This window comes from Micropruina sonneratiae (genome assembly GCF_025972045.1).
Taxonomy (GTDB): domain Bacteria; phylum Actinomycetota; class Actinomycetes; order Propionibacteriales; family Propionibacteriaceae; genus Micropruina; species Micropruina sonneratiae.
Map to the genome: position 1 here is coordinate 57,059 of NZ_JAPDHX010000007.1, position 57,671 is coordinate 114,729.

48 protein-coding genes, 1 tRNA gene and 3 pseudogenes (1 of these 52 cut by a window edge) are annotated in these 57,671 nt (G+C 66.6%); 33 read left to right on the forward strand and 19 right to left on the reverse strand.

The genetic code is table 11. The annotated features are described in order from the left end of the window. Positions 1-247: 247 nt before the first annotated feature. The 7 genes from OIE40_RS15635 to trxA all read left to right on the forward strand — a co-directional run bounded on the left by OIE40_RS15635 (position 248) and on the right by trxA (position 5,705). Positions 248-988 (forward strand): DeoR/GlpR family DNA-binding transcription regulator, encoded by a 741-nt coding sequence (locus tag OIE40_RS15635; RefSeq protein WP_264703765.1) that lies wholly within the window; start codon positions 248-250, stop codon positions 986-988. Positions 989-1,203: 215 nt separating this feature from the next. Next, positions 1,204-1,695, forward strand: coding sequence for a ribose-5-phosphate isomerase (locus OIE40_RS15640; protein WP_264703767.1), 492 nt, complete (start codon positions 1,204-1,206; stop codon positions 1,693-1,695). 40 nt (positions 1,696-1,735) lie between these two features. Beyond that, positions 1,736-2,734 (forward strand): DUF7973 family transport facilitator, encoded by a 999-nt coding sequence (locus OIE40_RS15645; protein WP_264703769.1) that lies wholly within the window; start codon positions 1,736-1,738, stop codon positions 2,732-2,734. 26 nt (positions 2,735-2,760) lie between these two features. Then, positions 2,761-3,624, forward strand: a complete 864-nt coding sequence (locus OIE40_RS15650) for an HAD-IIA family hydrolase (protein ID WP_264703771.1) — start codon at positions 2,761-2,763, stop codon at positions 3,622-3,624. Positions 3,625-3,652: 28 nt separating this feature from the next. Next, positions 3,653-4,282 carry a hypothetical protein gene (locus OIE40_RS15655; protein WP_264703772.1) on the forward strand — a complete coding sequence of 210 codons (630 nt, stop codon included), beginning with the start codon at positions 3,653-3,655 and terminating at the stop codon, positions 4,280-4,282. Between the two features lie 93 nt (positions 4,283-4,375). Next, positions 4,376-5,344 (forward strand): thioredoxin-disulfide reductase, encoded by a 969-nt coding sequence (gene trxB / locus OIE40_RS15660; RefSeq protein ID WP_264703774.1) that lies wholly within the window; start codon positions 4,376-4,378, stop codon positions 5,342-5,344. Positions 5,345-5,381: 37 nt separating this feature from the next. Further along, the gene (trxA, locus tag OIE40_RS15665; RefSeq protein WP_264703776.1) at positions 5,382-5,705 is read left to right on the forward strand and encodes a thioredoxin; all 324 of its coding nucleotides are present in this window, start codon (positions 5,382-5,384) and stop codon (positions 5,703-5,705) included. Here the strand turns inward: trxA and OIE40_RS15670 are convergent. Next, the gene (locus OIE40_RS15670) at positions 5,698-6,237 is read right to left on the reverse strand and encodes a GNAT family N-acetyltransferase (protein WP_264703778.1); all 540 of its coding nucleotides are present in this window, start codon (positions 6,235-6,237) and stop codon (positions 5,698-5,700) included. The two genes, trxA and OIE40_RS15670, sit on opposite strands and share 8 nt — an antisense overlap. Positions 6,238-6,307: 70 nt before the next feature. Between OIE40_RS15670 and OIE40_RS15675 the strand changes: the two genes are divergently transcribed. Genes OIE40_RS15675 through OIE40_RS15685 form a run of 3 tightly spaced genes read left to right on the forward strand, consistent with a single transcriptional unit; the run spans position 6,308 to position 9,307 of the window. Then, positions 6,308-7,627, forward strand: a complete 1,320-nt coding sequence (locus tag OIE40_RS15675) for an aminotransferase-like domain-containing protein (protein ID WP_264703779.1) — start codon at positions 6,308-6,310, stop codon at positions 7,625-7,627. A 10-nt stretch (positions 7,628-7,637) separates the two neighbouring features. After that, positions 7,638-8,597: a D-alanine--D-alanine ligase family protein gene (locus OIE40_RS15680; RefSeq protein ID WP_264703781.1), complete on the forward strand. Its 960-nt coding sequence runs from the start codon at positions 7,638-7,640 to the stop codon at positions 8,595-8,597. Positions 8,598-8,599: 2 nt separating this feature from the next. After that, the gene (locus OIE40_RS15685; protein ID WP_264703783.1) at positions 8,600-9,307 is read left to right on the forward strand and encodes an SURF1 family protein; all 708 of its coding nucleotides are present in this window, start codon (positions 8,600-8,602) and stop codon (positions 9,305-9,307) included. 18 nt (positions 9,308-9,325) lie between these two features. Here OIE40_RS15685 and OIE40_RS15690 read toward each other — a convergent pair. From OIE40_RS15690 to rpmH, 9 genes and pseudogenes are all read right to left on the reverse strand, one after another. Continuing rightward, positions 9,326-9,703 (reverse strand): annotated as a pseudogene (locus OIE40_RS15690) (DUF3817 domain-containing protein); the annotation flags it as partial. A gap of 112 nt (positions 9,704-9,815) precedes the next feature. Next, positions 9,816-10,721, reverse strand: coding sequence for a ParB/RepB/Spo0J family partition protein (locus OIE40_RS15695; protein WP_264703786.1), 906 nt, complete (start codon positions 10,719-10,721; stop codon positions 9,816-9,818). Positions 10,722-10,723: 2 nt separating this feature from the next. Continuing rightward, positions 10,724-11,632 carry a ParA family protein gene (locus tag OIE40_RS15700; protein WP_264703788.1) on the reverse strand — a complete coding sequence of 303 codons (909 nt, stop codon included), beginning with the start codon at positions 11,630-11,632 and terminating at the stop codon, positions 10,724-10,726. 212 nt (positions 11,633-11,844) lie between these two features. Further along, positions 11,845-12,441, reverse strand: coding sequence for a 16S rRNA (guanine(527)-N(7))-methyltransferase RsmG (gene rsmG, locus OIE40_RS15705; protein ID WP_264703790.1), 597 nt, complete (start codon positions 12,439-12,441; stop codon positions 11,845-11,847). Between the two features lie 117 nt (positions 12,442-12,558). Continuing rightward, positions 12,559-13,137 (reverse strand): Jag family protein, encoded by a 579-nt coding sequence (locus OIE40_RS15710; protein ID WP_264703791.1) that lies wholly within the window; start codon positions 13,135-13,137, stop codon positions 12,559-12,561. Positions 13,138-13,155: 18 nt separating this feature from the next. Continuing rightward, a complete protein-coding gene (gene yidC, locus OIE40_RS15715; RefSeq protein WP_264703863.1) occupies positions 13,156-14,211 on the reverse strand; it encodes a membrane protein insertase YidC in 1,056 nt (351 codons plus the stop codon). A gap of 65 nt (positions 14,212-14,276) precedes the next feature. Beyond that, positions 14,277-14,555: a membrane protein insertion efficiency factor YidD gene (yidD, locus tag OIE40_RS15720; RefSeq protein WP_264703793.1), complete on the reverse strand. Its 279-nt coding sequence runs from the start codon at positions 14,553-14,555 to the stop codon at positions 14,277-14,279. Further along, positions 14,552-14,884, reverse strand: coding sequence for a ribonuclease P protein component (rnpA, locus tag OIE40_RS15725; protein ID WP_264703795.1), 333 nt, complete (start codon positions 14,882-14,884; stop codon positions 14,552-14,554). Before rnpA ends, yidD begins: the two co-directional genes overlap by 4 nt. Positions 14,885-14,906: 22 nt before the next feature. Further along, the gene (gene rpmH, locus OIE40_RS15730; protein ID WP_105186735.1) at positions 14,907-15,044 is read right to left on the reverse strand and encodes a 50S ribosomal protein L34; all 138 of its coding nucleotides are present in this window, start codon (positions 15,042-15,044) and stop codon (positions 14,907-14,909) included. Between the two features lie 342 nt (positions 15,045-15,386). Here rpmH and dnaA point away from each other — a divergent pair, with 342 nt between their 5' ends. From dnaA to OIE40_RS15770, 8 genes are all read left to right on the forward strand, one after another. Beyond that, entirely contained in the window at positions 15,387-16,772 is a 1,386-nt protein-coding gene (gene dnaA / locus OIE40_RS15735) for a chromosomal replication initiator protein DnaA (protein WP_413774507.1), read from the forward strand. Between the two features lie 388 nt (positions 16,773-17,160). Beyond that, a complete protein-coding gene (dnaN, locus tag OIE40_RS15740; RefSeq protein WP_264703799.1) occupies positions 17,161-18,321 on the forward strand; it encodes a DNA polymerase III subunit beta in 1,161 nt (386 codons plus the stop codon). A gap of 21 nt (positions 18,322-18,342) precedes the next feature. Further along, a complete protein-coding gene (gnd, locus tag OIE40_RS15745) occupies positions 18,343-19,221 on the forward strand; it encodes a phosphogluconate dehydrogenase (NAD(+)-dependent, decarboxylating) (RefSeq protein WP_264703802.1) in 879 nt (292 codons plus the stop codon). A 21-nt stretch (positions 19,222-19,242) separates the two neighbouring features. Further along, positions 19,243-20,388 carry a DNA replication/repair protein RecF gene (recF, locus tag OIE40_RS15750; RefSeq protein ID WP_264703804.1) on the forward strand — a complete coding sequence of 382 codons (1,146 nt, stop codon included), beginning with the start codon at positions 19,243-19,245 and terminating at the stop codon, positions 20,386-20,388. Next, entirely contained in the window at positions 20,375-20,881 is a 507-nt protein-coding gene (locus OIE40_RS15755) for a DciA family protein (protein ID WP_264703805.1), read from the forward strand. The genes recF and OIE40_RS15755 overlap by 14 nt, the downstream gene beginning before the upstream one ends. A 39-nt stretch (positions 20,882-20,920) precedes the next feature. Further along, complete coding sequence (locus OIE40_RS15760; RefSeq protein ID WP_264703808.1) at positions 20,921-22,267, forward strand: hypothetical protein; 1,347 nt, start codon at positions 20,921-20,923, stop codon at positions 22,265-22,267. Continuing rightward, entirely contained in the window at positions 22,264-22,821 is a 558-nt protein-coding gene (locus OIE40_RS15765) for a hypothetical protein (protein WP_264703810.1), read from the forward strand. The genes OIE40_RS15760 and OIE40_RS15765 overlap by 4 nt, the downstream gene beginning before the upstream one ends. Beyond that, entirely contained in the window at positions 22,818-23,348 is a 531-nt protein-coding gene (locus OIE40_RS15770; RefSeq protein ID WP_264703811.1) for a hypothetical protein, read from the forward strand. The genes OIE40_RS15765 and OIE40_RS15770 overlap by 4 nt, the downstream gene beginning before the upstream one ends. Before the next feature lie 34 nt (positions 23,349-23,382). On the opposite strand, the gene OIE40_RS15775 is transcribed toward OIE40_RS15770, so the two are convergent. Then, positions 23,383-23,997: a hypothetical protein gene (locus OIE40_RS15775; RefSeq protein ID WP_264703813.1), complete on the reverse strand. Its 615-nt coding sequence runs from the start codon at positions 23,995-23,997 to the stop codon at positions 23,383-23,385. A gap of 333 nt (positions 23,998-24,330) precedes the next feature. Between OIE40_RS15775 and gyrB the strand changes: the two are divergent. The 6 genes and pseudogenes from gyrB to OIE40_RS15805 all read left to right on the forward strand — a co-directional run. Continuing rightward, positions 24,331-26,280 (forward strand): annotated as a pseudogene (gene gyrB, locus OIE40_RS15780) (DNA topoisomerase (ATP-hydrolyzing) subunit B); the annotation flags it as partial. Between the two features lie 71 nt (positions 26,281-26,351). Continuing rightward, positions 26,352-28,988 (forward strand): DNA gyrase subunit A, encoded by a 2,637-nt coding sequence (gene gyrA / locus OIE40_RS15785; protein ID WP_413774505.1) that lies wholly within the window; start codon positions 26,352-26,354, stop codon positions 28,986-28,988. 21 nt (positions 28,989-29,009) lie between these two features. Next, the gene (locus tag OIE40_RS15790) at positions 29,010-29,618 is read left to right on the forward strand and encodes a DUF3566 domain-containing protein (RefSeq protein WP_264703815.1); all 609 of its coding nucleotides are present in this window, start codon (positions 29,010-29,012) and stop codon (positions 29,616-29,618) included. 111 nt (positions 29,619-29,729) lie between these two features. Further along, on the forward strand, positions 29,730-31,130 hold the full coding sequence (locus OIE40_RS15795) for a hypothetical protein (RefSeq protein WP_264703817.1): 1,401 nt from the start codon (positions 29,730-29,732) through the stop codon (positions 31,128-31,130). A 123-nt stretch (positions 31,131-31,253) separates the two neighbouring features. Further along, positions 31,254-31,330: transfer RNA gene (locus tag OIE40_RS15800), tRNA-Ile, on the forward strand. A 222-nt stretch (positions 31,331-31,552) separates the two neighbouring features. Further along, complete coding sequence (locus tag OIE40_RS15805; protein ID WP_264703819.1) at positions 31,553-32,380, forward strand: hypothetical protein; 828 nt, start codon at positions 31,553-31,555, stop codon at positions 32,378-32,380. A 219-nt stretch (positions 32,381-32,599) separates the two neighbouring features. Here OIE40_RS15805 and OIE40_RS15810 read toward each other — a convergent pair whose 3' ends face one another. From OIE40_RS15810 to mobF, 6 genes are all read right to left on the reverse strand, one after another. After that, positions 32,600-32,797 (reverse strand): excisionase family DNA-binding protein, encoded by a 198-nt coding sequence (locus OIE40_RS15810; protein WP_264703820.1) that lies wholly within the window; start codon positions 32,795-32,797, stop codon positions 32,600-32,602. Positions 32,798-33,337: 540 nt separating this feature from the next. Beyond that, complete coding sequence (locus OIE40_RS15815; RefSeq protein WP_264703821.1) at positions 33,338-34,678, reverse strand: ISL3 family transposase; 1,341 nt, start codon at positions 34,676-34,678, stop codon at positions 33,338-33,340. Positions 34,679-34,861: 183 nt separating this feature from the next. Then, positions 34,862-35,602 carry a methyltransferase gene (locus OIE40_RS15820; RefSeq protein ID WP_264703822.1) on the reverse strand — a complete coding sequence of 247 codons (741 nt, stop codon included), beginning with the start codon at positions 35,600-35,602 and terminating at the stop codon, positions 34,862-34,864. Beyond that, positions 35,599-36,198, reverse strand: coding sequence for a class I SAM-dependent methyltransferase (locus tag OIE40_RS15825; RefSeq protein WP_264703867.1), 600 nt, complete (start codon positions 36,196-36,198; stop codon positions 35,599-35,601). The genes OIE40_RS15820 and OIE40_RS15825 overlap by 4 nt, the downstream gene beginning before the upstream one ends. 38 nt (positions 36,199-36,236) lie before the next feature. Next, positions 36,237-37,184 carry a hypothetical protein gene (locus OIE40_RS15830; protein WP_264703824.1) on the reverse strand — a complete coding sequence of 316 codons (948 nt, stop codon included), beginning with the start codon at positions 37,182-37,184 and terminating at the stop codon, positions 36,237-36,239. A 1,222-nt stretch (positions 37,185-38,406) separates the two neighbouring features. Further along, the gene (mobF, locus tag OIE40_RS15835; RefSeq protein ID WP_264703826.1) at positions 38,407-43,845 is read right to left on the reverse strand and encodes a MobF family relaxase; all 5,439 of its coding nucleotides are present in this window, start codon (positions 43,843-43,845) and stop codon (positions 38,407-38,409) included. A 356-nt stretch (positions 43,846-44,201) separates the two neighbouring features. Between mobF and OIE40_RS15840 the strand changes: the two genes are divergently transcribed. The 9 genes and pseudogenes from OIE40_RS15840 to OIE40_RS15875 all read left to right on the forward strand — a co-directional run bounded on the left by OIE40_RS15840 (position 44,202) and on the right by OIE40_RS15875 (position 52,077). Then, positions 44,202-44,438 (forward strand): hypothetical protein, encoded by a 237-nt coding sequence (locus tag OIE40_RS15840; protein WP_264703827.1) that lies wholly within the window; start codon positions 44,202-44,204, stop codon positions 44,436-44,438. Between the two features lie 52 nt (positions 44,439-44,490). Next, positions 44,491-45,297, forward strand: a complete 807-nt coding sequence (locus tag OIE40_RS15845; protein ID WP_264703829.1) for a hypothetical protein — start codon at positions 44,491-44,493, stop codon at positions 45,295-45,297. Between the two features lie 438 nt (positions 45,298-45,735). After that, on the forward strand, positions 45,736-45,915 hold the full coding sequence (locus tag OIE40_RS15850; RefSeq protein WP_264703831.1) for a hypothetical protein: 180 nt from the start codon (positions 45,736-45,738) through the stop codon (positions 45,913-45,915). Then, complete coding sequence (locus OIE40_RS15855) at positions 45,902-46,975, forward strand: ArdC family protein (protein WP_264703833.1); 1,074 nt, start codon at positions 45,902-45,904, stop codon at positions 46,973-46,975. Before OIE40_RS15850 ends, OIE40_RS15855 begins: the two co-directional genes overlap by 14 nt. Beyond that, on the forward strand, positions 46,972-47,256 hold the full coding sequence (locus OIE40_RS15860; protein WP_264703835.1) for a hypothetical protein: 285 nt from the start codon (positions 46,972-46,974) through the stop codon (positions 47,254-47,256). Before OIE40_RS15855 ends, OIE40_RS15860 begins: the two co-directional genes overlap by 4 nt. Further along, on the forward strand, positions 47,253-48,518 hold the full coding sequence (locus OIE40_RS15865; RefSeq protein WP_264703837.1) for a hypothetical protein: 1,266 nt from the start codon (positions 47,253-47,255) through the stop codon (positions 48,516-48,518). The genes OIE40_RS15860 and OIE40_RS15865 overlap by 4 nt, the downstream gene beginning before the upstream one ends. Positions 48,519-48,745: 227 nt before the next feature. Further along, positions 48,746-49,051 (forward strand): annotated as a pseudogene (locus OIE40_RS17090) (ATP-binding protein); the annotation flags it as partial. Between the two features lie 237 nt (positions 49,052-49,288). Further along, entirely contained in the window at positions 49,289-50,107 is an 819-nt protein-coding gene (locus OIE40_RS15870) for a hypothetical protein (RefSeq protein WP_264703839.1), read from the forward strand. Between the two features lie 134 nt (positions 50,108-50,241). Next, positions 50,242-52,077 (forward strand): DUF4338 domain-containing protein, encoded by a 1,836-nt coding sequence (locus OIE40_RS15875; RefSeq protein ID WP_264703841.1) that lies wholly within the window; start codon positions 50,242-50,244, stop codon positions 52,075-52,077. On the opposite strand, the gene OIE40_RS15880 is transcribed toward OIE40_RS15875, so the two are convergent. Both OIE40_RS15880 and OIE40_RS15885 read right to left on the reverse strand, forming a co-directional pair. Further along, positions 52,074-53,258 carry a RecB family exonuclease gene (locus OIE40_RS15880; protein WP_264703843.1) on the reverse strand — a complete coding sequence of 395 codons (1,185 nt, stop codon included), beginning with the start codon at positions 53,256-53,258 and terminating at the stop codon, positions 52,074-52,076. The genes OIE40_RS15875 and OIE40_RS15880 overlap by 4 nt on opposite strands. A 47-nt stretch (positions 53,259-53,305) precedes the next feature. Beyond that, positions 53,306-57,671: the 3' portion of a DEAD/DEAH box helicase gene (locus OIE40_RS15885; protein WP_264703845.1), read on the reverse strand. The gene runs 1,217 nt beyond the window's last position; the window shows 4,366 of its 5,583 coding nt (coding positions 1,218-5,583); the start codon falls outside the window, past its right edge; it ends in the stop codon at positions 53,306-53,308.

The window sequence follows — 57,671 nt, forward strand, 5'->3', positions numbered from 1 at the left end:
CTAGCCTGAACACCCGCCCCTGTCCCGGTTTGTGTGAGCACGACAGGGCCTTGCCGCCGGGTGACGACCAATCGCGCCAAGTCACCGCATTCGGCAATCGGGGTGTGACAGAATCGGCAATTGAGCAAACAATCGAAACGCGGTGAATGTGAACCGGGAAAACAAAGCCCTTCCCCCGGAGCCGACGACGGCACCGGCGCCCAAGGTCCGCGGCCGCGGATCGGCGGGTGCGTTGCGTGAGCGCCGGATGACGATCGCCGAGCGCGTGGTGAAGAACGGTTCGGCCTCGGTCGACGAGCTGGTCGAGCTGACCGGCGTCTCGGCGATGACCGTCTACCGCGACATCGAAGCACTCGAGGAGGCCGGGGTGCTGCTGCGCCACCGCGGCCAGGTCACGGCCGTCGCCACCGGGTTGAACGAGATCGCCGCCAGCATCCGGGTCAACCAGAACGCCGAGTCCAAGCAGCAGGTCGCCCGCGTGGTGGCCGACTGGATCCGTCCGGGCAGTTCGATCCTGGTGGACGACTCCACCACAGCATTGTGGGTGCTGCGGCTGCTCGAGGTGCTGCCGATCACCGTGGTCACCAACTCGATGCTGGTGGCCCGCGAACTCGAGCGCCGCTCCGGCGTGCGGTTGTTCGTGACCGGCGGCGAGTACCAGGCCTGGGCCGAGTCGATGCTCGGGCAGACGACCACCGACGTGATCGCAGGCATCAGGGCCGACTACTGCCTGATGTCGGCGTCCGGGATCAGCGACCTGCAGTGCTTCCACCCCTACGAGGACTGCGTCCAGGTCAAGCGGGCGATGATGCGCTCCGCCGCACAGTCCATCCTGCTGCTCGACCACACCAAGCTCGACCGGCGCGCGCTGCACACCTTCGCGTCCCTCACCGACTTCAGCCGGGTGGTGGTGGACGCCGCCACCCCCGACACGGCGGTGGCGGACTATCGCGAGCGGGGCGTGCAGATCGTCAAGGCGTCCGGCTGACGGCACCCGCCCCCTGCGCCCCTGAGGCGCCGGCTCCCCGCGACCCCTGAGGGCGCTCCGGTGCGCTGCCACAAGCCATCGGACGCCCCGGGACAACCGTCGGACAGTGCCCGGCTTCCCTCACAAATGCTGTTACAAACCCCTTGCCCACTGGTAGGTTCGGCTCTAAGCGGGTCCAGTCGGCGGACCCGCCAACCTCGTGCAAAGGAGTACGGATGGGTCTGCGCATCGTGGTCGCGGCTGACATCGCCGGATACGACTACAAGGAGCAACTGAAGAAGGATCTCGAGGCCGACGACCGTGTCGATGAAGTCATCGACGTTGGCGTCGGGTCCGGTGAGGACGTCGACTACCCCCATGTGGCCGTGGAGGGTGCTCGACTGATCAAGGACGGCAAGGCCGACCGTGGCCTTTTCGTCTGCGGAACCGGAATGGGAGTGGCTATCGCTGCCAACAAGGTTCCGGGCATCCGGGCAAGCACGGCGCACGACAGCTTCTCGGTCGAGCGCCTGATCCTGTCCAACAACGCCCAGGTCCTCACCTTCGGGCAGCGGGTGATCGGGCTCGAGTTGGCCCGCAAGCTCGCGAAGGAGTGGCTCGGCTACACCTTCGACCCGTCCTCATCCTCTGCACCCAAGGTGGCCGCCATCGAGTCGTACGAGACCGGCGACAACAGCGCGGAAGCCGTGCAAACCAGCTGCGACTGAGCAGCCGGAAAACCTTCACACAACCTGACAAGGACGGCAAATGTTCACCAGTGACATTGCAATTTTCTTGCTCGGTCTGATCGCGGCGTTGTTCGGTGGGTACTTCGGTGCCGCCATCGGCGGTAACTTCGCGTTCGCCTTGACCGGCTTCATGATCCTGGTCTCGTGGGGCATCTTCGTGGGCTCCGGGAGCGACATCGGCTTCAACTACCTGGCCTTCGGCCCGGTGATGGGCCCGCACATCACGTTCGCGGCCGGCTGTGCCGGCGCCGCCTACGCGATGAAGAAGGGGTTGATCGAATCAGGACGCGACGCCACGTCGCCGCTCGCCCGCCTCGGACGCGTGGACGTGCTTCTCGTCGGTGCCGCCTTCGGTGCCTTCGGTTACCTGTTCAACATCGGCCTGAGCTTCGTGCCGTGGCTCGGCGGACACATCGACAGTGTCGCGCTGACCGTGTTCACCAGCAACGTGCTGGCCCGGGTGATCTGGGGCAACAGCGTGATGGGGTCGGAGAAGTACAACCAGGGAGCGACCTCCTTCCTCAAGAAGATCGCCCCCAACGACACCGACTTCTGGCTGCGCTACCAGGAGAAGCCGAGCCAGTACATTCCGCTCGGCATCTTCGCCGGTGGCCTGGCCGCCGGTGCCGGCATCATGCTGGCGCACTTCGTTCCCGGCGGTTCGGCGTGGGCCCACACCCTGCCGTTCGCCATCTCGGCCATCATCATCCTGTTCCTGATCCTCGGCGCCGAGATGCCGGTGCAGCACCACATCACGATCATCGGCGCGCTGGCCGCGGTGAAGTTCATGCCGGTGCTGGCCGGTGCCGGCTTCGACTGGAACGCCGACTGGGCCTCCGGCACCTGGATGATCGCCATCGGCGCCATCCTGATCGGGTGTGTGTTCGGTGCCATCTCCGCCTTCCTCGCCGAGTTCCAGTCGCAGTTGTTCCATCAGCGCGGCAACACCCACATCGACCCGCCGGCCGCCGCCATCTGGCTGTCGACGCTGTTGGTGCTGACCCTGTCCGGTAACTGACGACAACCCCGAAAGGACGGTGCCCCATGACCGCCGACGTGCTGCGTGGACCCAACGAGTTCTACGACGCCTACGTCTTCGACATGGACGGCACCATCTACCTGGGCGACCACCTCCTGCCCGGCGCAGCTCGGATGATCAACGAGCTGCGCCGGCGGGAGCTGCCCATCCGCTACCTCTCCAACAACCCCACCAAGGACCCGGAGATGTACGCCCGGAAGCTGGCCAAACTGGGCCTGCCCACCCCGGTCGAGGACATCTCCAACACCATCGTCACCACCACCAAGTGGCTGAAGACGCACCATCCCGACGCCGTGTTGTTCCCGATCAGCGAGGAACCGCTGAAGCGGGCGCTGACCAAGGCCGGCTTCACCCTCAGCGACGATCCCGAAGAGATCGACATCGTGATCGCCAGCTACGACCGCACCTTCGAGTACCGCAAGCTGCAGATCGCCTTCGACGCCATCTGGTTCTACAAGCGCGCCTTCCTGATCGAGACCAACCCCGACCGGTTCTGCCCCTTCCCGGGCGGGCGCGGCGAGCCCGACTGCGCCTCGATCACCGCGGCGATCGAGGCCTGCACCCGCACCAAGTGCGTGCAGTCGCTGGGCAAGCCCGACCCGATCATGCTGCAGGTCACGATGGAGGGCCTGGACGCGCGCGTCGAGCACTCCGTGATGGTCGGCGACCGGCTGCAGACCGACATCCAGATGGCGCTCGACACCGGCATGGTGTCGGGCCTGGTGCTGACCGGAGAGGCGACGGCCGACGACGTCCGTGCGCTGACCCCGGAGCACCGGCCCAGCTACGTGATGGACCGCGTCGACCGGCTGATCCCGCCGGCCGTCTGGGACGAACTGGGCTGGACCGAGGACAACTGGGTCGGCTGACCCGCCCGGTCCCCACTACCGTGGACGGGTGAGTTCCGCCCTACGCACGCTCAGCGTCCCCCTCGCCGACGCGATCCTCACCGGGACTGCCCGGTCGTCGCTGCGTGAGCAGCTGCAGTCGCTGCTGGACGAGATCGCCCGCCTGGCGGTCGAGCCCCGCGACGGTTTCGTCGTCCAGTTCGGCTGGTCGCCGGTGATCCTGCGCGCCCGGCCGGACGGCTATGCGCTGGTGGCCCGCGACTACGCCGCCGACCCCAACACCGACACCGACGACCTGTCGCTGGTGCTGTGGCTGGCCCAGGCCCTGATCGCCGTGCCCGAACGCGCCGGCCTGCAACCGCAGCAGGTGCGCGACAGCGACGCCGTCATCGCCGTGCCGGGGGTACTGCAGGCGGGCCGGGTCACGATGACCCGCGGCACGGCCGGCGACGAGGGCGACTCGGGCTGGCTGCTCGAGGCCGACCCGCTGCCGGCCGATCGGGGATACCTGCCGACGCAACTCGTCCGGTTGCAGACCTGGCAGCTGCTGCGCGGCCACGTGCACGCCGCTCGCGCGCTGGCCCTGCCCGAGGGTTCCCGCGCCGTCATCGGCCCGGACGGCATCCGCGAGGTGCAGCGGCTCGCAGACGAGACGGTGCTCACCACCGGACCCTTCTGAGCAGCCGGGAATAGTCACCGCGGCCTGCTGGTTCTGACCGACACAGGAGCCGACCGGTAGGCTGTCGGCGTCCGTTCTCACACGAGGTAGTGCATGTCCGAAGTTCGCGAAGTCATCATCATCGGGTCGGGTCCCTCCGGCTACACCGCTGCCATCTACGCCGCGCGGGCCGATCTCAAGCCGCTCGTGTTCGAAGGTGCCCTGGAGGCCGGCGGGGCGCTGATGAACACCACCGAGGTGGAGAACTTCCCCGGTTTCCCCGAGGGCATCATGGGGCCGGACCTGATGCAGAACCTGCGGACGCAGGCCGAACGCTTCGGCGCCGAGATCATCACCGACGACATCGTCGAGGCGGACCTGACCGGGGTGGTGAAGTCCGTCACCGACTCCGAGGGCACGGTGCACCGGGCGAAGTCGGTCATCCTGGCGATGGGGTCGGGCTACCGCCGGCTCGGGCTGGCCGGTGAGGACGTCTTCTCCGGACGCGGGGTGAGCTGGTGCGCCACCTGCGACGGCTTCTTCTTCCGCGACAAGGACATCGCCGTGATCGGCGGCGGCGACTCCGCGCTCGAGGAGGCTACCTTCCTGTCCCGGTTCGCTTCGTCGGTGACCGTGGTGCACCGCCGCGAAGAGTTGCGGGCGTCCAAGATCATGATCGCCCGGGCCGAGGCCGACCCGAAGATCTCCTTCGCCTGGAACTCGACCGTTGTGTCGATGAACGGCGACCAGTCGCTGTCGTCGCTGACCCTGGCCGACACCGTTACCGGCGAACAGCGCGAGCTGGCGGTTCAGGGCTGCTTCATCGCGATCGGGCATGACCCGCGCTCGCAACTGGTGGCCGGACAGGTGGAGCTGGACGCCGCGGGCTACGTGCTCGTACAGCCGGGGTCGACCGCGACCAACCTGACCGGCGTCTTCGCCGCCGGCGACCTCGTCGACCACACCTACCGGCAGGCGATCACCGCCGCCGGAACCGGCTGCTCGGCGGCTCTGGACGCCGAACGCTACCTCGCCGACATCTCCGACCTGACCGAGCTGTCGGAGCTCGAAGCCATCGTCTGAGCCGAACATCCCCCGACACCTCAAGGAGGCAGCCCCCGTGGCCGAAGTCACCGCCGTCACCGACGACACCTTCAACTCGCTGGTCCTCAGGGCCGACAAGCCGGTCCTGGTCGACTACTGGGCCGACTGGTGCGCACCGTGCCGCCAGATCTCGCCCATCATCGACGAGTTGGCCGGCGAGTTCGGCGACAAGCTCGACTTCTACAAGCTCGACACCAACACCAACCCTCGGGTGCCGACCGAGCAGGGTGTGCTGGGGTTGCCGACCATTCAGATCTTCAGCGCCGGTCAGGTGGTCAAGTCGTTCACCGGCGGCAAGACCAAGGCGGCGCTGATCAGGGCGATCGAAGAGTTCATCTGATCGACTGACGCCGGGCCGGCTCGGGTGGTCCGACCGGCCTGATCGTCTGCACCAACGCGCCCAGCCGGTCCAGCACCGACGGTTTGGGCACCTTCACGGTGGTCACCAGGTCGAGTCGCCACAGCCCCGGCGCGCGCATCGGGGTGAACCCGGTGGCGTCGAGAAAGCCGGGCGGCAGTGACGCGCAGCCACCTCCGGCGTCCGAACCCGCCAGCACCGCGGCCACCCTGGGTCGCAGCAGTGCCGCGGCGACGGCCCGCACCAGTTCACGGCCCACTCCCCTGCCGGTCCGGTCGGGTCTCACCCAGCCGGCCCCGACCAGCGCCACCGTGCCCTGCGGATCCCCCGACGCCGCGGCCGACAGCAGCAGCAGCCCGGATACCCCCGCGGCGTCACGAGCCGCCGCGCCGCACAGCCCCCAGGCCGCCTGCGCGGCCACCATGCCCGCCTCGTCGATCGGCATCGCCCGCCCGCACCACGGACAGGCCAGGTCACGGACCATGCCAGGCGAGACCAGTTCGACGCCGTCCACCGTTCCTCCTGCCCTGCGGCCCGCCGTGCCGCGGGCAGTTTCATCTTAGGCACCTGGCTAAGCTGGACCGGTGAGCCTGCCGGAACCCGTTCAACGTCGTGACACGGTGCTCGATCCGTGGATCGACACCTACGCCGAACGCACCCACGGGCTCACCGTGTCCGCCGTCCGGGCCCTGTTCTCGGTGGCCAACCGCCCCGAAGTCGTGTCGCTGGCGGGCGGCATGCCGAACATCGCCGACCTTCCCCGCGAGGCGATCGGCGAAGCCATGGCGAGCCTCATTCGCGAGCGTGGCACCCAGGCCATGCAGTACGGCTCGGGTCAGGGCGAGCCGTTCATGCGCGAGCGGATCACCGAGGTGATGGCCGAAGAGGCGATCAGCGCCCACCCCGACGACATCGTGGTGAGTTGCGGCTCGCAGCAGGCGCTCGACCTGGTCACCCGGGTGTTCTGCGACCCCGGTGACGTGATCCTGGCCGAGGCGCCGTCCTACGTGGGCGCGATCGGCACCTTCCGCGCCTACCAGGTCCAGATCGTGCACGTCGCGATGGACGAGTTCGGCATCATCCCCGAAGCGCTGCGCGAGGCGATGGCGGCGTGCAAGGCGGCCGGCCGCCGGGTGAAGTTCCTCTACACCATTCCCAACTTCCAGAACCCGACCGGGGTGACCCAGACCCTGCAGCGGCGCCGCGAACTCATCGAGATCGCCCACGAGACGGATCTGCTGATCGTCGAGGACAACCCCTACGGGCTGCTCACCATCGAGGGCGAGCCGACGCCGGCGCTGCGCTCCATGGAGGACGAACGGGTGATCTACCTGGGCTCGTTCTCGAAGACGTTCGCACCCGGGTTCCGGGTCGGCTGGGCGCTGGCGCCGCACGGCGTCCGGGAGAAGCTGACGCTGGCCCAGGAGTCGGCGACGCTTGCCCCTCCGGTGTTCAGCCAGTTCGCCATCTCGACCTATCTCGACACGTTCGACTGGCGCGGCCAGATCCAGGTCTACCGCGACATGTACCGGGACCGACGGGACGCGATGTTGCGCGGGCTGACCGAGAACATGCCCCAGGGCAGCACCTGGACACACCCCACCGGCGGGTTCTTCGTCTGGTTGACGCTGCCCGAGGGCCTGGATTCGCAGTCGATGCTGCCGCGGGCGGTGTCGGCGCGCGTCGCCTACGTGCCCGGCACGGCTTTCTACGCCGACGGCATGGGCAGCCGCAACATGCGCCTGTCGTTCTGCTTCCCGACGCCCGAGCGGATCATCGAGGGCACCCGGCGGCTGGGCGAGGTGCTGCGCGACGAGTTGGACACCCTGCACACCTTCGGCATCGGCACCGGCGAGCACCTGTACCGCGACATCACCTCCGGCCCCGCACCCGACATCACCTAGGAAGAGACCCATGAGCAGCGATCTCGGCACCATCGTCGTCCTGGCCGGCGGACTTTCGCACGAACGGGACGTGTCGCTGCGCTCCGGACGCCGGGTGGCCCAGGCCCTTCGGGACCGGGGCCACCACGTCGTGGAATCCGACGTGAACGCGAGCCTGGCCGATCTGCTGACCAGCACCGACGACCCGGTGGTCTTCCCGGTGCTGCACGGTGGGGACGGCGAGGACGGCTCGCTGCGGCAGGTGCTCGACCTGTTCGGCGTCCCCTACGTGGGGTCGACCGGGCCGGCCTCGCGGCGAGCCTTCGACAAGTCGATCGCCACCGCGCTGCTCGACGTGCCCACCCCGGAGCAGGTGGCATTGCCCAACTCGGTGTTCCGCGAGCTCGGCGCGAAAGCCCTTGTGGAGGCCGTGACCGAGCGGCTGGGACTGCCGTTGATGGTGAAGCCGAGCCGCAGCGGGTCCGCGCTGGGCTGCACCAAGGTCACCTCGACCGCGGGGCTGCCGGGGGCCATGGTGGCCGCCTACGCCTACGGCGAGATGGCCGTGTTGGAAAGATTCATCGAGGGCACCGAGGTCGCCGTGTCGGTGGTCGACGTCGGCGACGGTCCGCGGGCCCTGCCCGCCGTCGAGATCCGGCCCCGTTCCGGCGTGTACGACTACACGGCCCGGTACACCGCCGGCGAGACCCGCTTCATCTGCCCGGCCGAGCTCAGCGACGAGGTCGCGGCCGGCTGCGCCGAGATCGCGCTGCGCGTACACGAGCAGCTCGGCCTGCGGGATCTCTCCCGGACCGACATCGTCGTCGGCGCCGACGGGCCGGTGTTCATCGAGACCAACGTCTCCCCCGGCATGACCGAGACGTCCCTGCTGCCCTTGGGCGCCGAGGCCGAGGGCGAGGACTTCGGTGAGCTGTGCGTGGCGCTGGTCCGGCAGGCCTACCGGCGGGGACCGTCCGACCTGAAGGAATGACGATGCCGTTGCGCGTCCGGCAGGCCCTGGTGGTGACGATCGGGGTTGTGCTGGCTGCGGTCATGGTGGGCCTCGGCTTGTGGCAGTTGCAGGTGTTCACCGATCAGGGCAACGCCTCGGCGCAGGCGCGCGCCCAGCAGGCGGCGGTGCCGCTGCTCGACCACGTCTCCGCCGACGGCACGGTCGGCGACATCTACGGCAAGCCCGTCACCGTGACCGGCCACTACCTGCCCGGGCAGCAGGAGCGGGTCCTGGGTTCGGACGGCGTCGTGCGCCTGCTGTCGGCCCTCGAGCTCGCCGACGGCCGCGTCCTGCCGGTGGTCCGCGGCACCCTCGAGGCCGGCGCCGAGGCACCGCAGGCGCCGACCGGCGATCTGCAACAGGTGGGCATCTTCCTGCCCTCTGAGCCGGCTGCCGATCACCCTCTGACTACGGGTTACACCCTGGGGTCGGTACGCCTGGCGCAGCTCGCCCAGCTGTGGCCCCAGCCACTAATGCCCGGCTTCGTCACCCTGGACGCCGCCGAGGCCAGCGCTCAGGGGCTGCCTGCGGCCACCGTCACGCTGCCCGAGCAGGAGGGTTCGTGGCGCAACAGCGGCTACGCGCTGCAGTGGTGGGTCTTCGCCCTGTTCGGGTTGGGCATGACGCTGAAGATCGCGCAGAACATGAGTCGGCGCGACCCCACGCTGTCCTCTCCAGAGCTTCGCTGAGCGACCGTGCGCGGGCTGTCAGCCGCCGGTCGTGGCGCTCGAATCGGCGTCGGTGATCGGGTCGCCCGCCGCCTCAACGGCGTCCAGCCGCGCGTGCACGTCACGGGTCGCGTAGCGTTCGGCCACGAAGGACAGAAACGGCACGGTTCCGGCCAGGGCGATCAGGATCAGCCGTAGCCAGGGCCAGTTCACCCGGCGTCCGAGGTCGTAGGCGGTGATCAGCAGGATCATGTACAGCCAGCCGTGCGGCACGCCCGTCCAGGTCACCACGGTGTCGTTGTCGGCGAAGTACTTCAGCGGGACGCCGACGCACACCAGCACGACCAGCAACACGCCGACCACCCAGGCCATGACCTGGTAGCGCAGCAGTGCGGAGCGGACGGCGGGAACGTCTTCGGCGGTCATCACGCAACGAGCCTAGTTGGTCGGGCCACGACCTACGGTCGGACACCGATCCTCGAAATGTCGATAAATGCATATGTCTCCGACTCGACTCAGAGACAAAGCGTCAACTCAATAGATCGACCAATCGGCCCAGGTCGTCCTCGTTGGCGAAGTCGATGACGATGCGTCCCTTGCCCCGGGCCCCCACCTGCACGTTGACCCGGGTGTCGAGCCGCTCGACCAGCCGTTCGGCCAGTGCGGACGCCCGCGCGCTGGGTTCGCGCACCACGCGCTGCCTGGGCACGCGGGGTTCCCCGCCCTGGCCCAGCGCGACGATCTCCTCCACAGCGCGAACCGACAGGTTCTCGGCGACCACCCGCTGGGCCAGCCGCTCCATGGCCAACGGATCACCCAGACCGAGGATGGCCCGGGCATGGCCGGCGCTCAGCACACCGGCGGCCACCCGCCGTTGCACCGGGCCCGGAAGCTGCAGCAGCCGGATCGTGTTGCTGATGTGCGGCCTGCTGCGCTTGATCCGGCTGGAGAGCTCCTCCTGGGTGCAGTCGAAATCGGTGAGCAGCTGCTGGTACGCGGCCGCCTCCTCCAGAGGGTTCAACTGGGCGCGATGCAGGTTCTCGAGCAGGGCGTCCCGCAGCAGGTCGTGTTCGGCCGTGGGGCGGACGATGGCCGGGATGGTGGCCAAGCCCGCCTCCTGGCTGGCACGCAGGCGCCGCTCCCCCATCACCAGTTCGTAGCGACCCTCCGCCAGGGGACGCGCGACGATGGGCTGCAACAGACCGACCTCGCGGATGGATCCGACGAGCTCGGCCAGCGCGTCCTCGTCGAACACCTGGCGCGGCTGCTTCGGGTTCGGTGTGATGGCGTCCACCGGTAGTTCCGCGTAGTACGACCCCTGTGGCGGTTCCACCGCCAACGGTTCTGCCCGGACCGGCTCCAGGTCCGGGTCGGTGCGGTGGATCAGGTCCCCGAGGCCGCGGCCGAGGCCGGAGCGTGGTTTCGTGACGGTCATCGTCATCCTTTCGTGGCGGTGCCGCGCCGAGCGATCTCCGCGGCGGCGGCAAGGTAGGCCTGTGATCCGGCCGACGCGCGGTGATAGCCGATCACAGTCTGGCCGTAGCTGGGCGCCTCGGAGACTCGCACCGAGCGCGGGATGGCGGTGCGCAGCGTCTCGGTGGGGAAGTGGGTGCGCACCTCGCCGGCCACCTGGGCCGACAACCGCGTGCGCGCGTCGTACATGGTGAGCAGGATTGTGCTCAGCCGCAGCCGGTCGTTCATCGACCCCGTGACCAGGTCGATCGTGCGCAGCAGTTGCGACACGCCCTCCAACGCGTAGTACTCACACTGGATGGGCACCAGCAGTTCCTCGGCCGCGACAAGGGCGTTCAGGGTCAGCAGGCCGAGTGACGGGGGACAGTCGATGAACACGTAGTCGACGCTGTGCCGTTCCTTGAGCCTGGTTAGCGCCCGCTTCAACCGGCTCTCACGGCCGGCGACATCCACCAGCCCGATCTCGGCACCCGCCAGGTCGATGGTCGCCGGCAGCACCCACAGCCCGTCCGCCTCGGGCGAGGCCTGGACGTGCTGCTCGATGGTGTCACCGTCGAGCAGCACCTCGTAGGTGCCCGGGACGCCGCTCTCGTGATCGACGCCCAGCGCGGTGGACGCGTTTCCCTGGGGGTCGAGGTCGATGACCAGCACGCTGAGCCCGCCCGACGCCAACCCCGCGGCGAGGTTGACCGCCGTGGTCGTCTTGCCGACGCCGCCCTTCTGGTTGGCGATCACGAACGTGCGGGGCTGATCCGGTGCTGGTAGCGGGCCGCCGGTTTCACGTGGAACACCGGCCTCCGGCAACTCGACCGGCGGGGGAGTGAACTCGTTGTCGTCGTAGAGGACGCGTCGCGGAGCGACTGACTGCGTCATGCCCGCACCTCACTCCCACCAGCGGCGAAGGGTCCCCGAGTGCTCTCGGCGCGATGCGTTTCACGTGAAACAGCGGCGGTCACTGCTAGCCTTCCGACGTTCTGGATGCAGCTTCTGAGCCTAGCGGCGGGAGCTCGCGTGGCTCGGTTCATCGTCGGGCGCGCCCCGGAGGGGAGTCCGCAGTTGGGGGCAGTGGCCGGTTCCGGCCGCAATCAGCGAATGCGGACGACCCAGGTCGGCGCCACCTCGGGGTCGACGGACGCCGTGACCACCTCGCCCACCAAGCCACGGGAGCGCAGCAGTCCCTGGCCCTCCACGAGCTCCTGCTCGGCCGATTCACCCTTGAGGGCCAACAGTTCTCCGCCGGTCGCCACGAGCGGCAGGCACCAGCCGAGCAGCTTGGGCAGCGCCGCGACGGCTCGAGCGGTGACCACCTGCCATTGATCGTGCTGATCCTCGGCCCGTCCGCGAAGCACCGTGACGGCGTCCGTGAGACCCAGCTCGGCGACCACCTCGGCGAGGAAGTTGTAGCGCCGCAGCAGTGGCTCCAGCAACGTGATCCGGAGGTCCGGGCGGAGGATGGCCAGCGGAATTCCGGGCAGGCCCGCCCCCGATCCGACGTCGAGCACCGACGAGCCGTCGTCGACCAGTCCGGCCAGCGCGACGGAGTTCAGCACATGGCGGGTCCAGAGCCGGTCGACCTCGCGGGGACCGATCAGACCCCAGTCGACTCCTCTACTTGCCAATATATCGACATATTGACTGGCGAGTTCATACCGGTCACCGAACACTGTGCGTGCGACGTCCACGGTCCCTGTCTACTGCACGGCCACGCCGCGGCCAACTCCACCGGCGGCGGGGAGTGGGCTGCAAATAGCCGGACGCCGGGCGCGCTCGAGGCGCCCGGCGTCCGGAACGACGTTGCCTCAGGCCTTGGGCAGCACCACGACGCGGCGGCGGGGCTCTTCGCCCTCGGACTCGCTGACCAGGCCGGCATCGGCGACCACGTCGTGCACGATCTTGCGCTCGAACGGGTTCATCGGCGCCAGCCGGACGGGCTCACCGGTGTCGACCACCTCGGCGATCGCGTCCTTGGCGAGCACCTCGAGCTCCTTGCGCCGCTTGTCCCGGTGCCCGGCGACGTCGAGCATCAGGCGCGAGCGATGCCCGGTCTCGGTCATCACGGCCAGCCGGGTAAGCTCCTGCAGCGCCTCCAGCACCTCGCCGTTGCGGCCCACGAGCACGTCGGCGTCGGTGACGATCGACACGTGCGCACGACCGCCCTCGTTGAAGGTGTCGATGTCGCCGTCCAGGTCGGCGATGTCAAGCAGTTCCTCCAGGTAGTCGGCCGCGATCTCACCCTCGTTCACCAGCGCCTGTTCGCGCTTGGAACGGCCCGTCTCACCCTGGCCGTGCTCGGTCTCGGCGTCGTCGTCGGCCACCGCGTCGGGGTCGGTCATCTCCGGCTCGGTCACGGTCACGGTCTCGATCTCCACGTCACTCATCAGTCACTCCTGTCCGGCTCAGGCCTGGCCGGGATTGGTCTTGGGCTTGGGTTGCCCCTGCTTGCGGGCGGCGCGGCTCGCACGCGACGGCTGCTGCCGGCGCACCTGTTGGCGCTGCACCTGTGATTGGGCGGACGCCGGCTCGTCGGTCTCCTTCGCCACCGCGGTACCGGTGCGGCTCTGCCGGGCCACCTTGGTGGTGTCGGTCGTCGTCGTGCTCGCCGGGGCCGTCTTGCGCCCCTTGCCGGAACGCTTCCGGGCGATCTCGTCGGGATCCTTGCCCTTGGCGCGCATCCGCTCCTCCCAGTCGATGTAGGCGGGAGTGTTCGGGGCCGGGTTGTTGTGGATCAGGATGTACTGCTGCGCCATCGTCCAGGTGTTCGACACCAGCCAGTACAGCAGCACGCCGACGGGAATGTTCACGCCCATGAACAGGTACATGAACGGGAAGACGTAGAGCATGATCTTCTGCTGCTGGGCGAACTGCCCGGTCAGCGCTTCCGGCGGCATGTTCTTGCGCATCAGCTGCAGCTGGGTGATGAACAACACCACGGTCATCCCGATGACCAGCACCGCGCACAGCCACTGGGTGGGGCCGAACCCGTTGGTCAGCGGCCAGAACACCCCGGAGAGCTTCGCGCCGAAGATGGTGGCGTTCCGCAGCAGTTCGGACTGTTCGACGCTGAACACGCCGATCGCGTGACCCTGGGAGGCCTGCCACAGCACCTGGTACAGGGAGATGAAGATCGGCATCTGCAGCAGCAGCGGCAGACAGGACGCCATGGGGTTGACGCCCTCTTCCTTGTACAGCTTCATCGTCTCCTGGCCGAGACGCTCGCGGTCGTGACCCCACTTCTCCTGCAACGCCTTCTGCTGCGGGCCGAGCATCTGCATGTTGCGCGACGAGCGGATCTGCCGCACGAACAGGGGGATCAGCAGGGTCCTGATCACCACGGTCAGCGAGATGATCGCCAGTGCCCAGGCCCAACCGCTGTCTTCGCCGAGGAAGGACGCGTACAGCGAGTGGAAGCTGGACATGATCCACGACACCGCCAGGTACAGCGGCTGCATCATCGTGTTGAGGCCGCCGAGGATGTCACCCCACAGGTCCAGCGGGACGATCTGCGGAATCGGTGGGATCACGATGCTCCTCGTGGTTGCGGATGTGTGTGTTGCTGTTCGGCCGCCCAGGCCCGCGCGGCGTCTGTGCCGGGAACGGGGTCGTAGCCGCCGAGCGACCAGGGGTGGCAACGGCCCAGCCTGCGCGCCGCGAGCCCGGTGCCGCGCCAGGCGCCGTGCACCGTGACCGCTTCGAGCGCGTACGCCGAACAGGAGGGATAGAACTTGCACACCTGCCCGTACAGCGGACTTATCAGGAAGCGGTACGCCCTCAACAGCGCGATCAGCACGACCCTCATCGGCTTGCCAGCCGTTCGGTGGCGCTGGTCCAGGCGGAGTCGAGATCGCCGGCCACCGGCCCGTGGTGGGGCAGGGCACGCACCACGACGTCCACGGTGAACGGCGTGCCGGCCAGCCGGCCGGCCACCAGGTGACGCAGCTGCCGCTTCACCCGGTTGCGGGTGACGGCGTTGCCGACCGCCTTCGAGACGACGAAGCCCGCCCGCGACGGCGGAGTATCGGTGCGCAGCATGTGCAGCACCAGCGAGGGGCGTCCACAACGGATGCCCCGGCGCGTGGTGGCACGGAACTCCTCGGCGGTCCGTAGCCGTGCCGACTTGGCCAGCACCTGACGGCTCGACGGGGCTTGATCAGCCGGCGAGACGGGCGCGGCCGCGGCTACGGCGGGCCGAGATGATGGCGCGGCCGGCGCGGGTGCGCATCCGCAGGCGGAAGCCATGGGTACGGCTGCGGCGCCGGTTGCTCGGCTGGAAGGTGCGCTTGCTCACGGTAGTGCTCCCCGTTTCAATGTCTTGCTCGAACCGATGCGCCCACTCCGGGCGCACGCGAAGAGTCGCTGGCGGCGACCTGCCAAGGTTACGCGGGGGTGGCAAGCGGGGGCAAACCGGGGCCGTCGGACGCCGTCGAGGCGACACGCCGAGGGGACGGGAAAATCCTGAAAACGGGTTTGCAGATGGCCCCGGGGAGGGCTAGCGTTTCGGTCCGTTGGCCCTTCGCTCGTCGTTCCTCCGGACCGTCCGCTTGTTCACACCCTGTGGAAAACTCGTGTGGACGGCGAGATCGACCCCAGCCGCACGACAGTGGAGGAAGCGCCCGTGCCGGATCACCAGATGACCACCAGCGGGGACGCGCCCGACCTGGAGGACGCCTGGCGGTTCGTGCGGTCCGCTGCCGACACTCCCTCCCGAGCCTGGTTGGGCAGCACGCGTGCGGCGACCATGCACGACAGCACTTTCATCGTCAGCGTGCCCAACGACTTCACCCGCAGCCGGGTCGAGACCAGGCTGCGCACGTGGGTCGAGGCGCAGCTGAGCACCTATTTCGGTCGCCCGATCGGCATCGCGACCGTCATCCTGCCCGGTACCGAGGCGGCAGCCGACGACGAGCCCCTGCTCGACGACAGCCCGCTGCCCTCCAGCGCCGTGCAGGTGCAGGAACCGGCGCAGGACGATCGGCTCACCGGCCGGCTCAATCCGAAGTACACCTTCGAATCGTTCGTCATCGGCAGCTCGAACCGGTTCGCCCACGCCGCGGCCGTCGCGGTGGCCGAGGCTCCCGGCAAGGCGTACAACCCGCTGATGATCTACGGCGAGTCCGGGCTCGGCAAGACGCACCTGCTGCACGCGCTCGGCCACTACGTCCGCAGTTACCACACCAACCGGCGGGTCAAGTACGTCTCGACCGAAGAGCTCACCAACGACTTCATCAACGCGATCACCGACAACCGGACGGCCGACTTCCGGCGCACCTATCGCGACGTGGACGTGCTGCTGATCGACGACATCCAGTTCCTGGAGTCGAAGATCCAGACGCAGGAGGAGTTCTTCCACACGTTCAACACGCTGCACACCGCGCAGAAGCAGATCGTGATCACCTCCGACCGGCCGCCCAAGTCGCTGGAGGCGCTGGAGCCACGGCTGCGCAGCCGTTTCGAGTGGGGACTGATGACCGACATCCAGCCGCCCGACCTGGAGACGCGGATCGCCATCCTGCGCAAGAAGGCGGCCGCCGAGCGGCTCACCGCGGGCCCCGACGTGCTGGAGTTCATCGCCAGCAAGATCCCCACCAACATCCGCGAACTCGAGGGCGCGCTGATCCGGGTGACCGCCTTCGCGAGCCTCAACCGGCAGGAGGTCGACCTGCCGCTTGCCGAGGTCGTGTTGCGCGACCTCATTCCGCACAGCGACGACATTCCGATCACCGCGGCCCTCATCCAGGCCGAGACCGCCGCCTACTTCTCGATCACCACCGACGACCTGTGCGGCACCAGCCGCGTCCAGAGCGTGGTGATCGCCCGGCAGATCGCGATGTACCTGTGTCGCGAGCTCACCGACCTGTCGCTGCCCAAGCTGGGCCAGTCGTTCGGCGGCCGCGACCACACCACCGTGATGCACGCGGACAAGAAGATCCGCGGCCTGCTCGGTGAGGACCGGAAGATCTTCAATCAGGTCGCCGAGCTCACCAACCGGATCAAGCAGCGCGCCGCGCGGCGTTGAGCCCGGCTCCGCGCCGACTCCGCACCGGTCACGGTGCGTCCTGCTTCCTTCCCGCGGCCTCGCGGTGCTCACAACTTTCCTGTCGTTCGTCGTGGAAAACCGCTGTGGGTACGGCCCACGACCTGTGGACAACGACGGACGCCGCGCCGTCGTCCGCATCTTCCACCCGTGTGATTTCGACTTCTCCACAACCGTACGACCAGCCGCATCTGCGGTCCGACAACGGGTTTTGGTGGTTTTCCACAGTATCCCCAGCAGTGATGACTACGAGGAAACGAATTACGCAAAGAGTCACTAAAAGCAGCGCGCTCCCCATGGTGTGGACGGGGCTCGGTGCCCAGTCGCTGCGGATATGATCGTCGTCCGGAGTACGAGCAAGGGAGCCTGAGTGAAAATCCGTCTCGATCGTGATGTTCTCGCCGAAGCGGTCGCGTGGACGGCCCGTAGCCTCCCGACCAGGCCCAGCGTTCCGATCCTCGCCGGCCTGCTGGTCAAGGCGGCCGACGGCCAGGTCGTGATGTCGAGCTTCGACTACGAGACGTCGGCCCAGATCAGCGTGAAGGCCGAGGTGACCGACGACGGCGTCGCCCTCGTGTCGGGACGCCTGCTGGCCGACATCGCGCGTTCCCTGCCGGGCAAGCCGGTCGACATCACCGCCGACAGCAGCCGGATGGAACTGGTCTGCGGCAGCGCCCGGTTCACCCTGCAGACCCTGCCGGTGGACGACTACCCGGCCCTGCCGACGATGCCCGAGGCGACCGGCACCGTGGCCAGCGAGGACTTCTCCCGTGCCGTCGCGCAGGTCGTGGTGGCCGCCGGCCGCGACGAGCTGCTGCCGGTGTTCACCGGCGTCCGGATGGAGATCGAGGGCGACACCCTGTCGCTGCTGGCCACCGACCGGTACCGGATGGCGCTCAAGGAGCTGCCCTGGAGCCCCAGCAGCGGGCGCACCGACGGTGCGGCGCTGGTGCCGGCCCGGGTGCTGGGCGAGACGGCCAAGTCGATGACATCGGGCGAGGTGGTGACGCTGAGCCTGGCCGGCAGCAGTTCCGGCGACGGGCTGATCGGCTTCGAGGGCGACGGGCCGGCCGGCGTCCGTGAGATCACCACCCGGCTGCTCGACGGCGAGTTCCCCAAGGTGCGCCACCTGATGAGCGTGCAGGCCGCGGTCACGGTGCGGGCCAACACCGCCGAGGTGATCTCCGCGGTGAAGCGGGTCGGGCTGGTGGCCGAGCGCAACACGTCACTGCGGATGCTGATCGGTGACCAGGCGATCACCCTCGAGGCCGCCACCGGCGACCAGGCACAGGCCGTCGAGGCCCTCGAGGCGGTGGTCACCGACGAGACCGGCGGCGGCCTGGTGATGACGGCCGCCGGCTTCAACCCGCACTACCTGTCGGACGCCCTCGCCGCGCTCGACGCCCCCTACGTCCACTTCGCGTTCACCGCCCCGGGCAAGCCCTGCCTGATCACGGCGCTGACCGAACTCGACGGCGACCCGCAGACCGACTACCGCCACGTGATCATGCTGATGCGGCTGCCGGCCTGACCACGCACGGAAGGATCCCCCATGGAACTCGGACTCGTCGGCCTGGGCCGGATGGGCGGCAACATGCGCGAACGCCTGCGTCGCGCCGGCCACACCGTCGTCGGTTACGACCACAACCCCGACGTCACCGATGCTTCGTCCCTGGCCGACATGGTCGGCCGGCTCAGTGGGCCGCGGGTGGTCTGGGTCATGCTGCCGATCCAGTTCGTCGACGACACCGTTACCGAGCTGGCCGGACTGCTCAGCCCGGGTGACCTGGTCATCGACGGCGGGAACACCCAGTGGGTCGAAGACCACAAGCACGAGGCGCAGCTCGCCGACAAGGGAATTCACTTCGTCGACTGCGGCGTGTCGGGCGGCGTGTGGGGGTTGGAGAACGGCTACGCGCTGATGGCGGGTGGCGATGCCGCCGACGTCGCACTCGCCCAGCCGATCTTCGACGCGCTCAAGCCCGAGGGCGAGTTCGGTTTCGTGCACGCCGGCGACGTCGGCGCCGGGCACTTCGCCAAGATGGTGCACAACGGCATCGAGTACGGGCTCATGCAGGCCTACGCCGAGGGCTGGGAGTTGCTCGAGAAGGCCGGCGAGGTGAGCAACGTCCCGCAGATCTTCAACTCGTGGCGTGAGGGCACCGTCATCCGCTCGTGGCTGCTCGACCTGCTGGTCCGGGCGCTCGACGACGATGAGCACCTGGACCGGATCGAGGGCTATGCGGCCGATTCCGGTGAGGGTCGCTGGACGGTGAACGCGGCGGTCGACCTGGGCGTCCCGGTGCCCACCATGGCTGCTGCGCTGTTCGCTCGCTTCACCTCCCAGCAGGAGGATTCGCCGTCGATGAAGATGGTCGCCGCGATGCGCAACCAGTTCGGCGGCCATCCGGTCAGGACCGAGGGCCAGTAGCTGCTGCCGTAAGGTGACGGCGTGTTCGTCACCCACCTCTCGCTCGCGGATTTCCGCTCCTACCCGGGCGTCGAGCTGGCTCTCGACCCGGGAGTGACGACGTTCACCGGCGCCAACGGCCAGGGCAAGACGAACCTGGTCGAGGCGGTCGACTACCTGGCCACGCTGGGCTCGCACCGGGTGGCCGGCGAGGTGCCGCTGGTGCGGCACGGTGCCGAGCGCGCGATCGTCCGGGCGCGGGTGCAGGCGGGCCTGGGCGACTCCCGCCAGTTGCTGCTCGAGGTGGAGCTGATCCCCGGCCGGCAGAACCGGGCGAGTTTGAACCGGGCACCGCTGCGGCGGCCGCGAGAGCTGCTGGGGGCGCTGCGCACGGTGGTGTTCTCGCCCGAGGACCTGAGCCTGGTCAAGGGCGACCCCAGTGAGCGTCGGCGCTTCATCGACGAGCTGATCACCACCCGGTGGCCGCGGCTGGCCGGCGTCCGGGCCGACTACGACCGGGTGCTGAAGCAGCGCGCGACGTTGCTGAAGTCGCTGTCGGGCCGGGGCCGGTCGATCGGCGACGGTGCGGCTGCGACGTTGGAGGTGTGGGACGAGTCGCTGGCCGGCTTCGGCGCCGAGCTGGTGCACGCCCGGGTCAGGACCTTGACCGACCTCGCCCCGCACGTGGCCGGCGCCTACGCCGCGATCGCGCCTACCAACAACGACGCAAAGGTGGGCTACCGCAGCCCGATCGCCCCCGAGCCGGCCACCACGGTCGACGAGCTGCAGGCACGGCTGGTGCTGGCGATGGGCGAACGCCGGGCCGAGGAGATCGCCCGGGGGTTGTGCCTGGTCGGCCCGCACCGCGACGACCTCACCCTCGAGCTGGGCGAGCTGCCCGCCAAGGGCTACGCCTCGCACGGCGAATCGTGGTCGTTGGCCCTGTCGCTGAAGCTGGCCTCGTTCGACCTGCTGCGGGCCGACGGTGTGCAACCGGTGCTGATCCTGGACGACGTCTTCGCCGAGCTCGACCAGATGCGGCGGCAGCGGCTGGCGGGCATGATTGCCGAAGCCGAACAGGTGCTGATCACCGCCGCGGTGCCGGCCGACGTTCCCGCCGAGCTGGGCGGCCGCCGGTTCCGGGTCGGTGGCGGTGAGGTGAGCGAGGTGGAGCATGCCGGAACCTGACGCCGGCGAGCACGATCCGACCGGACTCGAGCTGGCCCGGTTGATCGCGCGCAACGCCCAGGGTCTGCCGGCGACCCAGCCGGCGCCGAAGCAGCGCCGCGAGCCACGGCGTCCGGCCAAGCAGCAGCGGTCGGGGTCGGATCCGCAACCGCTGGGCGAGGCGATCGACGAGCTGATCACCAGCCGCGGCTGGGACACCGAGGTGAGCCTGCACCATCTGCTCGGACGCTGGGCAGACCTGGTCGGCCCGGTGAACGCCGAGCATTCCCGGCCGGAGGGGTTCGAGAACGCCGTGCTGCAGGTGCGCACCGACTCGACCGCCTGGGCGACCAACCTGCGCATGCTGGCGCCGGCCATCGTCGCGCGGCTCAACGACCAGCTCGGCGACGGCACGGTCACCCGGATCAACGTCAAGGGCCCGGACGCCCCGAGCTGGAAGCACGGGCTGCGCAGCGTCCGCGACGGCCGTGGCCCGCGGGACACCTACGGCTGAGCCGGTGCGGACTGCCGTCGGTTTAGGATCACGATCACCATGCCAGCCCTTCGCACCCTGTCAGGTTCGCTGAACCAACTGGCCACCACGACGGTCGGCGTCTGGTGGCGCTGCCTGCCCCGGCTGCTGGCCATCGCGGTGCTGGGCTGGGCCGGCTACCGCGTCTTCACCTACCTGGCGGCGATGGCCGTCGACGTCAGTGCCTGGCTCTCGCTGTTCGTGCTGGCCCTGGGTTTCGTGGTCAACCTGTCCGCGATCATCATCGGCCTGCGGACCGCCGGCGAGGAGTTGCAGATCCGGCAGACCGTGCCGCTGGCCGAGGACGACCCGCGGGACAACTCGATCTCGCACCTGTTGTCGATCACCCTGTTGCCGTTCCTGGGCATCTACGCGGTGTTCGACGTGGTCACCGACGCGGCCAACCAGATCCAGGTCAACTACTGGGTGCTGAACGGTCTCACCTTCGAACGGCAGGTGCTCAGCCAGCTCAACCCGCAGGCCGAGGGCAACAGCCTGTGGGCGATCGTCGGGCTGATCATCGGCCTGTACGTCGCCCGCCGGCTCATCGAACTGTGGTTCGAACGCACCGGCCTGCGACCGCTCGGCCTGCTGTCGGCGCTGGTCGAGGGCTGTTTCATGCTGATCGTGGTGATGAGCGGCCGACAGCTCGTGGTCAGCATCGGCAAGTGGGTCGACGATCGCGCCTTCCGGGTGTGGCTCGACTATCCCGGCTGGGGGTTGCAGCACGTGTTCGGCCTGATCGGCGTCGACGTCGGTGCCTGGCTCGACCAGGTCGGGGCGCTGTGGTGGGACAGCGTCTGGCCCGGTATCAGTGCGATGGTGGTGGAGCCGATGCTGTGGCTGGCGCTGGCGGCGCTGGTGTTCGGCAACCGGGTGATCTCGGCCGCGGACCTGTGGCGGCAGGGCAGGCCCGTCACCCTCAAGTCCCGCCGGGCCGAGGTGAACGTCGGCGAGCGCCAGCGCCGGTTGGCGCTGGAGGTGCAGGAGGCGTTCTTCGGCGACCTGAACGACAAGTACCTGCCGACGTGGCAGTCGTTGCGCCTGGTGCTGGGCGTGGGGGCGTCCTTCTTCGCCGCCTTCGTCATCTGTTACGGCGTGCTGGTGACCGGTGAGGACTGGCTGACCCGGGGGATGTACTGGGTGCTCGGTGGTCATCCGGCGGCGTTCTGGTCGATGGCCGGACCGTTCATCGACCTGATCTCCACGGCCGTCGGGGAACCCCTGCGCTGGGCGTTGCTGGCGACGGCCTTCCACACCTGCCTGGCCCTGTTCGCCTCCCGCGGCGGGCAGCCGGTCCCCGACGAACCGGACGCCGTGGCCGCGGCGGCCGGGGCGGCGCCGGCGTCCGAGGTGACGGAGCGATGACGGCGCGACTGCGGCGGTGGCTGGTGGCGATCGTCGCCTGCGCGGCGATGGTCGGCCTGCACGCCTACTCGGGGGAGTTCCCCAACGAGCACGTCAGCAGGGCCTCGGTGGGTACGCCGGCGGCGTTGTACGACGCAACGGTCACGGTCAACTCGTACGCGATCGGGCAGGTGCTGTACAACGACACCTTGTTCCAGGGCCGCTCAGGGGTGATCTACCTGGCGGTCAACATCACCATCGCCAATCCGCGTGGGGAACGCAGCGTGAACTGGCAGGTCGGGGGCGAGGCCAACGGCCGCACATTCGCTGCCAACGACCTGCTCGACATGCCCCAGCCCGGCTTCCGGATCACCCAGGATGTGGTGTTCGAGCTCGACCCCGCCGACCTGGCCGGCTTCACCGTCAGCTTCCTGCACCGGGCCACCATCTACGCCTATGACCCCAAGATCGTCGTCGACCTGGGCATCACGGCCGAACGGGCCGACGAGCTGCTCGCCGCCGACCGGTACGCCACCGTCACCACCGTCAAGGCCACGCCCGAGGTGATCCGATGAGTGCCCGCGGCCGGCAGTGGCTGGGCACGGCCGCCATCGTGGCGATGGTGCTGGCCCTGACCACCGCGTGGGCGGGCTGGCTGAACGCCCGGTCGAGCCCGCACTACCAGCAGGCCGGCCCGGGAGCGTTCGCCGATCCGGTGCCCGAGGGCAGCATGCCGATCCGGCTGGCGTCGTTGACCGCCACCCCGGTGCTGCTCACCGACCGGGACCAGGTGCCGTCCGCGGCCGGCACGGTGTGGGTGGTTGCCCTGCTGGAGTACCAGCCGCCCCCCGACGGCAGCTTCTGCATGGTCGACCTCGTTGCGGTCGACGGACGCCGCTGGTCGACGGTCAGCGTGCTGGAGTACACCGGCGAGCGTGGGCACGAGGCGGACTGCCTGGCCAAGCCGGGCGAGCGGGAACCGGTGGCCGAACTGCTGTACCAGGTGCCCGAGGACGTCGTGGACGAACTGGCCGGGCTGGCCAGCAGTTCGACCGGGTACCGCGGCCTGAACCCCTACTGGGTCCTCACGCCACCGGGCTGATGCTTCCCGGCGCCGGCGTGACGGCGACCCTGACTCAGGGTTCGGTCTCGGGTTCGGTCACCACCGGCACTTCGAAGCGGTAGGCGATCCGGGCCGCCGACCACACCATGTCGCCCTCGCCGGTGGGGCTGCGGTCGATCCATTCGAGCTCGGAGATGCCCACCGTCACCAAGTCGGTGTCGGGGAAGGTGTCGTAGTCGAAGACCAGCTGGCACGGCACCGGCGGGGTGCCCGGATTCAGCGAGTTCGAGCCGCCCAGGGTCTCACCGGGGCCGAAGAACAGCGAGGCGTCGCCGACGACCTCACGGCTGGTCGGGTGCTGCATCGAGAAGCCGTTGCTGACCAGCCGGTCCGCCGACGACACCAGGGGTTCGTCGGTGTTGTTGCGGCACATGCCGAACACGTACACGTTCCACTCGCCGTAGCCTTCGCGGGCCAGCGCCCGCTGCACCGAGATGGACAGCGGGCCCATGTCGACCTCGGTGCCCACCGGCAGCCGGAACAACCGGTCGGTGGCCCGGTTGAAGCCGCCGGCCAACCAGACTCCCGCGGTCAGGGCGAGCACGCAGGCCAGCACGATCAGCAAAGCCGGAACCGACCGCCCGGGCCGCCCGCCGTCCCCGGGTTCGTCCCCATCGTTCGCCGCCACGGCCAGCAGTCTAGGCCGGTCGGGTCCGTCACGACTGTGAAGGCGGTGCAGCCTGGACGAGTATGGGACCACGTCCACGGGGGGAGATCGGCTCAGATGGCCGTTTCTGGCCCTCCTGGCCAGAAAGGCGTCCGAAATGGGGGCTGCGGATTGGGGTCCTGGGCATGCAGCCGGTAGACTTGGGAAGGTTCCGAACCCGCCCGCTTCCTCGCGTCCGACGACCGGACGTCCGGGCGGGTTCGCGTGAGTGCAAACCCGAGAAGAGGGATCCGAGTGAGCGAAGCGACGACCGGTGTGCCCGTGGCCGGCCGACAGACCTCCGCGGTCGCGGCCGGCAACTACGACGCCAGCGCGATCACCGTGCTGGAGGGGCTCGAGGCCGTCCGCAAGCGGCCAGGCATGTACATCGGCTCGACCGGCGAGCGCGGCCTGCACCACCTGGTCTACGAGGTGGTGGACAACTCCGTCGACGAGGCGCTGGCCGGCTACTGCGACCTGATCATCGTCCGGCTGCTCGACGAGGGCGGCGTCCAGGTGATCGACAACGGCCGCGGCATCCCGGTGGCCGAGCACCCCAAGGAGAAGATCCCGGCGGTCACCGTGGCGCTGACCGTGCTGCATGCCGGCGGCAAGTTCGGCGACGGCGGCTACAAGGTGTCCGGCGGCCTGCACGGCGTCGGCGTCTCGGTGGTGAACGCGCTGTCCAGCCATCTGACCGTCGACGTCAGGCGCGACGAGTACCACTGGCAGCAGTCGTTCTCGCTCGGCGACCCCGACGGCCCGCTGCAGCGGCTCGAGCCGACCGACGAGACCGGGACGACCGTCACCTTCTACGCCAGCCCGGACATCTTCGAGACGACCACCTACAGCTACGAGACCCTGGCGACCCGGTTCCGCGAGATGGCGTTCCTGAACAAGGGGCTGACCATCCAGCTGATCGATGAGCGTTCAGACCGGCGCGCCGACGAGGACGAGGAGCCGCACAGCGACACCTTCGTGTTCCACGACGGCCTGATCGACTTCGTGAAGTTCCTCACCGGCACCAAGGAGACCATCCACCCCTCGGTGATCGCGATCGATGCGGCCAGTGATGAGCAGCGGCTCAGCCTCGAGGTGGCGATGCAGTGGAACGCGTCGTTCAACGAGAGCGTGCACACCTTCGCCAACACCATCAACACCCACGAGGGCGGTACGCACGAAGAGGGCTTCCGCGCCGCGCTGACCAACACGGTCAACAAGTGGGGCGAGCAGTGGGGGCTGATCAAGAAGCGCGACGACCGGGTCTCCGGCGACGACATCCGCGAGGGGCTGACGGCGATCATCAGCGTGAAGCTGGCCGAGCCGCAGTTCGAGGGCCAGACCAAGACCAAACTGGGCAACACCGAGGCCCGCTCGTTCGTCCAGCGGGTGGTCAACGACCTGCTCGGCGACTGGTTCGAGAAGAACCCCGCCGAGGGCCGCGACATCGTCCGCAAGGCGCAGGCCGCGGCGTCCGCCCGGCTGGCGGCACGCAAGGCGCGCGACATCGCCCGTAGTCGTAAGGGTCTGCTGAAGACCGGTCAGTACGGCAAGCTGTCCGACTGCCAGTCGACCGAACCGGCCGAGTGCGAGGTGTTCATCGTCGAGGGCGACTCCGCCGGCGGTTCGGCCAAGGGTGGCCGCGACCCGCGCATTCAGGCGATCCTACCGATCCGCGGCAAGATCCTGAACGTCGAGAAGGCACGGCTCGACAAGATCCTGCAGAACAAAGAGGTCGAGGCGATCTTCAACGTGCTCGGCACCGGCGTCCAGGACGACTTCGACGTCAACAAGCTGCGGTACCACAAGATCGTGCTGATGGCGGACGCCGACGTCGACGGGGCGCACATCCGCACCCTGCTGCTGACCCTGCTGTTCCGATTCATGAAGCCGCTGATCGACCACGGCCACGTGTACCTGGCGCAGCCGCCGCTCTACCGGCTGCGCTGGACCAACGCCCCGCACGAGCTCGCCTATTCGGACGCCGAGCGCGACGCCCTGCGCGACGCCGGGTTCGAGGCCGGGAAGAAGCTGCCGGCGCCGAACAACAACCCGATCCAGCGCTACAAGGGCCTGGGCGAGATGAACGCCGACGACCTGTGGGACACCACCATGGACCCGGACAAGCGGTCGCTGCTGCAGGTCACCCTCGAGGACGCCGCCGCCGCCGACAACATGTTCTCGATCCTGATGGGTGAGGAGGTGGAGCCCCGGCGGCACTTCATCCAGCGCAACGCCAAGGACGTCCGCTTCCTCGACATCTGATGCGTCCCTCGTCATCCCGGCGAACGCCGGGGACCCCGTACCCCGTCCATCCAATGATTGGAGACTGACCGATGACTGACGGTCCGATCGACGGCGACCCCACCGACGTGCCCGGCGCGGGAGAGGTTCCCGACGCGTCCACCCCGGGCGACGACACCTCACCGGAGCCGACCACGGCCCGCACCGACGAGATCGACCTGAACGTCGAGATCCAGCGCTCCTATCTCGACTACGCGATGAGCGTGATCGTGGGCCGGGCGCTGCCCGACGTCCGCGACGGGCTCAAGCCGGTGCACCGCCGGGTGATCTACGCCATGTACGACGGCGGATACCGGCCCGACCGCGGCTGGAACAAGTGCTCGCGTGTCGTCGGCGAGGTGATGGGCCTGTACCACCCGCACGGCGACTCGGCGATCTACGACACCCTGGTGCGGCTGGCGCAGCCGTGGGTGATGCGCGGCCCGCTGGTGGCCGGCCAGGGCAACTTCGGCTCGCCCGGCAACGACCCGGCCGCCGCCATGCGGTACACCGAGTGCCGGATGGCGCCGCTGGCGATGGAGATGGTCCGCGACATCAACGAGGACACCGTCGACTTCAAGCCGAACTACGACAACCGCGACAGCGAGCCCGTGGTGCTGCCGGCTCGGTTCCCGAACCTGCTGGTGAACGGGTCCACCGGCATCGCGGTGGGCATGGCCACCAACATCCCGACCCACAACCTGCGCGAGGTGGCCGAGGCCGTCCAGTGGTCGCTGGATCATCCCGACGCCACCAAGGAGGAGCTGCTCGAGGCCGCCATCGAGCGGATCAAGGGCCCCGACTTCCCGCTCGGCGCGCTGATCGTCGGCCGCAAGGGCATCGAGGACGCCTACCGCACCGGCCGTGGCTCGGTGATCATGCGGGCGGTCATCGACATCGAGGAGGACAAGGCGGGACGCACCCTGCTGGTGGTCACCGAACTGCCCTACATGTGCAACCCGGACAACCTGGCCACCAAGATCGCCGAGTTGGTCAACGCCGGGCGGCTGTCCGGCATCGCCGACATCCGCGACGACTCCTCGGCACGCACCGGGCAGCGACTGGTCATCGTGCTCAAGCGCGACGCGCAGCCACGGGTGGTGATGAACAACCTGTACAAGCACACCCAGCTTCAGGACACCTTCGGTTGCAACATGCTGGCGCTGGTCGACGACGTGCCGCGCACGCTGCGGCTGGACCAGTTCATCTCCCACTGGATCAAGCACCAGTTGAGCGTGATCCGCCGCCGGACCGCCTTCAGGTTGGCCGAGGCCGAGAAGATGGCGCACATCTACCGCGGTCTGGTGAAGGCGCTGGACGCCCTCGACGAGGTGATCGCGCTGATCCGGGCGTCCAGTGACGCCGAGGTGGCGCGGACGGGGCTGATGGGGCTGCTGGAGATCGACGAGCAGCAGGCCAACGCCATCCTGGAGATGCAGCTGCGCCGGCTGGCGGCGCTCGAGCGGCAGAAGATCATCGACCGGCTGCTCGAGCTCGAGCGCACCATCGCCGACCTGCAGGACATCCTGGACAAGCCGGAGCGGCAGCGCCGGATCATCGGCGAGGAGCTGGGCGAGATCGTCGAGAAGTTCGGCACCGACCGGCGCACCCGAATCATCTCCGCCGACGGCGACCTGTCCGACGAGGACCTGATCCCCGACCACGACGTGGTCGTCACGATCACCCACGGCGGCTACGCCAAGCGCACCCGCACCGACTCCTACCGCGCCCAGAAGCGCGGCGGGAAGGGGGTTCGCGGAGCGAGCCTGCGCGCAGACGACGAGGTCGAGCACCTGTTCGCCACCACCAACCACCACTGGATCCTGTTCTTCACCAACCTTGGCCGGGTGTACCGGGCGAAGGTGTGGCAGCTGCCCGAGGGTGGCCGCGACGCCCGCGGCGGGCACGTCGCCGGGCTGTTGTCGTTCCTGCCGGACGAGCACATCGCCCAGGTGCTGACTCTGCGCACCTACGCCGACGCGCCGTACCTGCTGCTGGCCACCAAGCGCGGGCTGGTGAAGAAGACATCGCTGACCGCCTACGACTCGCCGCGCCAGGCCGGCGTCCTGGCGATCAGCTTCCGCGACCCCGACGACGAGCTGATCGGCGCCGAGCTGTGCTCGTGGGTGGACGACGTGCTGCTGATCTCCCGCAAGGGCCAGGCCATCCGGTTCGCCGCGGACGACGAGCAACTGCGTCCGATGGGTCGGGTCACCTCGGGGGTGAGCGGGATGAAGTTCCGCGGTGAGGATTCGCTGCTCAGCCTGTCCATCATCGACGCCGACATGCCCGAGGACGACCGGTTCGTGTTCACCGTCACCGACGGGGGCTTCGCCAAGCGCACAGCCGTGTCGGAGTACCGGCAGCAGGGCCGCGGCGGCCTCGGCATCAAGGCGATGAAGCTCAACGAGGACCGCGGTTCGCTGGTCGGTGGCCTTGTCGTGCAGGAGAACGACGAGATCATGGCGATCAAGACCTCCGGTCAGATCATCAGGTCGTCGGTGAGCGAGGTGCCGACCAAGGGACGCGACACGATGGGGGTCAAGTTCGTGTCGGTGAACGGTGATGACTCCGTGTCGGTCATCGCTCTCTACCCGGAAACCGTCGAGGATGGGGAAGAATCGACCCAGGTGCAAACCTCGGATAGCGTTGCCCCGAACGAGGCCGATCCCGCAGCACCCGCTGACTGACGAGGGCGGTCGAGGAGGACTATGAGCGACCAACAGGGCAAAGCCCGGACGTCGGTGGCCGGGAATGCGTGGAGCACCGGCTCCACCGGCGACGGCGAGCCCGAGCTCTACCGGTCGGATTCCGGCGCCGCACGGCTGCCCGACCCGCCCGAGGCGGAGAGCACCCGGGTGCAGCCCGCGGCGTCCGAGGCCCCGGCCAAGCCGGCCCAACCGGCCCGCCCGGCCGTGGTCAGCGCCGGTCCGCGCTCCGTCTCCCGGCGCACCCGCAAGGCCCGGCTGCGGCTGTCGCGCATCGACCCGTGGTCGGTGATGAAGACGTCGTTCCTGTTCTCCATCGCGTTCGGGATCATGTTCTGGTTCGCCACCTACGTGGTGTGGTCGGTGATCGGGGCGTCCGGCCTGTTCGACGCGGTCAACAGCATCCTGCAGAGCCTGCTCTCCAACCCCAACGACCAGACGCAGATCCGGATCGAGGACTTCGTCAACACGAACAAGGTGCTGGGGGTCGCGGCGCTGATCGCCGTCATCAACGTGGTGCTGCTCACCGCGATCGGCACGCTGACGGCCTTCCTGTACAACCTGTCGGCCAACATTCTGGGCGGCCTGGAACTGACGCTGGCCGAGGACTGAGCGCACCGCTCGCCGCCCATCCGGGTGGGGAGGACTACCCGTTGGGTCGGTGGGTGACCTGCGCGCCCATAGAATGTCCGAAGCCCTGAACCCGTGAACAAAGGCTTTGGCATGACCGACCAGAACCGCCCGCAGGATCCGAACCAGCCGAACAATCCGCAGGTGCCCTCGGCGGGCAGCCCCTACGGCCCGCCCCCCGGCGGCTACAACGCTCCGGGCCAGCCCGGCTTCGGCCAGCAGCCGCAGGGCGGCTACGGCTCGGGTCAGGACGGCTTCGGCCAGCAACCGGCGGGTGGCTACGGTGCCGCCGCCGGTCAGGGTGGCTATCCCCAGCAGGGCGCACCGGGCGGCTACGGAGCTGCCGGCGATCAGGGCGGCTTCCCCGCCGCCGGTGCGGGTGCGACGACGTCCGCCCAGTTCGGAGGCGGCCAGCCGGGCCAGCCCGGCGGTCCCGGAGCCTGGACGCCGGCCCCGCCGCCCGGCGGTGGACAACAGAAATCCGGCAACAAGATGCCGCTGATCATCGGTGGTGCGGTGGTGGTCATCGTCGCCCTGATCTTCGGCCTCATGCAGCTCGGCCGGGGCGGAACGCCGTCGACGGGTGGGAGTCCGACTGATCCGTCGGCGACGGCGTCCCAGGGCACCGGCACCGGTGCTGCTTCGGCGACCGAGACGGTGCAGAAGTACTTCGACGGCCTAGCCGCCGCCGACCCCGACGCGATCTTCAACCTGGTCCGGGGTGACCTGCCCGACCGCACCTTCCTGACCAAGGAGGTGATGACCGCGGCGACCCAGGCGAACCCGATCAGCAACCTGCAGCTGACCGAGAGCGAGTCGAGCCAGTACAGCGCCCAGGTGCAGGCCACGTACACGATCAACGACCGCAGCCAGACCGAGAAGTTCTACGTCTCGAACCGGGACGGTGCCTGGTACCTGTCCACGATCACCGGGCGGTTGTACGTGAAGGGCCTGGCACCGGCCGACACGGGCCTGAAGGTGAACGGGATCGAGGTGGGCGACGTGGACTCGATCGACGTGTTCCCTGGCGGGTACACCCTCAGCACCGACAGCAGCACGTTCTCGTACAGCGAGGACACCATCGTGGTCGAGGGCCTCACCTCGTCGACCGACGTCTACCACATCAAGGTCGAGCTGTCGGACGCCGCACTGAAGGACTTCAAGGCGGCGACCACCAAGCTGGTCAGCTCGTGCAAGAAGCCCGGGGCCCTGAAGAACGCCGACTGCGGGGTCAACTTCCGTCAGCCGTCCGGTCAGACCATCGTGCCGAGCTCGATCGCCTGCAAGCCGTCCGGGACCAACTCCATCGACCGGATGAAGCCGACGCTCAGCACCGACGACATGTCCGTGCGCGGGTCGCTCAGCGTCAGCCTGACGTGCACCATGAAGTCCAAGAAGGGCAACAGCTACCGCGGTTACACCGGGATCTACGCCGTCTACGCCACGGTTCCCGAGGACGGCAGCAGCTGGAAGGTGAGCGCCGAACGTCCCTGAGCGGACGATGATCGACGTGACCCGGGCCGCCTGCCTCCAGGCGGCCCGGGACATGTTCGGGGACGATTTGAGCGGGCGCGGTGAGAGTCGGTAAGGTTAGCTCTCGGTGTTCCCGCCACACGCGGGCCTATAGCTCAGACGGTTAGAGCGCCGCCCTGATAAGGCGGAGGTCACTGGTTCAAGTCCAGTTAGGCCCACCACGCGAAATCTGATCTGACTAGGCCTTATACGAGAAGATCGGCGTGCGTCCTCGGATCTGCGACCTTATCGCGACCTTAAGCGCGTGGCACGGGGGATTGGCCGAACCCCTCGGCCTTCGTGACGAGCCCTCAAGTGTGTACTGCCGGAACCGGGAGCGCGTCCGGCCCTCGCCAAGGTCCTGGTAAGGCGGGCCATGCTTTGGCGCAGGCTACTCTCTGCGCATGAAACTAGTGCCGATATTCGGCCCGAACGATGACCCCGCAGACCTGCAGACGCAGTGGATTGCCTATGCCCGTTCATACTGGTACGACCAGGTCGCCGGACCAGCATTGGTCACGGGAACTGCGGGTGGGCTCGTTGTTCCTGACTTCGGGCGCGATTTCGCCCGTGTACTTCCCTTTCCATCTGCAACACCTTTCCGTCCGCCCCGCCCGTGGGAGGCGGGGTTGAAGCCACCCCCCTTAACGACGGAGACCGTCGCGGTGACTCGTCCTGCCCGCGGCAGCTTGATTACACCGGCTGCTGAAGCCGCCTTGCCGTGGCTCAAGCCGGTTCCGCCCGGCAGGGCACCCCTATTCGACCTGAAGCCGCCCCCGTCAGTCGTTCAAATAGATCCGTGGCAGCCTCCGGCTCAGTCACCGATTGGTGCGGCTCTCTCGGACTACGAACGCCATCAGACTGACGCGGCGATCGCGACGCTGACCGCGGCCTTCGCGGTTCAGCCCTTGCAGCGTACGCTCCCGATGAGGGCAACCCGGGTTGTCGGCGCCCTCAGACGGGGCGCGAAGATTGTCTGGGAGAACAAGAAGGCGATCCTCAAGAGGATCGACGACAAGGTGCTTGGGCCCGTGGGCGTCGTTGGCAGCGTTTGGGACCTGTATCAGTTCATCAAGTGGGTGAACTCTAAAGGCGTGTTCGACGACGTGCAGGGCATCCCGAAAGCCGTGTACCAACCCACCAACAACAGCATCGAGTTCACGATGGCCGACGGCACTGTGATTGTCGAACCGGCCTGGCAGCTCCCCGAATACGTGAAGTACCGGTACTGACAAGACTTTGCCCGACTGCTGGAGTTCGGCTGATGGGAGGCGCGACTTCTCATCGCTAGAGCGCGAGACGAGTTCCCGGACCAAGCCCGCGGGGACCGAGACGGCAACCGGATGAAATTACCGGGTGTGCGGGGACAGAAGTTGGCTTTGATGCGCGAGCACAGCCTCGCCTACGAAGTCGAAGACGGGGAGCGCTTAACGACCGGTGACCGCACGCGCCTACGGGGACACACGGCGTCCACGCACGGATGAACGGATGGGGTGGAACATCTGTTCCAATGCGTCCTCAGAGATACGGATAATGCGGCCGGACCGCACGGCCTTCAGTTGCCCGTTGGCGATACGACGTCGGATGGTGTCGTCGCTGACGCCGATGCGACGAGCGGCTTCCGCGATGCTCAGCCTGGCTGGAGACATGCTTCAGCCCTCACTCGGGTGGATAGCGATGAATCTCCATTTGCTCTGAGTGCTCATCGCGTCTCCTTCGTCGGCGGTCACATTCGAGGGGGCTGATGCTCTCCCTAGGCCCACGTCGAACGTGATCGGGACAGAGACTGTCCCCGAGGCAACACTCATGGGCGTGTGGCTGGAAGTTGTCCACAAGGGGTCTAGCCAGTCGCGCGGGGTCGACTTACCCTGTGAACTCGATGTGTCGAAATATTGTCGACGGTCGCGTGTCCCGATCGTTGATTTCTTGGGCCTAGGGAGGGAGAAGGAAGGGAGCTGAAGCTATGGCGCCAACCCCAGCGCTCATCGCTGCTTGCATCACCTGCCTGCTGTTTGCTGGCTGCACGTCGTCCACTGCCAGCACGCCAGCTACGTCCCCCTCTCCCACCTCGCCGGCCACTACCATTGCGTCCCCTTCGCCCTCGATCTCCGTTACGTCGAGCTTGAGTTCGGACCAGGCGGCAGCCGTCGCCGCGGTTGATAAGTATCGTGCGGCAATCAACCGGCTCTTCACACTTGGGGTGGGGGCTGGTCGAGTCCGCCGGCGACCAGGAGCATGCGTAGCCGGTAGTTCTCCCTGTTTCTGAAGCCGCGGGCGATCCGGCGGTGCAACTCGATCAAGCCATTCACCGCTTCGGTGCCGCCGTTGTTGGCGCCGCCGGTGCGGAAGTAGCCCAGGAACGCGTCGGCCCATTGCTTCAGGGTGCGGCCGAGCCGGGCGATCTCGGGGATCGGGCAACTGGGGAAGCTGGCGAGGATCTTCTCGGCCAGCGCCCGGCCGGTGGCCGGGTCGGCGGCGTGATACACGTCTCGGACGCGTTGGGCGCACTGCCAGGCGACATGGACCTCTTCGTGGCGTTGGTCGGCGGCGATGGCTTCGGCGAGGCGGTGTTGTTGGCGCAGGGTCAGGTTCTCGGAACCGGAGCGCAGGATGGTCCGGATCTTGTACAGCGGATCATCCTTCATGCCGCGGTGGCCGAGGGTGTCTTGCTGGACACGGCGACGGACCTCGTCCACGGCCTGGGTGGCGAGCTTCACGACATGGAACGCGTCGAGCACGGCGGTCGCGTCGGCGAGCTGGTCGTCGATCGCGTTCTTGTAGCCACGGAACGGATCGAGGGTGGCGACCTGGACGTGGGACCGGAACGTGTTGCCGCGGGCCTTCAGCCAGTCCTTGTACACCGTGCCGGATCGGTCCGGGACCAGATCGAGCAGCCGGGCCCGGGTGCGTCCGTCCTTGTCACGCGTCAGGTCGACCATGCCGGTCAGCTCTTTCGGGCCACGCTTGACCGGGCTGACGTGGTGCCAGATGTGCTCGTCGACCCCGAGGGTGGTGACGCCGGCGAACCGGGACTCATCCTTCGCCGCGGCGGCCAGGATCGGCCGGATCGAGGACCACACCGTCTTCCACGCCGTGCCGAGCTGACGGGCCACCCCGGACACCGAGCCGTGCTCGCGACGGATCTGATGCACCGCCCACCGACAGGCCCGTGTGGTGAGCATGGCCCGCGGCTTGGCGACCTGCTCGTCCTGCTCGGTGAACACCCCGACCGGACACGACGGCTCCGGACATTCCCAGGTCCGTTTCCGCCACCGCAGCTCGACCGGCCGGCCGAACGACGGAGCATCCACCAGCCGCACCGTGCGCCGGCCATGACTCGAGGCGACGACCCCGCAGGCCGGGCAGCCCATCACCGCCAGGGCCGACTCGACCGTAACCCTCAGCCCGCCACCGCCGTCCCGCTCGACCCCGATCACGTGCAGCCCGTCGAGCCCGACCAGCAGGTCACAGCGCTCGCAGTAGCAGTCGTCATAGCGGCAGCGCACGGCGCAGCCCGTAGGCTCAGACACAGGTCGAGGTCCTTGGTCAAAGAGTGTGGTAACTCCTGATCCTGAGGGCCTCGACCCCCTACCTCACCGACCGCACCCCCACCGGCGTGTCCCGCTCACCCCCACCGCAGATCCGAAGAGCCTCATGAGTTGGACAACCGATCGCCCAGATCCCTCGCTAACCTTCACCGTCAACTGGATGAGCTAGTTGCGCTTCTCCTCGCCGGACGCGAAACTCGATTGAGTGACCGGGCCATCACTTAGTGCAACACAAGCGAAGAACCCAGAAGCCACGTGTATGACTTCCGGGTCGGTCCAACCAGCCTCGCGAATAGCCGTAAGGTAGCCGTCGAGCACCCATGGATGTTGGACGCCAACCAAACTGTCTGTCTTGGCCTGGATCGCGGAAGGAGAGATGCCCGCCGCTTGCTTGAACTTACTGTGGTCGCGAGCAATCACTGATCTGACTGGATCGGCGCTATATTGCAGCTTGTCGGCGAAGAAGAGCATCGCGGGACCATCGGCTCCGCGGCGAAGAGATGCAAGGAGACCAGATCGTCGCTCCGCAGGCACGAATGAAAGTGTAAATGTCAAGATCGCGACATTGAAGGGATCGGGTCGATGGTTGAGGATATTCCGGACCTCGAAGCGAGATGTAGCTAGACCGTATTCGCCCTCGCTTGCCCTCCTGATCATGTCCGGTGACGAGTCAATGCCAACAATGGAGTCACCAGAAATGAGTTGCCCGGCAAGAGCTTTGAGTGCCTCACCGGTGCCCGTCCCGACATCCAGCAGACAAATCGGACCCGAGCGCCAAGTCCGTACGACCTCACGGAGCAGACGGTAGATTTCATCGTAACCGGGTATCGACTGCCTAACGTGTTGAGCGAAATGATGAGCTACCTCGGCATTAAATGACCATGGGATGGGTATTTCAAAACTCACGGAGAAGATTGCGCCTTCCGTGCTTTGATCTGAACGCCAGCAACGTCTCGTCCGTGATGCATAGTTAGAAACCGACGGATATCTGACGCTAACACTTCGAAACCACTGACGACAAGCTGGCGCTCCACTTCCTCTACCTGCCAGTGGCGAACTGTCAGCCCGCTGCGCGTGCGCACAACATGTGGGCTGGAGGGATCGACCAGGCCGTAGCGTTCCTGGAAGTCGGTATCAGAGTTGACGGTGAAGAAGTTCAACCAAAATGGCGCGTTGGGTTCAAGAACCCTGGCAACTTCAGTGACTGCAGATGACAGTTCGCTCAGCCTCGTGAGCGAGTCAATCGAGCCAAGTGCCAGTACGCCGCCAAACACCTCATCGGCAAAGGGAAGTGCTGTGGCACTGGCATTGACGAGCGAACCCGCATGGACGCCCCGACATCGCTCGAGTTGGGTCATAGAGAGATCCAGGCCCACTGCCCGCATGCCGCGCGAAACAAGTTGGTCAAGGATCCTGCCATATCCACAGCCCAAGTCAAGCACTAATCGAGTGGTGCATGCAGTCGCGAAAGCGCGGACATCAAATGGCGTAGTCGACACCATTTCGGCAAGCCGATCGTATTCGCTAGCCAAAACTCCGCCTAACTTCCCATTGAAAGCGCGACACGGTTGCGTATGGACCACATCTCGGGGGATGCGGCGAATGTCAGAAGTTGCGGAATCGTGGTACGAAACACCTTGGTTTGAATTCCCGATGTCTTCGCCTCGCTATAGAGCTGGCCTATCGATATGGCGCGCTGCGTGGCAGTAGCTGGGCACGGGTCCCATCGAAGGCGAATGGCTGTCGGGACTGCGCACCCTGTGGCGACAGTGGCAAGATACGCATCGACGAGGACGCCGCGGGCGTCGTTAGGTCCGATCTCCACCCCCAAGCCCTTCAGGACATCCATGCTTGTTTCAAAGACGAAGGCATCTGACTGCAGAGATGAAAATGCGGCCTCCAGTATTTGGGGATGCGAAAGTCCACGGATCCGTGAGACTTGACCCATCAAATCAGCCCACTTGTATATGGTCTGGCTGCCGCTAAAGAACTTCTTCCTACTTGAGGACAATGACGATATTTCGGCAATGACGCTCTCATTGAAGTAGTCGGAGAAGGAGTCGATGGACCTTAGGGAACTTGTGTTGCCTTGCCGCTTCTCGAAGTACTCCCGCCATGTGGGCTCCCTCCTAAGAATAAGAAAGTTGGCGTTTTCATCAGGGCTATCTACTCGGAGGAAGGGTGTCATGACTTCACGAGTAAGCCGTGACTGGATCAAGGATGAGGGACTAAGAATGATTTGCGCTTGCGGTGCCTTGAAACAGACCAGAAGTCGGACGGCTTCATCTAATGCTTTGGCGTAAGACGTCGCGGCGCGGGGCTCGCTCGCGAGATACAAGGCCTGTATGTCTGAATCGCCGTAGGTCAGGTAAATCGGACTGCTGATACCGTCAAGAGCGACAACAATTTTGTCCCCAATGATTTGCTCAATGAACGAGCGTTCAATATTGTTCGCCCGAACCGCTTGTCGTTCAGTTCTTTTGGTCATGCTTGTCGTTCGCCACTTGCCTCATGTCCGAATTGCTCACATCCTTTGCCCGGATAGACTGATTTGAGGCCTTTGAAGAGTCGCCCTTGACCGAACTGGACATCTGTACTACCAAGACAAGCGTCACGAGGGAGATAAACAGGGAAGCTACTGTGGCGATGTTTGCGATTGTGCCTAGCATGATTGCGATCCCTTCAATCTTTCATAGGACTGGCTACGTGACCGTACTCGATGTCTTGCTGGTAGACCTTGCCGATCTCATCCACTTGGCAGAGACGTGTAGAGCTTATCTGCACCGCCTGCTTCGGGGTTCCGGTTTCCGGTTCTAGCGGCGGTGTGCGTACGGTTGCGGGCCGGCGACAGGCGCCGGAGTTGCCGCCGTTCTCGATGAGGTCGACCGACGCCGTCTGGACACCAAGCGCGCACTGCAACTTGGGCGGATCGACATGGGCCGCGCGGGTGCAGCCATTTCAGTGGTCGGCGCCTGAGGCCAGGAGTCGCAGAAGACGACAGCGAGGAGCACTCAAGCATTGAAACCGTCGTGTCCCGACAACGCCGGATCCGGCGCCGTCCTCGTCGTCACCCACGGCCCGGACCCGCACGATTGGACCCGCGAACGCACGTGGAGCGCTTCGTTCGCGCACCGGCGGCTGACCCACCCCGTGGACAGACGAGGTTGTCCCACCCACCAGGAGTCCACCGATCAACGGCCCCTGGCAATGTTACGAGAAGTTCCTCATGTCAGTCGTCCACAACCACCTGCCTAAGCGCTCGGTGTGCGCTTCGTGTCAGCCAATGTGATTCAGGTACCAATCGCGACTTTTTCGCCGTACTGGTGCCCGAGCCGTTCGCGCGAAACAAGGACCAGTGGCACGCGGACCTCAGGGCAGGGGTTGGCCAGCATCGGATGGTCAGATGCCTCCTGCCCTGCGGCTGCTCACGCGATGGGCCACGGCGGCTGTTCTGGTCGGCACCTTGCCCGCGGCCCCTCGTCCAAGCGCGCAACCCGCCCGTTGCCCTCACAAATGCCAGCTTCCTTTCGGCCCATGGTCGCAGCCCGGATCCCCCGTGCAGGGCCTGGGTGTGGCACTCGCCTGCGCCACCCGCAAACCCAACGAGGACTGATCTCACACGATGGCGTCAACCGGTTCAGCGCGAGTCACCCACGCCCGACCCGCTCGGTCATGCCGTCGAGGGTGGGTCATTGTCCGGGTGGGTTTCGTCAGAATGTTTGAGAGGGTGCGCGCCGAGTCACTTCGGTTGACGTTCTGTGCAGGTTCCGGGCCTCCCCGCGTGACATTGGTTCCCGAGAGTGTTCTGGGACTCGAGTGGTGGCTGAGGAGCCGCGGGCGGCACGGAGAGGGTCTTGGTTCCAGGTTCGAACGAGCGGTGCGAGAGTGGTTCTTACGAGCGCTTCGGGGATGGAACCGGTCTCGGCAACCTGCTGGATGCCTTCGTGCCATAGTGCGGGCGGCGCTGATGCCAGGATTCGGATGGCGTTGAGCAGTTGGTCTGGGGCGTCCTCGAGGTAGTTGACAAGCAGCTCGCGGGCGAGTGGAGTCGCTTGGTCGATCAAACTTCTCAGTGTTTCGGCCTGATCTCTGGCTAGGAGGGCTGCGGGGTCGGTCGATTCGGGAAGGTCAACGATCCGTGGCTGTCCGGCTCCCGCAGCGAGCATCCAGTAGTCGCGGATCGCTGCCGCCTTGCCAGCGGTGTCGCTGTCGGTGGCAAGGATGGGGGCCGGGCTCATCGCCAGCAGTTGGGTTGCCTGGGCCTCGGTGAGGCTGGTGCCCAGCGCCGCTGCTCCCACGTACTTCCTATCCGTGGCGAGGGTGACGGCGATGGCGTCCAGCGGGCCCTCGACCAGTACAGGGATCGCATCCCGGTGAGCCATCGGGATGTACAGCTGGTCTCCTTTGTGGAAGAGGACGGTGTCGGCAGTGTTGAGGTACTTCGGCCCGTGGCGGTCGTCGTCGTGGGTGGGGTTGCGGCGGGCGACGAAGCCGAGAATGTGACCGTCGTGGTTGATAGGGAAGACGAGTCGGTCGCGGAACCGGTCGATGAGCCGTCCGGTGGATGCGGTGCTGGCGACGCCGGCGGCGAGCATCTCTTCGTCGGTGACGCCGAGGCGGCGTAGGTGTTCGACGAGTCGAGTCCAGGCGTCGGAGGCGTAGCCGGGCCTGACGTCGGGGTCGCCGGTGAGGTCGTGGCGGAGCCGTCCGTTCAGGTAGGGCTGCGCCCAGCTGTCTGGGAATCGTGTCTCGTAGAACTGGGTGGTGAGTTCGTTGATGTGGGCGAGCCGTTCGAAGGTGTGCGGGCATTCGTGCCAGGCGTTGGCGCAGTCCTGCTGCCGGCCAATCTCGGCGTCGGACGGTCCGGGCGGGCGCATGCTGGTCCGAACCATGGCTTCGATGGTGAGGATGCGTTCCGCTTCTGCATCGGGATCCTCGTCCTCCGAGTCATCGATGACCTGATCGGTTGGGGCCGAGTCGTCGGTTCCGGGATGGTCCTGGACCATGTCGACGGGCTGGTCGGGTGGTGTCCAGCCGTCGTTCAGATCGTCGGGGGGTGTGTATTCGTCCGGCTCTGGGTTGTCGTCTGGGATGGGTTGGGTGGCCAGGGAGAGTCGCCACACCCAGGCTTGGCAGTCGTCGGTGGTTTTGTTCCCTGCGCCGCGTGCGTGGTTGATGAGGGCGTCGAGGGTCCAGCCGCGCTGGAGGGCGTGTTCGATGGTGGTGACCAGCGCCGGCCACCAGTTGCTGTGTTGGAGCGAGTCTGCTTGGGCCTGGCCGACCGCCTCTCGGAACCGGGGTAGCCATTGGGCGGCCATATGTTGGTCGCTGTCGAGGTATTGGGTGACCGCCGGTGTGAGGTGGGCGCTGATTCGCCACCACAGAGCCGCCGCGGCGTGCTCATCCGGCAGGGGTCCTTCGCCGATGGCGTGGCGGAGCAGGTGCGCGGCGTCGAGGCCGGCGCTGGAGACGTGAGCGATCCGGTTGGCGAGGGTGGCCAGGTAGGGGTCGTGGACGAGGCTGGGGTCGAGTTGCTGGAGCAGCTGGCCCCATTCGTCGAGCGCAGGACTTCGCAGACTCGTCAGGCGTCCGTCGAGTTGGTGTTGCCAGCGCCGCGCACTGGCTGATGTGGAGGGTTCGCCGGTGGGTCGATGGTCGGTGTCGGGTACTTGGTTCGCGGCCCGCCACACCTCGACATCGGCGGCCAAGTGGGTAGACGGCTGCAGGCCGTCCCGGATCCATGCCGGCCGGCTCTGCTTCTGCTCTGCCAGCTCGCGGACGCGGCCAGCGAGATCAGTCACGAGGGTGGCTCGGGCGGCCAGGTATCGGCCCCAGGTGGGGCTGCGGGTGAGGCTGGCGGGGATGGGTCGCAGCCAGGGCAGTGGTCCTCTGCGTCCGGGTCGGCTGTCGTCGTCGAGACGGTAGGCGAGGATGGCGGCCGGGTCGCGTCCGGCGACGACAGGTTCACTGGCGGCGCGGGTGAGGGCATCGATGGGGTCGCGGTTGTCGGCGTTGATGGTGAGTAGTTGGGCGAACAGGGCGGGCCAGGCGTCGGCTTTGCTGATGCCTGGCAGCAGGTGTTCGGCGGCGACTTCGATGGTGTGCCGGTCGGCGGCGCTGGTGTTATGGTCGGCGGCGAAGGCGATCGCGTCGCGGTAGCGGCCGGTTGCGTCGCCGAGTTGCACCCGTGGGTCGGCTGCTTGTCGCAGCGTCGTGGTGGCTGACAGCGGTGATTCGTCGCGGACCAGGATGCGTTCGAGTTGATCGACCGCAGTGGCCGGATGGATGACTTCGGGGCGGATCAGGCTGTGCGGATCGCCGTCGCCGACGACGTTGAGGTAGCAGGTGTTGGTGTGTCGTCCGCGGGTGAGCATCGTGTAGGCCTGCTGCCGGTTTTCGTCGCCGGTCAGCATGCCGTGGCAGGTGTCGGCGGTGACGCCCTGGGCCGAGTGGGTGGTGGTGGCATAGCCGAGTTCGACCCACTCGGTGACGTAGCCGATGGGCAGGCTGATGTGCCGTCCGGTCTGGGTGTGGCAGACCCGGATGGCGTTCCTTGTGATGGTTTGGATGGTCCAGCGGTCGCCGTTCTTGACCCAGTCGGTGGCGTTGAGTCGCAGGCTGCGGTCGTTGCGGCGGGTGATGATCACGTCACCGATGCTGGCCAAGTTCCCGTCGGCAAGTTCGACCTCGACATCGGGCGCATCCTCGGCGAGGCGGTGGCTGCGGGCGCGCTCGTTGAGTTGTGCGACGAGTTCGCGGGTGGGGGCGAGCATCACACTGTCGCGGCCGGCTTCACGATCGTTGGCCCAGTTGTCGAACAGTTGGTCGAGCATGCTGTTGACGCTGCCGATGTGGATGCGGTCGCGGTCGAGGTAGAAGCCGAGCGCCTCTGGTTCGCCCTCCCGCAGCGCGAGGGAGGCTGAGCCTTCGGAGGGGTCGCTAAACCGGACCAGTTCGCTGAGTTGCAGGGCGCCGTGACTGGCTTGGATGTCACGTAACACGCCGCCGGCTCCGATGGCGGCGAGTTGCTGGTCGTCGCCGATCAGCCGGACGCTACCGCCGGCTTCGATGACATGGGTGACGACGGCGTCAAAGCTGAGCGTGTCGGCCATGCCGGCCTCGTCGATGATCACCAGGGTGTCCGGTCCGATGCTGCGCATCCAGTCGGGTGCGCCACCGTTGCTGAGGTGCCAGGCGAGTTTGGCGATCGTGTCGGCGTGCGCGTCGATCTGCTTCCCGAGACCGGCGGCGGCGACTGCAGAGGTGGCGAGGCCGATCACGTCGCCACCACTGTCGGTCCAGGCCCTGGCGAGGGCTTGCATGGCGGTGGTCTTACCTGATCCGGCTGGGGCGATCGCCAACTGAAGCCGGCTACCGGAGGTTGCCATGGCCCGCACCAACGCGGCCTGGCCGGCGTTCAACTCGACCCCGGTGGCGGCGGTGTCCAACAGCGCGAGGTCGACGACGGCGTCGGTCACGGTGCGTCCATCGGTGTGACCGGCGTGGGTGACCAGGCGCTGCTCGGCGTGCAGGATGCGCGTCGAGGTGTAGAGCCGGTTGCCGGCGATCGTGTAGACGCTGGCTCCGTCGGCACGACGCAGCGGTTCCGGTTCGGTGACCGTCTCGGTGTCAGGAGTGAGCGGAATCGAGTAGTGGCCCAGGACGTGGCCGGTGAGCCAGTCGACCACCACATCGGTGCTGTCGGCGGGCACGTTCTGGCCGCGGGTGTAGCGCAACGCTTCGGCTCGGACGTGCCAGATCTGCCACGCCGAGCGGTCCTGCTCGACCCGGGCGAGGATCCGTTGCGCCGCGTTCTCCCACCATTGCCGGTCGACGACTGGGCGATCGATCGCTGCCGGGTGGAGTGCGATGTGCGACATCGACTGCACGGCCTGGGGTGAGCCGAGAACCACCTCGGCTTGATCTCGCCAGGTGGCACGTTGCTCGTCGAGAGTGCGCGGTTCGTGTTTGGCTTCGCGGGTCTCCAACGTGGCCTGCTGTGCGAGCGCAATCGCTTCCACCGGGGTGGGTGGGCGCCCGTGACGGGCTTGGAACTGAGCCGAGAGTTCACCCTGGCGGGTCACGATCCTTTGCCGTCTGGCCGACCAGCGCTTCACCAGCGCTGGATCCATGCCGACGATCTCCCGCACCGGACGTTTGCGCAGGTCATCGGAGTGCCGAGCCTCAAACCTGACCCCAAGGGAGGCCGTCAGGTGGGCTTCGAGTCGGGTGTTGTACGTCTCGGAGGCCGCGGTGATCGCCTTGTGCAAAACCCGGCTGTCGATCGAAAGCCACTTGCCGTCGAGAGCCTGGACCTTGTTCGCCACCGCGACATGGGTATGCAGGTCCGGGTCCCCGGCGCGACTGTCACGATGGGTGAAAGCCGCGCCGATCAGGCCCCGGACATCGACCTGGCGGACCCCGTTGGCGCCGGTACGGGTAAACAGTGCGTGAGCCTCTATGAACCGCAGCGCGTCCGCGACGGCCGCCTGGTGGGCGCGTTCGATCGCTGCGGCGACCGGCTTGTCGGCCAACGCCCACAGGGCCGACACCGACTTCACCGGTGAGAAGGTGAGGTCGAAGCCGGCCACGGCGGTGGTCTGCTGGCGGGACAACCGAGCGAGGTGACCGGCCAACTCGCGCTGGTTGAGCGGTGCCCGGCCGAAGTCACGCCGGAACCACTCCGCCGCAACTTCACTCCGGACCCGAGCGCGCTCCTCGATGGCGGCCGATGCCTTGCGCGGACGTCCCGCAGACACGTTGTCTGCCTCCAGGCGCCGGGCAACCTCCACCCGGAACGGGCTGATGTCGTGCGCGTACACCTTGAACGGCTGCCCGAGCCGGATAGCGTCCAGCACGTCCTGTTCGGTCGCGTTCGGATCGGCTGCCAATTCCGTTGCTCGTTGGGCCGCGAGCGGGTGACGGCCGGAGCCGAACAAGGCCAGCATCTGTTCGGCGGTCACCAGATCGCCCGGATCCAGCCCTTCGACGCCGGCCAGCCCCGAACCGACCCAACGGCCCGGCACCTCCCCCTTCTCGCCGTAATACGAGGCGAGACCGGTGTGGCCACGCTCGGTGGAGTCCATGGCTGCGACCTGCCTGGTCAGGTAGTCATAACCCGACCCGGCAGTGATCCGGTGCAGCGACATCGTCACACCTCCCTAGGCCCGAACGGACGCCGATCGGGACGGGGTCAGGCGCGGGAACGCCTCGGTGGGAAGCGCAATGCCGAGGGTGTATGCGTCTTGGTGAAGGTCCTGGATCGCTGATCGCGCCTGATGGAGGGAGGTCGTGCTCAGTGGCGGGTAGGGAGTCCGAGGACACGTCGGGGTAGTGGGTGGCTGTCTTCGGTCGGTCTGATGGGGTGTGGGTTGGGTGCGGGAACTGCGGCGACGTTCTCCGCGGGTGTCCCGATCGCCGGGCTTCTGGGCCTAGGGAAGTGAAAGTCCCAAGATCCGGAGGTGGTGTGGTGTCCCAGACGTTGCGGCAGCAGGCGCGTCGGCAGGTGAACGAGGCGACCGCGACCCGCAAGCGCGTCTGGGCCGAGCGTGAAGCACGGCTTGTGGATGCCGCGGTCGAGATTGTGGCCGCGATCGTCGCCAGGGACCGCGCCGAGCTGGCCGCAGCCCAGGCGATCCTCGCGATGGCCGACGAGCGAGTCAGCCTGACCGAGATCGGCGAGCGGTGCGCACTGCCCTTGAAGGAAGTCGTCCGGCTCAAGAAGCTCAGGGCGCGACCGTGAGCAGTGACGCCCAGTCGTTCACGAGTGAGCACTGTGAGCAGGGGAGTCGGGCATGAACTGGCGGTGGACGTGGCTCCGAGCCCAGCTGACGGCGATCGTCGCATCAGCATTGGTGTGGCTGGTGGCCCTTGTGCTGTCGCCGGCGTTGGTCGGTGTTGTGGTCGTCGTCAGTGTGGTCTTGGTGGCCGGTTGGCGCTCGCGCCTTGGGCTGCGGGTGCGGTTGGGTGCCCGGCAGGCCAGGTCGGACGCGGCCGAACTGGTGTGGCGGGCGCTCATCCCGGTCGAGTGGCTGCGTGGACGAAATCAGCCGCTTCTGTTCACCAGCACTCGCTTGGCCCAGGACGTGGTTGCTGGCGGCCCCCGCGAACTCGTGGTTCACGAGCGGCTGGCGCGTCGGGTCAGCGAGGGACAACTCGATGATGCGGACCTGTGCCGGCTCGTGGTGCGCGCCATGGCCCTGACTGAGGTGAACCGTTCGAGGCTGGCGGCGTCGGTGAACCTCTTCTGCCTTCCGTGGTCGCTGATGGCGATCGCAGCCCGGACCGTATGCCGTCCGGTCCGCTCGATACGACTGGCCGGCTTCGCCTGGCGGGTGCGGTGGCTCTTCGTCGCACTCGCGGTCGTCGATCTGTACCAACGTGGGCACTGGCCAGGCCTAGTGATGCTGATCCTCGTCGCCACAGCCACAATCACCACTCCCCGCTGGAACCTGGCCTGGAGTCGGCGCCAGGAAGCGATGAGCGAGGCTGCCGAGCAGCGCCTCGCCAGGCGCATGGACTCGGCGGGGTCTGCAGGTTGCCTACCGCGGGCCGGTGGTCGACCGGCTCGGCCGGTCGCTGGTTCGGGGGGTGCGCAGTGACTGTCACGCATGCGGGTGTTCGTGTCTGGGCTAAGGGCCTCTACCCGTTGGAGGCCGCTGTGGAGCTGCTGGTCCGCACCGCCGATGGGCGCTTCGCGAACCCGGGCTATCCATGGATCCAGCCATGCGACCGTCCCGGTTGGTGGTGGCTCGACCATGAGGCGATCAACGACGACACCATCTGCGTACTGTCCGGCGGTGAGCAACGCATCCTGCGCATCGTCGCGTCGCTGGCCGGCGGGCGTCCGGTCAACCTGTACGCCGACCTGCCCGGCCTCGACCGGAACCTGATGAGCCTCGTACTGGCCGCCATGGCGCACGCCAACGGCAGCCACGATCGCCCTGACATCCGCATCGACCACGACCGAGGCGTCGCCGTACACCGAGGACGACTCGCCCCGCCGTATCCCTGGCCCGCTGACCAACAAGGAGACTCCGATGAGCCACGACCAGCAACCCGAACCCACTCAGGGCCGGCTATCCGACCTGCCTCTGATCCGCGAGGAACTGCTCACCGAGATCGAACAACGGCACCGCGACGTGGTCCCTGCATTTGAACTGGCCGACATGCGCTGGCACTACCAGCAGGTCATTCGGCACGACGATGCCCGCACGTAGCTACACCGCCGAGCAGCGGGAGGCAGCCGACCAGGCGCGACGCGAACAAGTCGAACAACTCCACGAACTCCTCGCCGAGCAGGTTGGCTCGCTCGACAACCGGGTTGAGTGGGAGGCGTTCTTGCCCTTCGCTCGCGGTTTCACGGACTACTCGTTCCTCAATCGGCTCGCCATCATGGCGCAACGACCGGACGCGACCGCGGTCGCCGGCTACCGAGCCTGGCAAGCGAAGGGCTACCAGGTCCGCAAGGGCGAAACTGCCATCCGCGTCCTGGGACCCGTCATGTGCCGAGCCCAACTGCTGGACCACTCAGGCAATCCGGTGCTCGACGCCGATGGACGGCCACGGGAGACCCGGAAGATCATCGGCGTCAAACCCGTCCCGGTGTTCGACATCAGCCAAACCGACGGCCCACCCGCTCCCCGAGTGCCGACACCGGTGCTGCTGACCGGCCAGGCACCACCCGGTCTGTGGGACTCGCTGGCAGAGGTCGTGGCCCGGCAGGGCTTCATGCTCGAACGCGGGGACTGCGGTGCGGCCAACGGATTCACCAGCTTCGCCGAACGGACCGTCCGCGTTCGCGACGACGTCGACGAGGCGATGGCCGTCCGGGTACTTGCTCACGAGCTCGGGCATGTCTTGCTGGCCGACCCAACCACGGTGGAAGGCATCGTGGACTGCCGCGGAGTCCGCGAGGTCGAGGCCGAGTCTGTCTCGTTCATGGTCGTCGGCGCCCACGGCTTGGACGCCTCCCAGTACAGCTTCCGATATGTCACCGGCTGGGCACACCAAAGCGAAGGGAACCTCACACCCGAGCAGGTCGTCCGAGCCACCGGACAACGAGTCATCGAAACCGTCGACAAGATCCTCGCCCACACCCAACCCAAGCCCTCACCGGCCGAAGACGCGCTTGACGCCTACGAGCACGAAATCAACCGGACCCTCGACGCTCCACGATGGACACCGACAACGTCGGCCTATCCCTCCGGCGTCCAGCACGAACGCGCAGCACAAACCTGGGGGAGCGACCGCAGCCGGCAGACGGTGATTCAGAGATGACTTCTTCTGACGCGCTGTCCCTGGCCATCGGACACGTCCGCAACGCCACCTGGCAACTGCTCAATGGCCAGAGCAGAGACCTGCTCCTCGGCCTGGACTGCCTGGACATCGAGAGTCTGCTCAACCCCGACGACCTCGACCCGGCCGTCGCACCGCTCGAACCTGACGCGGCACGGTCCCTGGCGGCCGCCCGAGCACTGCTTGACCAGATCCCTGACCAGGTGGTGCCGGCCGCCTGGGCGGCACTGCTCGCTCTCACGGTCCAGATCGGTCCGCGATGACCGCCACCATCGCGGACCTGATCCGCCTCTTCGACCGACAGGTCCACGACCTCGGCACCCCGAGCGAGCGCGACACTGCCAACGCCCACGTCGCCGGATGGATGAAGCTCGCCGCAGCCACCCGGCGTACGATGAGCCTGCTGCCTCTGGGTGGACGCTCCGCCCAGGTGATGGCCGGGTTGCGGACAGTTCTGGACCCACTCGTCCACGGTCCCCGTGACCCGCTGGTCAACCCGATACCGGCACCCAGCCTGGTCCGCACGTCGCGAACGATAGGGGCGATCGCGGACGTACTCGCCGAACACCTCCAAGGTGGTGGCCGGCGCGAACAGATTGGAACCGAAGCGATCAAACTCGAAGCCAGCGTCTTGTCGGATGTCCACGTGATCGCGCGCTGGTCGCGCGCGGTCACTGCGTCGCAACGGTTCCCAGGCACGACAGGCCAATTCCCAGCGCAACTTGATGACCTGATCGTTGTCACCGAGCCCTTCGCACTGGTCCCGCGCGAGCGGCGCGCCAGCGTGCTGGAAGGCCTTCGGCTCCCAAACGCGACAGCGCCGGGGCTCGAAGGCGCAGTCACACCGTGGGCCGCCGAGGCAACCCTGATCCTGCAGGAGCGCTACCGCGTCAGCGGCTGGGCCATGCAAGCCATCGCCGGCAACCTCGCGCTCCTCAGCCACACCGCCGGACAGAGTGTGAACCGCGCCGTAGTTGAAGGCGAAATCACAACCTCGCAAGCGGGGGATTTGGCCGGTTGGTTCGCCGAAGCTGCGCGGCTCTGGCGCACCGCTGCCGCCTGGCCCCCGCACATACGGCTTGGCGGTCAAACGCCCATCCTTCGACATCTCGGCCAGGACGTGCGACAGGCGTGCACCAGCACCGTGTCGGGGGTGGATGAGCTAGGAGCACCAATGACGGCCGCGACCAGGCTCTCCCTACTCCACGCGTCAACAATGGACCGGCTCGCCGCCAACAATGAACTGTGGATGCACACCAGCCGAACCAACTACCGCGGCGACGAGATCGAGGCCTGGACTCGACAGCCGCCCGGAACCACCGACAGCTGGCGACTCGTCCACGCAGCCCGGGACGCTCACAACGTCCTTGAGCGCGCAGTCACTCAACTGATCCAGGCGACGCGGGCAGGCGCTCACTTGCCCGAAGGCTGGCCGCGCGAGCAACGCGTGGACCCCGTCCTCAGTCGGCATGGACCAGCCCGACCCCACGCGCCTCAGAGCCCTCTCTTCGATGTCGGGCGATAGCGTATGGCTCCCGGCTCAGGCCCAGGTTATGCACAACCTGGCGCTGCTCCACCGTTGTCCACAACTTCGCGAGGCTGGGGTCGAGAGCCGTCCTCGAGCAGCTACTCTGATCCAGTGTCATTTCCGCTAGATGGGGGCTGATGATGAGTAAACAACCGAACGCAGCCAGAAGTCTCGTGGTCCCTGCGAACTTCATTCAGGCGGTGCGCGAGTCTGGCTACCTCAGCATGTCGACTGCGCTGGCGGAACTGCTAGACAACTCGCTGCAGGCAGGCGCCACTCAGGTTGCCATTAGTGTCTCTAAAGACCTCGGGACTGGGCTGCCGCAGGTGCTGGTCGAGGACAACGGGGCCGGAATGTCCCGGGAAGAACTCGAGGATTGCCTCCGGTTCGGAGGTTCTGCTCGTTTCAATGGGCGGTCGTCTTTCGGTCGGTTTGGGATGGGGCTTCCGGCGGCTTCGCTAAGCCAAGCCCGTAGAGTCGAGGTCGCGGCCTGGCAGGATTATGGGCCTGTCCTTCAGGTGGCGCTCGATGTAGACGCCATCGCAGCCGGCATTCCGGCGACTCTAGAGGCGCGACCCGTTGGGCAGTCTTCGACGGCGTCTGGGTGCCGGGTTGCCTGGCGCTCGTGTGATCGGATCGACTATCGCCGACTGGGTTGGCTCGAGCGAGCGCTGCGGCGCGACCTAGGCCGGATGTACCGGCGGTACCTAAGGTCCGGATGGTCACTCACTCTGAACGGTAGGGCACTGGCACCCGACGATCCCCTCATGCTCGACAAGAGGATTGAGGGTGCAGCGGCAAGCGTCGTGTTCGATCAGCAGGTCTACGAGGTGTCTGTGCCAGGTGGCGGCACCGCGCAGGTGAAAGTCCGGTTCGCGCTGCTTCCAGTGCAGCGGTGGCACCACCTGGACAGCGTCTCTAAACGCCACCTCGGCATCGTGGGAGGAGGCGGCGTGTCAGTGCTGCGGGCTGGTCGCGAGATTGCCCACGGCTGGTACTTGATGGGTAGCAAGCGGAAAGAGAACTACGACGACTGGTGGCGCTGCGAGATCGAGTTCGAGCCAATTCTCGACGAGCACTTCGGTATCACTATCAACAAGCAGGGCATCCGGCCATCGCCAGAGTTGCGGGACTCGATCGCGCCGGAATTGGAGTCCATCGCGCGAATCCTGAACGCACGAGTTCGACAGGCCTTTGAGGACGTGAAGTTTCAGACCGCAGCCGAGGCTTCCTGCCGGGTTGCGGAAGCAGCAGACCCCGACTTGCCGGTGCTCTCCGGCGCCGGCGGAGCGGGTCACTCGCTCCGCTACCGCATCGGTACGGCGCAGTTGCCGGCAGAGTCGATGCTCGCGACGAACCTCCACGACGGCGTCCTGGAGGTGCAACTGAACGTGGATCACCCTGCGTTCAAGGCGATCTACCAGCCCCTCCAAGCACTCCCCGAGGACACAGGTTCGGGGCTGCGCACCGCGATCGAGCTACTGCTTCTAGCCTTAGGGCGAAGCGTGCTTTCAGCGCCCGATCACGCTGATCACTTGATTCACCAACTAGGCGAAACCTACGGACGGATGCTGCAGAAGGCATGACCACAACCAAGTACATTCCGCTAAATCTTCCCAGCGGCACGCCTAGGCGCGAGAGGCAGGGCTACCTTCGGCTCTGCCGACTCCTCTCTGCCCAGACGCTCAGTGAATCACCGAGTAGAACCCACGACGACTGGATGGCTCTGGCCAAACTGGGCGACCTGTACGTGCAGCCGACCCTGGCGGCGGCTGCTCACACAGTCATCGATCTTGTCGCACAGGGATGGACCGTCCAGGTCGACCGACTCGGCCCTCTGTTCTCCCCGCCCGCGCCTCGTAGCGACAGGGCTGCAGAGAAGGCTCGGATCAGGAGCCAGGAGCACCTGCGAAGGGATGAGCAGCTTCGAAAGCCAAGCGTTCGTCGGTTCGTCCTGGGGATGGAGCAGCCGCATGTCCACGGCGATCGGTTGGTGTCGATCTTCGACTTGATGAGGGACGGACGGGAACTGTCGGCTGCACTCGATGAGGATCCGATCGGCAGCACCGCCATCAGGCCGTATGTGCAGGTGGTCGATGACTCGACGTGCACGTTGACGGGATTCAGACTTCAGGACATCTGGCGGTACTTCCGGCACACATGGTCGAACGCATATGCCTCGGTGCCGGGCCGCTCGATGTCGATTCTGATCCGGGATGCCGTCACCCCCTACCACGCGGTGATCGGCCTGGCAGCTGTGTCGAGTCCGATCGTTCAGATCGCTGAGCGTGACACCTGGATGGGTTGGGAGACCGACACCTTCGTTCGCGGTCTCTCCGAAGAACCGACCGAGAAGGCTGCTCGCTGGGTGGCTTCGCGCATTCAGGCCCAGCAGGACGAGATCTATGTCTACGACCTGCTCCGTGACGGAGTCCTGCAGCCGTCAGATCTCACCGCGCCCACTGACGACGCTATCGCACGGCTCAACGCGGACGCGGAGCGACATCGACAGCGACACCATCGCTCGGCGTCGATCCGTCAGGTCCGCAGCATCGACAGGGGGGATTGGGTTGCGCGAGCGCAGACGGACCTCTTCCGAAGCAAGCGTGCCGCTGCACTGGCGGAAGCTCTCGATATTCGGATGGTCTTAGGCTCACACCTTCTCCCTGAGTCGTCGGTCGAAGGACTGCGTCATGCGCTTCAGGACGCGCGTGCCCGAACTCAACTGCGGCGCCTAGTTCGAAGGGCGCGGGGCGAGAGGGTTGGGACGGTGATCGCTGACCTCACCGTCTGTGGGGCGATCGCACCGTACAACGCGCTCGCTGCGGGCAAGCTCGTCGGCGCTCTTGCTGTGTCCCCGACAGTCCTGGAGGCGTACCAGCGGAAGTACAACCGACCCAGTGAGATCGCCTCGTCGATGGCTGGGCGTCCAGTTGTGCGCGAGTCCCGGCTCTCGCTGATTGCCACGACGTCCCTGTATGGAACTGGTTCCAGCCAATACAACCGCCTCTACTGGCCAGCGGACGTCCTGGGCGGGCCAGCAGGTCAGCGCATGGGCTTCCACGAGCTAGGTCGATCTAGATCGTATGGGACATCGCACCTGACCGATGAGTCGGTAAAGGCCCTCCTCCGATTCTCGGTGCTGAAGGACTCATCAGTGCGTGTGAACAGCCTCTTCGGGGAAGGAGTAAGTCCGCGACTTCGCAAGGTGCGTCTCGGCTTGTCCGCGCTCGGCTGGCCGACAGACGACCTTCTCAAGCACGGCAGAGAACGCATCGTCTATGGCGTCCCTCTCGTGAGCAACTTGACGGACTACTCGATCGGCGTCGATTCGACGCCGGACTACCTATTGGACACAGAGGTTGAGGATGGCGACCAGCGGATTGCCGACTGGTGGCTGGTCCGATGGGCAGCGAGGCGCGCGGCTCAGGAACCGGTACGCGACGCCATGCAGGCTCATCGCCTCACTCGCCCGATCACCCATGGCGCTCGAGTGCGGCTCCCCGAGAGTGATGGCGCAGTTGATCAGCTTCCGCTGATGGCGCAGCCCTCCTAGGTGCTGGACTCAAGCACGAACACTTCGGTAGTCACGACCATTGAGCCGATAGGGGACGGAACTTCGGGATCGGACTCGGGGCGAAGTCCGAGCAGCCGCACCCGGTCCCCGACTTTGAAGCCCGGTTCCATCGTCGCGGCGCGGAGCAGCATCTGCTGTCGCCCATCACCGTCGAGCAGCCACCAGCTCCGCTGTCCGTTCTTTTCTCCGATGACGGCTTCGAGGTCGAACCAGTCGTCGTCTGGGGAAGAACTCTTCGCTGGCGCGACGGATTCCCAATAGGCAGGGCAGAGATGGCGCACGGAGCAGCCATTGCACGTATCCGCACTGGGGTTCGCACTCGGCGAGTCAGATCCGGCCTCCTGTGATGCGTGATTAATTTCGGCCTTGAGCTTGGCGGCTAACCCCGCGAACTCGGACCTGCCCGGAACATCGACGCTCACCTCATGATCTCGATATGCCGCGGTGAGGGTGGTTGCCCGCAGATGCCCTGGGTTGGACTTGTCGTCGGCGTTCCAGAGCAGGGCATACAGATGGAGTTGATCCGCGTGGCTCGGAGACTCGGCACCAGTCTTGAAGTCGACTATCTCGACCCGAGCATCCTCGATCGTGAGGAGATCAACGCGGCCATGTAGCCGCAAGCTGTCGGCTACGAGCCTCACCTCGGCGTGCGAGCCGGCTGCGAGCGCCCGACGATCTCCCTTGGATGTGTGGCGCTGGCCGGTTGGAGCGACGGCCGCTCTTGGGGCCCCGCGTACAAACCGTGTTCGGCTCAGATAGGTCTGAACCTGGGCCCGTGCATCGTGCGTCCGTTCCCGCAACTGCCGCTGGAGTCGCCGCTTCCGGTCAGCACTCAGGCGAGGGTTCGTCTCAAGTGGTACCAACTGGCGCGCCGTCTCATCCTCGACGACCGCACGGAGCCCACCAAGCGTCACGAGAACTTCCGATGCTTCCGCGGTCCTCGGCGAAGCAACCCCCGCGTTGGCGAGCGCCTTGAGGATCGCCTCAAGTGCGCCATGGACCACGTTCCCGAACAGCGAGGCGAGGGACGGCAGCGACGGGTACCCGTAGCCTGACCACAGGTCCGGGTAGTTCGCATGTTCCAAGCAGTAGCGGAGCGGGCAGACAGCGATGTCCTTCAGTGTTGAGTAGCTCCAGTGTTCCGGCGGATCTGCCAGCACGGCACGGCCCCGGGCCACTCCAGTCTCAAATGTCCGGGCCGTTGCTGTCACAGCAGGATCTTCTCGACGCTCAGGCTCGCATTAGGCAAGCTGCGGGAAATCTCGATGTCATCAACTAGATGCACCGGAACTGCGACTTGGTACTCCATCGCGTCGTTGAGGAACTTGTCGGGAGCGAGTTGTGGTGCAAGTGGGCTGTGTACGCCGAAGATGAACCGGCGGTCGCTCTTAGTTGCCAGGATCGGCGCTGTCACCGGCGCGATTCCCGCGAAAGTGACGGTGGCGTTGCGCTCGAAGCTGACACCGGGGATGCCTCGTCCCACCAAGTCGTTGTAGAGCCGACTTGTCGAGAGTTCGAGTCGATCAGGATCAAGCGTCGGGATGGTACCGTCTCGCAGGTAGCGAAGGAGACTCGCTCCAACCCTGCGATCGAGCAGGCCGTGTTCGAACCGATTGCGGAAGCTGCGGAGGCAGCGGTAACAGGATTGGTCACAACCAGCCGGGCAGTGTTCGAGGCGATCGAGCGTTGCCCTGAGGACCTTGTCGCCGAGGTCGTGGACCCTGTGCGTGAAGCCAGCGCCGCCGGCTAGGGTGTCGTACAGGTAGATCTCGGCCTCCAGGCCCTCGGCGCCACTGGGCGTCAGTGCTGGTCGGAACTCTGCCTGCAACTCAGTTGCGTCGATCTCCAAGAGGTCAGTTGCAGCAATCGTCATAGCCTCGGCGATCGTGCGCAGCGCGACCTGCGTGGCTAGTAGGTGTGGAGCCAGGCGGACTGGCGAGTCCACTGAGAAACGCACGAGCAGCACGTCGGTGATGAAGTCGGTGCCCAAGACCAAGCCGTTCCATGCAGACGACCCGCTACAAGTGGGTTCCTGTTCATCCGGGTAGGACTTCTTGTGCTGCCCGACGACGGTCCCCGTGGGACTAGCCGTCGGTTCGATCCGCCCGCACTTGAAGCAGTACGTGTATCCCTCGTTTCGCGGGCCTGTGTTGGTCACGATCAGCGTCTCGCGGTGGTAGGTCTGCTGGACGTGATCGGTCACATATGACCATGCCGAAGCATCGTCAGGACCTGGTGCAACCAACTTCGCCCGGGTCGCATAGCTTGACGCGGGGGAGTCGTCCGGACTAGTGCCTTCGGACTCGTAAGCGGGGTGCGCAAAGCCCGGAGGACGCAGCCATGCCATCGCCTTGCCAAAGGTCAACTCGCCACCGCATGCGGGGCAATCCCGCTCGTTGCCTGGCTGTGCCTCGTCCTGTTCGTAGTACTTCGCGTAGTGGCAGATCCTGCACTCGAAATAAAGCTTGTGTGCCTTCCACGCGTTGAAGCGCTCAGACTGGATTGGCGAGTAGATCGCGCCAGAGTGCCACTCCTTGTTGTCGATCCAAACGATCTTCCCAGGCGCGTACTGGCTGAGAGCGATGGGAAGGCCCTGGCTCGGCGCGTAGCGGAACGCGGCCCGGTATGGTGCCGACTGGTCAACATCGAAGACATGGAAGCTCGCGACATCGGTCGGGAATGCGTAGCGCGGCAGGACGCCCTTGTAGAGCAGGCGGTCGAGCAGATTGGTCTGGCTTCGCTCCGGTCTTGGGACCTCCGCCCCATCCTCGGCGGGACCTTCGGCCTCGACCTCCTCGGGTTCCGGCGTCAGGTCACCTTCCGCTGGTTTGGGCGCCGTCGCGTTAGCCGTGAGGTCGAGTGCTTCGTCGATGCTGGAAAGCGTCCTCGAGATGAAATCTTCGAGTACTGATGCCCGCCCCGTCGGGGTCAGCTCGGACGGGAGCCAGTCGTCGATGTCAGCGCGGAGCGCCGGCTCATGAACTGAGAGCCAAGCGGCGAAATCGGTTCGGTTGAGCGGCGAGCTGTTACCGATGAAGTCCGGAACCGTCCCCAGTACCTCGAACAGCTGAGACGACTGGGTATGGGGATCAAAGACAGGCAGCCGATCCTGGTGGTAGCGCTGGAGCAGGTAGGCGATGACGTGCCTCATGGCGATCTCGTCGTTGTCCATCGTGAGTATGGGATCGACAACCTCGCCGCGGATCATCTCTGCTGGCGTTCGGAAGTAGTGGTCGTCATGTGTATCCGAACTGCCGAACGCCACTACTGTCGCAACGGCGTTGCCGCGACGCCCGGCCCGGCCGGCGCGCTGCTGGTAGTTGGCTCGAGATGGTGGCATGTTGCGCAGCGCAACTCCGGACAGCGCGCCGATGTCAATGCCAACCTCCATCGTCGTGGTGCAGGACAGTACGTCGATAGCGACCCGCTCCTCTGAACCGCCAGTCGGCAGTTCGATGTCTACGTCCTGGAAGAGGAGTTCGTGTTCTTCGGCCTTGGAGAAGACAGCCTCCGCTTGGGCCGCGTTCAACTGAGCGGTGTGCTCCGCGGCGATGATGCTCATTGGTGGCTCGGGAGGATTTGCCAGTGCTCGGACGGTGCTGGCGCGGTAGTACCCCTTTCGCGCCTGAAACACCGGATCGGTGTCGGGGTTAAGAGTTCGCACGCTGTCAGAACCGCAATTGACGCATCGGGTCAGTCCAGGGAAGGGGCGCTGCGTGAACCGGCATCGCTCGCAGTACCCCCAGGTTCCTGCGGTTTCAAGTGCGATTTTGTTGGCCAGCAGATAGAACTTGTTTCCTCCGGCTGACTCACAGAACCGCTGGTGCAGAACAGGAAGCCACTCCTTATTGAACTTCCTCGTCAGAGGAGCGTCACCAATCCATCGTTCGAAGGGGCGGAACTTACCGGCGTGTGGCCGTACCCCGCCCTTTACCCCTCGCCAGACGCCGGTCATGCTCGGAAACCAGATGCCCTGACTCGGTGTCGCCCACTGCGCCAGCCAGAGGCGAACTAGTGCGGTCTTGGAACTCTCCGTGTCTCCGATGCCCGGCAGATCGGTAAGGTCGGCGAGTAGCGCTGGTAGGTCTGCCTCCCTCTCACGCAGTGAAGCCAGCCCGAGTGCCGCCAAGCCGTAGTAGCGGTCGGTCAGAGTTGTGTAGATGGCGCGCATCAAGGACTCTGGTGGCTGCATCGGCAGCGTAACTAGCTCCATGCGCGCGTCTTCATCCCCGGCCAGGGCGCCCTCGTCAATTAGGCGGCCAACGTCCTTCAAAATGCCCATCGACTCGCTCTGCCGGAGTTCGGGGCGAAGGCGCACCGACAACACCTTCGACCCGACTAGGGCCGCGAGAACCAGATGATGGAGCCCGAGCTGCTTCCTGAGGCCGGGCAACTGCCCGAGTTCGCTCCACCCGCGAATGATCACTGGTCGAATGACGTCGCGCATGGCGTAGCTCTGAAGGTTCGGCGCGAGGCGAGCGGCGACCTGGCGAGAGTCAGAGAAGGCGAGAACTTTGCGACCCCGAAGTGGCGCAAAGTCACGGTAAGGCTGAGATGGTGGCTGGACTTCGATCTGGCGTGCAACCAGTGCCTGGAATGGTTGGTCGCCCTTCGTCTGGTGGTCCTGGACGGACGACCGACCGTATCCCGCAGTGCGTCCACACACGCCGCATGGCTTGAACTCGCCGCTCGTCTTGATCTTGCTGTCCCCGTCGTCGTCCTCGCCGCCGTCATCGGCGTCGACTACTTCGCCGTCACGCCTGCCGGGAAGATAGACACTCCTTGTGCGGGCGCCGAGTCTGTTCGGATTGAGCCGTCCCGTAATCAGGTCAAGGTCAGCGATTTCGGCGGCCTGGCGAGGGTCCGGCTGCTCAACCAAGAGATCAATCGGCTGCAACTCTTGAACTGCCCCAGTCGTGGTCTGGAAGCTGCTGCCGGGTTCTTGCCAGAGGGAGCTCGGGTTCACGACGTCATCTGTGTATGCGCGTAGGTAGGCAGATCCGCAGTGCCGACAAGTGAACAGCTCAAACACTCGGGCGCCACATTCGCAGGACTCGCGCGGTTGCCCATAGAGCTTGCCCACGGGAGCATCTGTCGAATTCAGCGAGACATCCACCGCCCCACAGTCAGGGTCGGCACACGCCCACAGGCCCGGGAGACCCCGGTAGAAGGCGTGAACCCGGCAGGGCAGAAGACCCGCGTCCCCAGGGTCGAGGCGAGCTGAGCTGCCCAAGGCCACGAGTGCGGTGACCGCCCGGTCTGCCGTCTCGCTGACGGCATTGGGGAAGATCTTCGTGCCCAACTCGCTGACGGGCTGTGCCTCCTGCATCGTTTCGTTGACGAGCAGGCCCAGCGGCTCGAAGGTTGAGAGCGCATCTAGAAGAAGGCCACCAACGCTTGTGCTTAATGAGGACGAGACTCCCCTCGCGTCCAACAACTGTGCGACCGCCGAAATCCGTTGGGCTTCCGTGTTGGCGTCGTAGAACTCGTCAAGAGGTAACCCGGCCAGAAGTGCCGCATCTTCGGCGGACCCAGCCCCAGAACGCGTTCGGAGCGCCAACTTGCCCTGGATC

Bases quoted from the DNA above. Each gene is read 5' to 3' on its own strand.
- OIE40_RS15635 (WP_264703765.1), top strand. From the start codon at position 248: ATGACGATCGCCGAGCGCGTGGTGAAGAACGGTTCGGCCTCGGTCGAC.
- OIE40_RS15640 (WP_264703767.1), top strand. From the start codon at position 1,204: ATGGGTCTGCGCATCGTGGTCGCGGCTGACATCGCCGGATACGACTAC.
- OIE40_RS15645 (WP_264703769.1), top strand. From the start codon at position 1,736: ATGTTCACCAGTGACATTGCAATTTTCTTGCTCGGTCTGATCGCGGCG.
- OIE40_RS15650 (WP_264703771.1), top strand. From the start codon at position 2,761: ATGACCGCCGACGTGCTGCGTGGACCCAACGAGTTCTACGACGCCTAC.
- trxB (WP_264703774.1), top strand. From the start codon at position 4,376: ATGTCCGAAGTTCGCGAAGTCATCATCATCGGGTCGGGTCCCTCCGGC.
- OIE40_RS15680 (WP_264703781.1), top strand. From the start codon at position 7,638: ATGAGCAGCGATCTCGGCACCATCGTCGTCCTGGCCGGCGGACTTTCG.
- OIE40_RS15685 (WP_264703783.1), top strand. From the start codon at position 8,600: ATGCCGTTGCGCGTCCGGCAGGCCCTGGTGGTGACGATCGGGGTTGTG.
- OIE40_RS15695 (WP_264703786.1), bottom strand. From the start codon at position 10,721: ATGACCGTCACGAAACCACGCTCCGGCCTCGGCCGCGGCCTCGGGGAC.
- OIE40_RS15700 (WP_264703788.1), bottom strand. From the start codon at position 11,632: ATGACGCAGTCAGTCGCTCCGCGACGCGTCCTCTACGACGACAACGAG.
- OIE40_RS15710 (WP_264703791.1), bottom strand. From the start codon at position 13,137: ATGAGTGACGTGGAGATCGAGACCGTGACCGTGACCGAGCCGGAGATG.
- yidC (WP_264703863.1), bottom strand. From the start codon at position 14,211: ATGATGCAGCCGCTGTACCTGGCGGTGTCGTGGATCATGTCCAGCTTC.
- yidD (WP_264703793.1), bottom strand. From the start codon at position 14,555: ATGAGGGTCGTGCTGATCGCGCTGTTGAGGGCGTACCGCTTCCTGATA.
- dnaA (WP_413774507.1), top strand. From the start codon at position 15,387: ATGACCACCAGCGGGGACGCGCCCGACCTGGAGGACGCCTGGCGGTTC.
- gnd (WP_264703802.1), top strand. From the start codon at position 18,343: ATGGAACTCGGACTCGTCGGCCTGGGCCGGATGGGCGGCAACATGCGC.
- OIE40_RS15755 (WP_264703805.1), top strand. From the start codon at position 20,375: ATGCCGGAACCTGACGCCGGCGAGCACGATCCGACCGGACTCGAGCTG.
- OIE40_RS15760 (WP_264703808.1), top strand. From the start codon at position 20,921: ATGCCAGCCCTTCGCACCCTGTCAGGTTCGCTGAACCAACTGGCCACC.
- OIE40_RS15765 (WP_264703810.1), top strand. From the start codon at position 22,264: ATGACGGCGCGACTGCGGCGGTGGCTGGTGGCGATCGTCGCCTGCGCG.
- OIE40_RS15770 (WP_264703811.1), top strand. From the start codon at position 22,818: ATGAGTGCCCGCGGCCGGCAGTGGCTGGGCACGGCCGCCATCGTGGCG.
- gyrA (WP_413774505.1), top strand. From the start codon at position 26,352: ATGACTGACGGTCCGATCGACGGCGACCCCACCGACGTGCCCGGCGCG.
- OIE40_RS15790 (WP_264703815.1), top strand. From the start codon at position 29,010: ATGAGCGACCAACAGGGCAAAGCCCGGACGTCGGTGGCCGGGAATGCG.
- OIE40_RS15795 (WP_264703817.1), top strand. From the start codon at position 29,730: ATGACCGACCAGAACCGCCCGCAGGATCCGAACCAGCCGAACAATCCG.
- OIE40_RS15805 (WP_264703819.1), top strand. From the start codon at position 31,553: ATGAAACTAGTGCCGATATTCGGCCCGAACGATGACCCCGCAGACCTG.
- OIE40_RS15810 (WP_264703820.1), bottom strand. From the start codon at position 32,797: ATGTCTCCAGCCAGGCTGAGCATCGCGGAAGCCGCTCGTCGCATCGGC.
- OIE40_RS15825 (WP_264703867.1), bottom strand. From the start codon at position 36,198: ATGGTGTCGACTACGCCATTTGATGTCCGCGCTTTCGCGACTGCATGC.
- OIE40_RS15830 (WP_264703824.1), bottom strand. From the start codon at position 37,184: ATGACCAAAAGAACTGAACGACAAGCGGTTCGGGCGAACAATATTGAA.
- mobF (WP_264703826.1), bottom strand. From the start codon at position 43,845: ATGTCGCTGCACCGGATCACTGCCGGGTCGGGTTATGACTACCTGACC.
- OIE40_RS15845 (WP_264703829.1), top strand. From the start codon at position 44,491: ATGAACTGGCGGTGGACGTGGCTCCGAGCCCAGCTGACGGCGATCGTC.
- OIE40_RS15850 (WP_264703831.1), top strand. From the start codon at position 45,736: ATGAGCCACGACCAGCAACCCGAACCCACTCAGGGCCGGCTATCCGAC.
- OIE40_RS15855 (WP_264703833.1), top strand. From the start codon at position 45,902: ATGCCCGCACGTAGCTACACCGCCGAGCAGCGGGAGGCAGCCGACCAG.
- OIE40_RS15860 (WP_264703835.1), top strand. From the start codon at position 46,972: ATGACTTCTTCTGACGCGCTGTCCCTGGCCATCGGACACGTCCGCAAC.
- OIE40_RS15865 (WP_264703837.1), top strand. From the start codon at position 47,253: ATGACCGCCACCATCGCGGACCTGATCCGCCTCTTCGACCGACAGGTC.
- OIE40_RS15870 (WP_264703839.1), top strand. From the start codon at position 49,289: ATGCTCGACAAGAGGATTGAGGGTGCAGCGGCAAGCGTCGTGTTCGAT.
- OIE40_RS15875 (WP_264703841.1), top strand. From the start codon at position 50,242: ATGGCTCTGGCCAAACTGGGCGACCTGTACGTGCAGCCGACCCTGGCG.